Raw genomic sequence first — 56,813 nt, 5'->3', positions numbered from 1 at the left:
GTCGGCCAGCCGCAGCGGCACGCCGCCGCCGTCGAGCGCATAGTCGGCATCCGACAATCCCTGCGACTGCAACGACCAGCCGGCGCGGCGAAAGCGCGCGCCGACCTCGAGCGAACTGACGCCGAAGCGCAACACCGTGTTCTGCCGGCGGCGGATCGCGTCGCTGTCGCGGGCGCGGCTGCCGTCGAGCGCGCAATAGAACAGCGGTGCGGCTTCGCCGACGATGCCGACCGCGATCGGCAGCCCGCGGCGCGACGCGAGATTGATCGCGATGTCGCCGAGCCGGCGCGCGACGTCGGCATCGAAGTGCGCCAGCATCGGCGTTGAGGCCGTGTCGCCGAAGGGCGTGGGCGCGCAGCGCGGGAAAGGGATCGGCATGGCAGCTCCGTGTCGTCGCAAGTCCGGCTCGTGCGCGCGTCCTGCGTCGCGCGCCGGCCGTCGATCGTTCAGCGCGTCAATGCATCAGCGCCCGGGCGCCGCGTCGAGCATCCACTCGTGCGCGGGGTCGTTCTTGAACGCCCACGCGCGGCTCGGCCCGGCCATCACGTTCAGGTAGTACAGGTTGTAGCCGTGCGGCGCGACCACCGGGTGATAGCCGCGCGGCACCATCACGACGTCGTGGTTCTCGACCGCGCATGCCTCGTCGAGGCTGCGGTCGTCCGTGTACACGCGCTGGAACGCGAAACCCTGCGGCGGATCGATCCGGTGGTAATAGGTTTCCTCGAGCGACGTTTCGTCGGGCGCCGCGTCGCGATCGTGCTTGTGCGGCGGATAGCTGCTCGAGTGGCTCGCGGGCGTGATCACTTCGACGACCAGCAGCCGGTCCGCGGCCGGGTTGTCGCCCATCAGGATGTCGCATACGTAGCGCGTGTTGGTGCCTTGCCCGCGCACCGCACGCCGCATCCGTTCGCCGTCGAGGCGCTGCACGCGCTTGTCGCCGCTCGCGTAAGGCGCGGTGCACAGCGCGACTTCCGCGTCGCGCGTCGCCACCAGCGTGACGGTCTTGCCGCCCGGCACGTACAGTGCGTCCGGCGACACTTCCTCGAACACGCTGTCGCGCTTGCCGAGTGCGTCGTAGGTCTCGCCGTCGACTAGCGCGCGCAGCGTGCCCGTGAGCACGACGACGCACAGTTCGCGCGTGCCCGTGTCGAGCGTTTCGGTGTCGCCGGCCTTCAGGCGCAGCGCGCGAAAGCCGACGTGTTTCCAGCCGGCCGACTCGGGCGTCACGTTGCAGATTTCGCGGTCGGCGGATGCCTTGACCAGCAGGGGAGAAATCGTCATGGCGTGAGGTTCCTCGATGAGATGACGGGGCTTACGCGCTCAACCGGTCGACGATCGCGCGCAGCGATTCGTAGCCCTTCTTCGCATACTGATAGCTCGGCGCGACGGCCGGGTCCTGCTCGGCCTCGACCACGAGCCAGCCTTCGTAGCCGGCGTCCTTCAGCGTGCGCAGCGTCGCTTCGTAATCGAGCGCGCCGTCGCCCGGCACCGTGAAGGTGCCGTTGATCACGCCGTTCAGGAAGCTCCAGCCGCCGTTGCGCGCCTGCGTGACGACCTGCGGCCGCACGTCCTTGCAGTGCACGTGCACGACGCGCGCCACGTGCTTCCTCAGCAGCGCGACCGGATCGGCCGCGCCGCCGAAATACGCGTGGCCCGTGTCGAACAGCAGGAACACCTTCGCGGGATCGGTCAGCGCCATCAGCCGGTCGACGTCGTCCGGCGATTCGACGTACGCGCCCATGTGGTGATGGTAGGCGAGCTTGATCCCGTAGGTCTCGAGCAGGTGCGCGCCGAATGCGTCGAGGCGCGCCGCATAGCGCCGCCAGGTTTCATCGTCGACGAAACGCGGGCGCTTGGCGACCGGCGTGTCGATGCTGCCCTGGATCGTGCCCGCGCATTCGCCGTACACCACGACCTTCACGTCGTTGAACTGCAGCTTCGTCATGTGCGCGCGGCAGCGCTCGATTTCGGCCTCGACGGCATCGGCGTCGCTCATGCCCGGCGCGACTTCCGCCAGAAATCCCGAATACCAGCCCGACACGCACACGAGCCCGAACTCGGCGAGCTTCGCCTTCAGCTCGGGGCCCGTCTTCGGAAACTTGTTGCCGAGCTCGAAGCCCGCGTAGCCGATTTCGGCGCCTTCCTTCAGTGCCGTCTCGAGCGGCGTCTCGCCGCCGAGCGACGGCAGGTCGTCGTTCATCCACGACAGGGGATTGATACCGATGCGAACGTTCCAGCTCATGACGTGCTTCCTTGGTTCGAATGTTGTTTTCGCGGAGCGGCGGATTGAATGGGGAAACGGATCAGCGCCGCTGCCGGGTTTTCTCGTCGAGATACGTCCGGTGCGCGCGTTCGACACCGGCGCGCGCGGATACCTGCGGCACCGCGACTTCCCACCACGCGCCGCCGTCCGCGGTCGTGCGCTCGTGCGTCGTGTCGATCACGATGACCTGGCTCGTCTTCGCTGCGCGCGCACGCTTCATTTCGCTGCGCAGCTCGCCGACGTCGCGCACGTGCACGGCTTCGGCGCCCATCGAGCGCGCATGCATCGCGAAGTCGATCGTCGAGCGTTCGCCGCCTTCCGGCACGCAGTCGTCGAGCATGTTGTTGAAGCTCGCGCCGCCGCAATTGATCTGCAGCCGCTCGATGCAGCCGTAGCCGCGGTTGTCGAGGATCACGACGATGAGCTTGCGGCCGAGCATCACGGACGTCGCGAGTTCGGCGTTGAGCATCATGTACGAGCCGTCGCCGACGATCACGATCACTTCGCGCTCGGGCCGCGCGAGCTTCGCGCCGAGGCCGCCTGCGACCTCGTAGCCCATGCACGAGTACGCGTAGTCCATGTGGTAGTTGCCCGGCACGCCGCTGCGCCACAGCTTGTGCAGTTCGGCCGGCAGCGTGCCGGCCGCGCACACGACGAGATCGTCGCGCGCGCTGTCGCGCCCCGCGTCGGCCGCCGAGTCGCGCACCGCGCCGATCACTTCCGCGTCGTACGGCAGGGTGTCCTTCGGCACGCGCGTGGTCAGCTCGGTCACGCGCGCGTTCCACGCGGCGGCCTGATCCTGGTTCGCGGCCGTCCACGCCGCATCCGCGCGCCAGCCGGCGAGCGCGGCCGACAGCTGGCCGAGGCCCGTGCGCGCATCGGCGATCAATTGTCGGCCGCGTTTCTTGCCCGCGTCGAACGGCTGCACGTTCAGGTTCAGCAGCGTCGCATTGCCGAACAGCGCGTGCGAGCCGGTCGTGAAGTCCTGCAGGCGCGTGCCGACCGCGAACACCACGTCGGCCTGCGCGGCCGCGCGGTTCGCGGCGGGCGAGCCCGTCACGCCGATCGAGCCGAGGTTCAGCGGGTGGTCCCACGCGAGGCTGCCCTTGCCGGCCTGCGATTCGGCGACCGGCACGCCGTGCGTGTCGGCGAACGTGCGCAGCGCGTCCCACGCCTGGCTGTACAGCACGCCGCCGCCGGCGACGATCAGCGGTTTCTTCGCCGCTTTCAACACGTCGAGCGCATCCGCGAGTTCGAGCGTGTCGGCAGGCGGGCGGCGCATCCGGATCACCGGCGGCGCGAAGAAATCCTCCGGCCAGTCGTACGCGAAGGTCTGCACGTCCTGCGGCAGCGCGAGGCACACGGGGCCGCACTGCGCGGGGTCGGTCATCACCTGGATCGCGCGCGGCAGTGCGACCAGCAGCTGCTCGGGCGACGTGATCCGGTCGAAGTAGCGCGTCACCGGCCGGAAGCAGTCGTTCGCGCTGACGTCGCCCTGTTCGAAGTCCTCGACCTGCTGCAGCACCGGGTCGGGCAGCCGCGACACGAACACGTCGCCGGGCAGCAGCAACAGCGGCAGCCGGCCGACGTGCGCGAGCGCCGCGGAGGTCAGCATGTTGGTCGCGCCGGGGCCGATGCTCGACGTCGCGGCCATCATTCGCTGGCGGAAGTTCGCTTTCGCGAACGCGACGGCCGCATTCGCCATTCCTTGCTCGTTGTGCGCGCGGAACGTCGGCAGCCGTTCTTTTTCGGCATGCAGCGCTTCGCCGAGCCCGGCCACGTTGCCGTGGCCGAAGATCGCGAACACGCCGCCGCAATACGGCAGGATCTCGGTGCGGCCGTCCGGCTGGACGACTTCGGCGCGCAGGGCGGCCAGGTAGCGCACGAGCGCCTGGCTGACGGTCAGTCTCACGGTGGTGGTCATCGTCTGTCGATCAGGAGGAATCGGGTGGTCATCACGGACATCTGCATCAGGCGGCTGCGGCGGCGCGCGCGGCGGCACGGCGGCCGAGCCACGCGTCGACCAGCTGCGCGAAATTGCCGGCCACTTCGTCGATCAGCGCCTGGTCGTCGATCCGGCCGGCGAGCCAGTGCAGCGACGCGTCGGCCCAAAGCGTGCGCCCGACCATGAAGCCCTTGACGATCGGGTTGGTCGCCGAGCGGAAGCTGTCGACCAGATATTGCAACGGCTGGTTCAGCCCGAGGATCACCGCGCCGCGGCAGTGCGGGTCGCGCTCGGCCACCAGCGTCTCGAGCCGGGCCCAGCCGTCGGCGCTCATCGGCGCGAGCTTCCACCACTCCGGCATCACGCCGAGGTTGTAGAAGCGCGCGACCGTGCGCAGCACCGCGTCGTCCTCGGTGCCGGGCGGCGTGACCGCGCGCGGCGGAATGATTTCCAGCAGCAGCTCGTTGCCGCTCGCGCGCGTGGCTTCCCACAGCTCCAGCACGCGCTGCTCCTGCGCGACGCGCAGGTCGACGTCGTCGTCGGGGTGGTAGTGGACGAGGCACTTCACGACCTGTTCGGTCGGCCAGTGCGTGAGCGACGAGCCGACCGAGCGCGTGTCGTCGAAGCACAGCGGCCGCGAGCCGGGCAGCTCGACCGGGCGGCCGACCCACCAGCCGCGGCCGGTGGCCGACGCGAGCGCGTCGCGGCCATATGCGCCGCCGTCGATCAGCACGCCGACGTGGCCTTCGATCCGGCGATCGCGCTCGACCTGTTCGGCCGCGCGCACGAGCAGGCGCTTGAGCGTCTTGATCCGCGCCTCGTCCGCGCCGGCCTGCACCGCGAGCTCGTAGAACTGGCTGCGATGGTCGAACGCCATCACGCACAGGTCGTCCCATGCGCGGCGCGGCACCGTCACGCGATGGAGGTGCGCGAGCGCGCGATCGGCGTCCACCTGCGGATTGCGGCTGCCGCCGAACCAGTGCGCGAGCTCGGCCGGCGTCGGCATCGCGGCCGAGCACGCGTGGCGCGACACGACGATCGCACCGCACGCATTCGCGATGCGCGTCGCTTGCGCCCAGCCGTGCCCGCGCAGCAGCCCGGACAGCAGGCCCGACAGGAACGCGTCGCCCGCGCCCAGCACGTTCAGGACTTCGACGCGTTCGCCGTGGAAGGTCGGCGCATTGTCGATGCGCGCAGGGATGTCGCCTTCAATCACGCAGCAGCCGAGCGCGCCGCGCTTGACCACCAGCACCGCACCGCTCGCGCGGCGCACGGCCTGCAGCGACGCGATCAGGTCGTGCGGCACGCCGCCCGCGATCAGGAATTCCTCCTCGGTGCCGACCAGCAGGTCGAACTCGCCGAGCACCTGCTGCAGCTGCCGCGTGACCTGCGCGTCGGGCACGTAGCGGTTCTCGCCCGCGCCGCGCGCGGTCAGCCCCCACAGCACCGGCCGGTAGTCGATGTCGAGGATCCGCACGACGCCGTGGCGGCGCGCGTAGCCGAGCGCGGTCAGCGACGCCTCGCGGGTGCCCGGCGTCGAAAGATGGGTGCCGGTGATCGCGAGCGCGCGGCAGCCGGCGATGAAGTCCTCGCGGATCTCGTCGGCGCGCACGGCCATGTCCGCGCAGTTCTCGCGCACGAACAGCAGCGGGAACGTGTCGCGATCCTTCAGCCCGAGCAGCACGAGCGCGGTCAGGCGTTCCGGATCGGTCTGCAGCTGGCTCGTGTCGCAGCCTTCGCGCTCGAGCGTCTCGCGCACGAAGCGGCCCATCTGCTCGTCGCCGACGCGCGAGATCATCGCGGTCTTCAGCCCGAGCCGGGCGACGCCGAACGCGACGTTGCCCGACGAGCCGCCGAGATACATCTGGAAGCTGCGCGCATCCTCCAGGCGGCTGCCGTACTGTTGCGCGTAAAGGTCCACGGCGACGCGGCCGAGGCAGGCGAGATCGATGGGGCGGTCAGTCGGAAAGTTCAACGGGCTCATATCACGTATCACGCTCGCGGCCGGCGTTCGACCCTGCCGGCGGATTGAGGGACCGATCCTGCGACGGCGGTCCGTCACGTGCGCGGCACGACACGGGAACGCCTGCCGCAAGGAATCGGGCTACGGAACGGAGTCTAGACTTTTTGGAAATCCAGTTCCCTAGGTGAAATCACGTAGAAATAAATTTCCAAATTTTCGAAGAAGTGATCTACAGTTTCATCCGGATGCTTCAGTCCGAATCGGATCCGATCGGACTCGGCCCGGCGGCGCGCAACGCGCCGTTTTTCCGCCCCCGGAGATGAGGAGACAGAGTGATCATGAAGACCAAGCTGATGGCCGCCGCGGCCGCCGCAATCCTGGCCATGCCGCTCGCGCATGCCGAGAAGATCGGCGTGACGATGGCATCGTTCGACGACACGTTCCTGACGATCCTGCGCAACAGCATCGGCGATGCGGCGAAGAAGGACGGCGCGACCGTGCAGATCGAGGACGGCGGCAACGACGTCGGCAAGCAGTTGAGCCAGGTCCAGAACATGATCGCGCAGAAGGTCGACGCGATCATCGTGAATGCGGTCGACACCGACGCGACGCCGAAGATCACCAAGATGGTGACCGCCGCGAAGATCCCGCTCGTCTACGTGAACCGCAAGCCGGTCGATTTCGACAAGCTGCCGGCCGGCGTCGCGGTGGTCGCGTCCGACGAGAAACAGTCGGGCACGCTGCAGGCGCGCCAGGTGTGCAAGCTGCTCGGCGGCAAGGGCGACATCCTGGTGCTGATGGGCGAGCTGTCCAACGAGTCGGCGCGCGCGCGCACGAAGGACATCGAGGACGTGATCGCGACCAAGGACTGTGCCGGCATGAAGATCGTCGACAAGCGCGAAGGCAAGTGGAGCCGCACGCAGGGCCAGGACATCACGATGAACTGGCTGAGCTCCGGGACGAAGTTCGACGCGATCGTGTCGAACAACGACGAAATGGCGATCGGCGCGATCAACGCGCTGAAGGCCGCGCGCAAGCTGACGCCGAAGACGGTCGTCGCGGGCATCGACGCGACGCCGGACGGGCTCGCGGCGATGAAGAGCGGCGAGCTGAAGGTGTCGGTGTACCAGAACGCGGCCGGGCAGGGCGCGCAGGCCGTCGCGGCCGCGCTCAAGCTGGCGAAGAAGCAGCCCGTCGAGCGCTTCGTGAACGTCCCGTTCGAACTCGTCACGCCGGAGAACATGAACCAGTACGCGAAGCACTGACCGGTTTTTCCGCTGAACTGCGCGGGCCCGGCGTGTCCGGGTTCGCGTGTGACTTTCGAGGAACGTCCATGTTTACAGCCAGGATGGCGCGCTCGATGGCGAGCGAAAGCGCGCCGGCCGCCTCGTCCGCCGCACCGGGTTCGTCCGGTGTGCCCGCCGCCGACTGCGTGCTCGAGGTGCGCGGCGTCGGCAAGTCGTTTCCCGGCGTCGTCGCGCTCGACGGCGTGCAGTTCCGCGTGCGGCGCGGCACCGTGCATGCGCTGATGGGCGAGAACGGCGCCGGCAAGTCGACGCTGATGAAGATCATCGCCGGCGTCTACACGCCCGACCAGGGCGAGATCCTGATCAACGGCGAGCCCGTCGTGCTGAACGGCCCGCTCGACGCGCTCGATCGCGGGATCGCGATGATCCACCAGGAACTCAACCTGATGCCGTACATGACGGTCGCGGAGAACATCTGGATCCGCCGCGAACCGAAGAACCGCTTCGGCCTGATCGATCACGCCGAGCTGCGCCGCCGCACCGCCGCGCTGTTCGAGCGGCTGTCGATCGACATCGACCCGGAAGCCGACGTGCGCACGCTGACGGTCGCGAGCCGCCAGATGGTCGAGATCGCGAAGGCCGTGTCGTTCGACTCCGACGTGCTGATCATGGACGAGCCGACTTCCGCGCTGACCGACAAGGAGGTCACGCACCTGTTCCGCATCATTCGCCAGCTGCGCGAGCAGGGCAAGGGCATCGTCTACATCACGCACAAGATGAACGAGCTGTTCGAGATCGCCGACGAGTTCTCGGTGTTCCGCGACGGCAAGTACATCGGCACGCACGCGTCGAGCGACGTCACGCGCGACGACATCATCCGCATGATGGTCGGCCGCGAGATCACGCAGATGTTCCCGAAGGAAGAGGTGCCGATCGGCGACGTCGTGCTGGCCGTGAAGAACCTCGGCGTCGACGGGGTGTTCCGCGACGTCAGCTTCGAGCTGCGCGCGGGCGAGATCCTCGGCGTCGCGGGCCTCGTCGGCTCGGGGCGCTCGAACGTCGCGGAGGCGCTGTTCGGCGTCGTGCCGGCCACCTCCGGCGAGATCCTGATCGACGGCAAGCCGGTGCGCATCGCCACGCCCGCGCAGGCGATGAAGCACGGGATGGCGTTCCTCACCGAGGACCGCAAGGACACCGGCTGCTTCCTGAATCTCGACCTGCTCGCGAACATGGAAGCGGCGGTGCTCAGCAACCGCTACGTGAAGTTCAATTTCGTGCGGCAGGCGCAGTTGAAACGCGACTGCGAGGAAATGAGCCGGATGCTGCGCGTGAAGACGCCCGGGCTGCACGAGGAAATCCAGAACCTGTCGGGCGGCAACCAGCAGAAGGTGCTGATCGGCAGATGGTTGCTCACGCAACCGCGCATCCTGATCCTCGACGAGCCGACCCGCGGGATCGACGTCGGCGCGAAGGCCGAGATCCACCGGCTCGTCAGCGCGCTCGCCGGCAAGGGCGTCGCGGTGCTGATGATCTCGTCGGAGATGCCGGAGGTGCTCGGCATGAGCGATCGCGTGATGGTGATGCACGAAGGCCGGATGACCGGCATCGTCGAACGCAAGGACGCCGACCAGGTCCGCATCATGGACCTGGCCTCGCGCTGAGCCGCAACAAGCATGGAGACAACTGAAATGGGCAACCTGAATCCGGTCGCGGACGCGCAGTCCATGACGATCAAGACGCGGCACGCGAAGTGGCCGCCCGAACTGAGCATCTTCCTGGTGCTGGTGGGCATCAGCCTGTTCTTCGAGGTGATCGGCTGGCTGGTCGTCGGGCAGAGCTTCCTGTTCAACGCGGAGCGGCTCGAGATCATCGTGCTGCAGATGGCCGTGATCGGCATCATCGCGGTCGGCGTGAACCTCGTGATCATCACGAGCGGGATCGACCTGTCGTCGGGGTCCGTCGTCGCGGCGGCGGCGGTCGTGTCGGCCAGCCTCGCGCAGGTGTCCGATTTTCCGCGCGCGGTGTTCCCGCACCTGACCGACCTGCCGATCATCTGGCCGGTGCTGGCCGGCGTGTGCGTCGGGCTGCTGGTCGGCCTGCTCAACGGCTCGCTGATCGCGCTGACGGGCATCCCGCCGTTCATCGCGACGCTCGGCACGATGGTGGCCGCGCGCGGCTTCGCGAAGTGGTTCACCAACGGGATGCCGGTATCGATGCTGACCGACCAGTTCGCGGCGATCGGCGCGGGCGCGAACCCGGTGATCATCTTCGTCGTGGTGGCCGCGATCTTCCACGTCGTGCTGCGCTACACGCGCTTCGGCAAGTACACGTATGCGATCGGCGCGAACCGCCACGCGGCCGTCGTATCGGGCATCAACGTGACGCGCCATCTGGTGTTCGTCTATGCGATCGCGGGCCTCCTGAGCGGGATCGCCGGCACCGTGACGGCCGCGCGCGCGATCTCAGGCCAGTCGGGCATGGGCGTGATGTACGAGCTCGACGCGATCGCGGCCGTCGTGATCGGCGGCACGTCGCTGTCGGGCGGCCTCGGGCGCGTGACGGGCACCGTGATCGGCGTGCTGATCCTCGGCGTGATGACGTCGGGCTTCACGTTCATCCGGATCGACGCGTACTACCAGGAGATGGTCAAGGGCGCGATCATCGTCGCGGCCGTGATCGCCGACCAGTATCGCAACAAGAAATCGCGCCGCTGACCGGCCGAGATCGAACACAACCGATCGGGAAGAAAATGAAGATCGCTTTGGATCCCTACATGATTCGCCACCTGCCGCTCGACCGGCTGCCGCATGCGGTGGCCGAGCTCGGCTACGACCAGATCGAGCTGTCGCCGCGCAGCGACTTTCTCGACTGGTGGGTGATGCCGCGCGCGACGCGCGAGCGCATGGCCGCGTTCCGGCAAGCGTTGCGCGCGAGCGGCGTGGGCCTTGCGTCGCTGCAGCCGATGTACCGCTGGGCCAGCCCGTTCGATGACGAGCGGCAGTGGGCGGTGCGCTGCTGGAAGAAGGCGATCGAGGTCGCGCTCGAGATGGAATGCCCGCTGATGGTCTCCGAATTCGGGCGCGGCGCGTCGCCGGAGCGCTCGGTCGGCGAACGGCCGGGCGCGAATCCGAAGGAGCTGTGCGAAGCCGCGTGGTTCCGTTCGATGGACGAGCTGCTGCCGATCCTCGAGCGCGAACGCATCGTGCTGTCGGTCGAGCCGCATCCGGAAGACTGGATCGAGCAACTGCAGCCGGCGATCGACATCGTCACGAACATCGGTTCGCCGTCGCTGAAGCTGTCGTACATCGCGCCGCACACGTTCTATTACGGCGACGACATGGCCGCGATGATCGCGGCCGCCGCGCCGATCCTCGCGCACGTGCGCGTGGCCGACACGTTCGACCACCGCAAGAGCAGCCAGCTGCGCTACATCGTGAACCCGCCGGGCTCGAACCAGATCCGCGTGCACCAGCATCTCGACATCGGGCAGGGCGAGATCGACTGGGACGTGTTTTTCCGCGCACTCGGCAGCGCCGGCTTCGACGGCGTGATGTCGTCGTGCGTGTTCGCGTGGGAGGACCGCGCGGAAGCGTCGTCGCGCTACATGCGCGACACGATCCAGCGCTACGTCGAACGCCATTTCGAACGGGCGGCCGCGCGCTGACCCGTTTTGGAACCATTGCCGACCGGCGCGGCACGGGCCGCGCCGTCGTTGAACCAGAGACTGGAGATATCCGGATGACCTTGCAAATCGGCGTGATCGGCTGCGGCGCGATCGGCCAGGACCATATCCGCAGGCTCACGCGCACGCTGTCCGGCGCGCGCGTGGTGGCCGTCAACGACATCGATCCGCAGCAGGCGCGCGATGCGGTGACGAAGTACGGGCTCGACGCGGAAATCTACGGCGACGGCCACGAAGTGGTCGCGGCTGCCGACGTACAGGCCGTGCTCGTCACGTCGTGGGGGCCGACGCACGAGGCGTTCGTGCTCGACGCGATCGCGCACGGCAAGCCGGTGTTCTGCGAGAAGCCTTTGGCCGTCACGGCCGACGGCTGCATGCGCATCGTCGAAGCCGAGGTCGCGCACGGCCGCCGGCTCGTGCAGGTCGGCTTCATGCGTCCGTACGACGAAGGCTATCGCGCGCTCAAGCGCGTGATCGACGGCGGCGAGATCGGCGCGCCGCTGATGCTGCATTGCGCGCACCGCAACCAGTCGGTCGGCGAGCGCTATACGACCGACATGGCGATCACCGACACGCTGATCCACGAACTAGACGTGCTGCGCTGGCTGCTCGGCGAGGACTATGCGAGCGCGCAGGTCGTCTATCCGAAGAAGACGCGCCATGCGTCCGCGCATCTCGCCGATCCGCAGATCGTGCTGCTCGAAACCGCGAGCGGCGTGCGCATCGACGTCGAGATCTTCGTGAACTGCCAATACGGCTACGACATCCAGTGCGAGGTGGTCGGCGAGAACGGCATCGCGAAGCTGCCCGATCCGCCCGCGGTCGGGCTCAAGCACGCGGCGCGGCAGTCGGTCGAGATCATGACCGACTGGAAGGAGCGCTTCATCGCGTCGTACGACGTCGAGCTGCAGGCGTTCATCGACGGCGTGCGGCAGGGTGCGCTGACCGGGCCGTCCGCGTGGGACGGCTATGCGGCGGCGGTCGCGGCCGATGCGTGCGTGCGCGCGCAGCAGAGCGGGGCGGTCGAGCCGATCGCGATGGCCGAACGCCCGGCGTTCTATCGCGGCTGAACCGGCTGAACACGCCGACACCGGGCCGCGTGTCCACGCGGCCATGCTCGCGGCCGCGCGCCGCTTTCCTGCGGGACTGACCGACATGACCATGAAGATTGGCTGCGCGCCCTGCTGCTGGGGCGTCGACGACGTGAAGAACCCGCACCTGCCGCCGTGGCGGCAGGTGCTCGCCGAGGCCGCACAGGCCGGCTATTCGGGCATCGAGCTCGGCCCGTACGGCTACATCCCGCTCGAGCTCGACGTGGTGAGCGCCGAGCTCGAGCGGCAGCGTTTGAGCATCACCGCCGGCACGATCTTCGACGACCTGGTGTCGCCGGAGCACCTGCCGAACCTGCTGCGCCAGACGCGCGAGATCTGCGCGCTGATCACGCGCTTGCCGAAGCTGCCGACGCAGCCGGGCCAGCGTCATGCGGCGCCGTATCTGGTCGTGATGGACTGGGGGCACGACGAACGCGACTACGCGGCCGGCCACGCCGATCGCGCGCCGCGCCTGTCCGCCGAACGCTGGGCGCGCATGGTCGACCACATTCGCGAAATCGCGACGATCGCGCGCGACGAATTCGGCGTGCGCGCGGTGATCCATCCGCATGCGGGCGGCTACATCGAGTTCGCGGACGAGATCGACCGGATCGTCGCCGACGTCGCGGCCGATACGGCGGGCCTCTGTCTCGACACCGGCCACCTTTACTACTCGGGGATGGATCCCGAGACGTGGCTGCGCCGTCACGCGGCGCGGCTCGACTACGTGCATTTCAAGGATATCGACGCGGCCGTGTACGACGCGGTGATGGGCGAACACATCGCCTTCTTCGCGGCGTGCGCGCGTGGCGTGATGTGCCCGATCGGCACCGGCGTGCTCGACTACCGCGCGATCCGTCGCGCGCTCGACGACATCGGCTATGCGGGAACCATCACGATCGAACAGGAGCGCGATCCGCGCAATGCCGGCACGAGCCTGCGCGACGTCGCGGCGAGCCGCGAGTTTCTCGCATCGGCCGGGTTCGCGTAATCGGCCGTCGGCCCGACCCTCTGCACACACTTTGAACACCTGAACACGGACAGGAACACGACAATCATGATCGACGGACAGATTCTGCTCGGACACTCGATTCCCTGGGGCATGGTCGGCGGCGGGCTCGGCAGCCAGATCGGCTACAGCCACCGGTCGGCCGCATTGCGAGACGGCAGCTTCCAGCTCGTTGCCGGCGCATTCGACATCGATGCCGAACGCGGGCGGCAATTCGGCGTGAAGCTCGGTGTCGACGCCGGGCGCTGCTATCCCGACTACCGGACGATGTTCGACGCCGAGGCGAAGCGTGCCGACGGCATCCGCGCGGTGTCGATCGCGACGCCGAACAACACGCACTTCGAAATTTGCCGCGCGGCGCTGAACGCGGGGCTGCACGTCGTGTGCGAAAAGCCGCTGTGCTTCACGACCGAGGAGGCCGAGGCGCTGCAGCGGCTGTCGGTCGAGAAGAACCGCATCGTCGGCGTCGCGTACGGCTATTCCGGACACCAGATGATCGAGCAGGCGCGCGAAATGATCGCGCGCGGCGATCTCGGCGAGATCCGCATCGTGCAGATGCAGTTCGCGCACGGCTTTCACAGCGAGGGCGTCGAAGCCGCGAGCGCCGCCGCGCGCTGGCGCGTCGACCCGAAGTTCGCGGGGCCGAGCTACGTGCTCGGCGACATCGGCACGCATCCGCTGTACATCTCCGAAGTGATGGCGCCGGAGCTGCGGATCAAACGGCTGATGTGCTCGCGGCAGAGCTTCGTGAAGAGTCGCGCGCCGCTCGAGGACAACGCGTTCACGATCATGGAGTACGACACGGGCGCGATCGGCTACGTGTGGTCGAGTGCGGTGAACGCGGGCTCGATGCACGGGCAGAAGGTGCGCGTGATCGGCTCGAAGGCGAGCGTCGAATGGTGGGACGAACATCCGAACCAGTTGCGCTACGAGATCCAGGGGCAGCCCGCGCAGGTGCTCGATCGCGGGATGGGCTATCTGCATCCGCACGCATTGCGCGAGGACCGCATCGGCGCCGGGCATCCGGAAGGGCTGTTCGAAGCGTGGTCGAATCTGTACGCACGCTTCGCGCTCGCGATGGACGCGGCCGATCGCGGCGACGCGCAGGCGTTGAAGAACATCCGCTTTCCGGATGTCCATGCGGGCGTCGAAGGCGTGCGGTGGGTCGAGAACTGCGTGCGGTCCGCCGATGCGGGCGGCGTATGGGTCGACTATCGGTGAGCAAGCGGTGAGCAAGCGGCGGCCGATGCGCGGCGCCGGCCGGCGGCCCAGGGCGGCTGCCGGCGACCCTCGGCGGAGCCGTCCGCATCGGCGTCGGTAGACGCCCTAATCTTTACGGCTCGGCGACGGCGTTGGAAAATCGTTTCCATTCCGGCCGTGGAGCGTGTGCAGGTGATGATCGAGCGCGTGGGAGCGAGCGTGCGGCGCGGGCCGTGCCGCAAACGTGATTAAATTCGCCCTTCATGCATGTCCATAGGTGAGTCCCGGGCGCACGCGCAGGCGGCGCGCGGATCGGGGCCGTCAACTTCGCGCTATCCGATGAGTTCATCCGAGAAACCACCCGCCACCGTCGAGGCGTTCCTGCAGCATCTGACGCAGGAGTACGACGGCCTCAGCAATCGCCTGAAGGTGATTGCGCGTCACGTGGAAACGCATCGGGACCAGCTGGGCCTGGAAGGCATCCAGTCGCTCGCGGAGGCGTGCGGCGTGCAGCCGTCGGCCGTCGTCCGGTTCGCGAAGCATTTCGGCTTTTCGGGTTTCTCCGAGATGCAGCGGCTGTTCCGCGAGGGGCTGGCCCAGCAGATCGCGCCGGGCCGCGCGTACAACCTGCGGCTGCGCGACGTGATCGAATCGGGCGAGTCGAGCCTGCAGCCCGAGCAGATCGCCGACGAATTCATCAAGGGCAGCATTGCCGGCATGCAGCAGCTGCGGCAGACGCTCGACCCGCACGCGCTCGCACAGGCCGTCGACCTGCTCGCCGACACGCAGGCGATCTGGATCGCCGGCTCGCGCCGCGCGTTTCCGATCGCCGTGTATCTCGACTATGCGCTGCAGCACACCGACAAGCGCATCGGCCTGTTCAGCGCGCTCGGCAGCATGCATCTCGGCCAGATCCGCTCGGTGCGCGAGGGCGACGTGATGATCGTGATCTCGTTCATGCCGTACGCGGAAGAGACGGTGCAGGTCGCGCAGCAGGCCGTGCAGCGCGGCGCGCGCCTGATCGCGATCACCGACAGCCGGATGAGCCCGCTCGCGCGGGAGGCCGAGGTGACGCTGATGGTGCAGGACAGCGAGACGTTCGGGTTCCGTGCACTGACCGCGACGATGGGCCTCGCGCAGAGCCTGTTCGTCGCGCTCGCGTACCGGCTCGAGCTGTCGTACCTGCCTACCGCCGACGGCGCCCACGGCACGCAGGCCGGCTGAAGGCCGGCTGAAGGCCGGCTGACGCCGGCCTTCGATTCGCCGGCCGCCCGCGCATTCCATCGGCGGGCGGCGCGTCGACCGCGCTTACTTCGCGGTCGGCATCGCGAATTCGGCGCCCTTGCCGATGCTCGACGCCCAGCGCTGCATCACCGACTTCTGGCGCGTGTAGAAGCGCACGCCTTCCTCGCCGTACGCGTGCATGTCGCCGAACAGGCTCTTCTTCCAGCCGCCGAAGCCGTGCCAGGCCATCGGCACCGGGATCGGCACGTTGATGCCGACCATGCCGACCTGGATGCGCCGCGCGAATTCGCGCGCGATGCCGCCGTCGCTCGTGAAGCATGCGACGCCGTTGCCGAATTCGTGTGCGTTGATCAGGTCGACCGCTGCGCCGAAGTCCTTCACGCGCACGCAGCCAAGCACCGGCCCGAAGATCTCTTCCTTGTAGATGCGCATGTCGGGGCTCACGTGATCGAACAGCGTGCCGCCGGTGAAGAAGCCTTCCTCGCGGCCCGGCACGCGCAGCCCGCGGCCGTCGACCACCAGTTGCGCGCCTTCGCTGACGCCTTGCCCGATATAACCTTCGATGCGCTTGAGCGCGTCGCCGGTGACGATCGGTCCCATCTCGACTTCCGGCGACATCCCGTCGCCGATCACCAGCTTGCGCGCGCGCTCGGCCACCAACGGCACGATCTTGTCGGCCACGTCGCCGACCAGCACCGCGATGCTGATCGCCATGCAGCGCTCGCCGGCCGAGCCGTACGCGGCGCCGATCAGCGCGTCGACCGCCTGCTCGATGTTCGCGTCCGGCATCACGACGAGATGGTTCTTCGCGCCGCCGAGCGCCTGCACGCGCTTGCCCGACTGCACCGCGCGCTGCTGCACGTAGGCCGCGATCGGCGTCGAGCCGACGAAGCTGACGGCCTGCACGTCCGGGTGGTCGAGGAGCGCGTCGACCGCGCCCTTGTCGCCCTGCACGACGTTGAACACGCCGGCGGGCAGGCCCGCCTGCGTGAGCAGGTCGGCGATGAACAGCGCCGCCGACGGGTCGCGTTCGCTCGGCTTCAGCACGAACGTGTTGCCCGTCGCGAGCGCGACCGGGAACATCCAGCACGGCACCATGCACGGGAAGTTGAACGGCGTGATGCCGGCGACGACGCCGAGCGGCTGGCGCATCGTCCAGTTGTCGATGCCGGTGCTGACCTGGTCGGTGAAGTCGCCCTTCAGCAGTTGCGGCACGCCGCATGCGAATTCGATGATGTCGATGCCGCGCGCGACTTCGCCCTGCGCATCCGAGAACACCTTGCCGTGCTCGGCCGTGATGATGGCGGCCAGCGTGTCGCGGTGTTCGTTCATCAACTGCAGGAAGCGGTGCAGCACGCGGGCGCGGCGGATCGGCGGCGTGTCGGCCCAGGCGGGGAACGCCGCACGGGCGGACGCGACGGCGCGCTGCACTTCGTCGTCGCCGGCGAGCGCGACGCGGCGCACCGCGCGGCCGAGCGCCGGATTGAAGACGTCCTGGAAGCGGCCGCTGCGGCCGGCGACGGGTGCGCCGTCGATGTAGTGGCCGACGTCGGCGTCGGACGTATAGGCGGGAACCGTGGTCATGCGTGTCTCCTGGGCATGGGAATGGGGGTGGACGGAACCTAGTCTAGGCAAAGCGGCGGGGCGGGAGAAGGCCGCGCAGCTTGATTCACTGTTCAGAATTCTGAATAATCGGCGGATGAATCAGCAAAATGTCCAGGCGCTCTGGCCGCATATCCACTCGCTGACGGTCCTCGCCGCGGCCGGCAGTTTCACGGCCGCCGCGCAGCGGCTCGGCATCAGCAAGGCCGCGATGAGCCAGCGCATCGCCGATCTCGAGAAGGCGGCCGGCGTGCCGCTCGTGCGGCGCACGACGCGCAGCGTGCGGCTCACCGACGCCGGGCAGACGCTGGTCGACAGCACGCGCGACGCGTTCGAATCGATCGGCCAGCACTTCGCGCGCGTAAAGGAACTCGCCGGCGAGCCGCGCGGGCTGCTGCGCGTGACGGCGCCAGTCGCGCTCGGGCGCCAGCAGGTCGTGCCGCACCTGCCCGATTTCCTGCGTCAGCACCCGGGCGTGCACATCGAACTCGACCTGTCCGACCGGCTGCATTCGCTGACGCAGGAGGGCTTCGACCTCGCGATCCGCCATACGACGACCGCGCCGCAAACCCACGTCGCGTGGAAGCTGTGCGACACGCGTTCGCTGCTGGTCGCGAGCCGCGACTACCTCGACGCGCGCGGTGCGCCGCGCCACCCGAGCGAACTCGTCGACCACAGCTGCCTGTGCTACCTGCGCGACAACGAACCGGCCGCCTGGAGCTTCGAGCCGGACGGCCGGCGGCGCCAGCGCGTGAGCGTGCCGGTGCGCGGCAGCTTCGCGGCCAACAACAGCGAGGCGATGCGCGAGGCCGCGCTCGGCGGGCTCGGCATCGCGCTGCTGCCGGATTTCAGCGCGCAGCGCGATCTCGATGCGGGCCGGCTCGTCGCGCTGCTGGACGGCTGGCGGCCGTCGGGTGCGTTCGGCGACCACATCTTCGCGCTGCGGCCGTACAGCCCGGTCGTGCCGAGCGCGGTGCGTGCGCTCGTGCGGCATCTGCGCGAGCGGCTCGCGGGCGGGTTCACGGGCGCCTGACGGGCGCTCGGCGGGCGCTTGGCATGACGAGCGCGTGCCGAGCGCGGGCGCGCCGCGTCGCGCGGCCGGGCCCGGGCCGCGCGGGCAGGGGCGGCCGCGCTGCGGTAAAATCGCCGCTTCCTCCCGCGCCCGTGTGGCGCGTCATTCGAAGGTCGACAGCCGATGCAGATTCACAAGGAAGTGGACGCGCGCGGGCTCAATTGCCCGTTGCCGATCCTGCGCGCCAAGAAAGCGCTCGCCGATATGGAGAGCGGGCAGATCCTCAAGGTGCTCGCGACCGATCCGGGTTCGCAGCGCGATTTCGCCGCGTTCGCGAAGCAGACGGGCAACGAGATCGTCGAAGTGACGACGCAGGACAAGACCTTCGTGTTCCTGATGCGCCGCCGCTGACGGCCCGCATCACGCGCCCCTTGCGGCGCCCGCGCCCGCTCGCGCACCGCCCGCTGCGGTCCGGCCGCGCCAACGGCGCGACACGAGCGCCAGCACAGACCCTCGCCCAGGCGCCTGTTCCATGGGAAACGCTCGTCTGACGCCTCTGACAATTCTTAAACCTCGCCGCACGACCGGCTGCGTATACTGACCCGGCCGGTCGTCCGTCTCGGATGGATGCACCGGCCACGGTACGTCATACGAGGCGGGCACGGGGGCCATGCCTGACGCTGCCGTCGTACAAACGGGGAGAGGACATGTCCTTCAGACCAGGGACCATTCGAAGTCCGTCCGCAGCGGAATGCATCGCGCCCGCACGCGCGGCGGGGTTGAGCCGGATCGAGCTCGACCCGCAACGGGATCGCCACGCGCGTGCCGCGCTCGAGGCGTATGCCGATTCGGCGGCGGCCGAGATGCCGTGGCTGGCCGAATCGCTCGACGAACGGCTGCGCGGCGCCGCGCGGGACGACGGCGCGGGCTTCACGTATTGCGGCGCGACGATCGGGCGCGTGTTCGATCTCGCGCAGGCGTGGGCGGCGAGCCAGCCCGACTATGCGGCGCCGGCGTGGGAGCGCGTGCGCAGCCAGCTGGAGCGGATGCTGGGGCAGCCCACGCTGGGGCAGCCCATGCTGGGCCAGCCGGAAGCGCCGCCAGTTGCGCGACGGGAAGGATTATTCGAATAAAGGACCGTAGTCCGCGCAATTTCTTGGCGAATTTCATACTACTATGATGAAATCGCCGGTTCGTCCGTGCCCCGTTTTTGAGATGGGTGGCCGGGGCGCCGTGTCGCGCAGGTTGCGCGCTCGGCAAACGACGGCTCGTCGGCCGGTGTCGGGCGCCGCGCGCATGCTGCGCGGCGGGATGAGTGCGGGGAGCTGAACTGGACGAATCGATTTCGATTTGCGGGGTGCTATGAGAATTGCTGTACTGGATGATGATCCGGCCCAGACGGATTTCGTCAGTCAAACGCTGACGGCCGTCGGCCACACGTGCTATGCGTTCAAGGAAGGCAAGGCCCTGAAGAAGCGTCTGCAGCGCGAGACGTTCGATCTGCTCGTGCTCGACTGGAACGTGCCCGACATGTCCGGCGAGGAAGTGCTCAAGTGGGTGCGTGCGAACCAGACCGAGCACAGCCTGCCGATCATCTTCATGACGAGCCGCGACGACGAGGCGGGGATCACGCAGATCCTCAACGCCGGCGCGGACGATTACGTGGTCAAGCCCGTGTCGGGCCCGATCCTGCGCGCGCGCATCGGCTCGCTGCTGCGCCGCGCGTATCCGGTCAACGCGGAGGCGACCGTTCGCGAGTTCGACCAGTTCCGCTTCGACGTGAACCTGAAGCAGGCCTATGTCGGCGACAAGGCCGTGAGCCTCACGCAGAAGGAATTCGAGCTCGCGCTGCTGCTGTTCCAGCACCTCGACCGGCCGCTGTCGCGCGCGCACATTCTCGATCTCGTGTGGAAGCAGGCGACCGACATCCCGTCGCGCACGATGGACACGCACATCTCGATGCTGCGCACGAAGCTCGGCCTGCGGCCGGAAAACGGCTATCGCCTCGCGCCGATCTACGGCTACGGCTACCGGCTCGAGCGGGTCGGTCAGGGAGAGCCGGAGTGACCCGGCGCATCACCCGGCGCACGGCGAACCTGCGCACGGCGGCACTGCATGCGGCGTGCGCGGTCGCGTTTGCGTTCGCGGCGCAGCAGGCCGTCGCGCAGCCGAGCGCTGCCGCGGGCAAGATGGTCGTCTACCGCACGCATGCCGGCGACACGCTGTACGACGTCGCCGCGCGCTACCTGCAGGGCCCGGACGACTGGCAGCTGCTGCAACGGATCAACGGCGTGCCCGCGCCGAAACACCTGCAGCCCGACATCGCGCTGAAGCTGCCGGTCGCGCGGCTGCGCAAGGAAAAGCTGACCGCGCGCGTCGTCGCGGTGCAGGGCACGGCCGAGCGCGCGTCCGGCGGCGCGTACGCGCCGCTCGCGAACGAAGCGACGCTGACCGAGGGCGACCGCGTGCGCACGGGCGCGAACGGCTTCCTGACGCTCGAACTGGCCGACGGCACGCACATGAGCCTGCCGCCCGACAGCCAGCTCGACCTGAAGACCTTGCGCCGCACCGTGCTGACCGGCACGCTCGATCGCGAGTTCGAGCTCACGCGCGGCTCGGTCGACAGCGAGGTCACGCATCTGAAGAAGCGCGACGACCGCTTCCAGATCCGCTCGCCGTCGGTCGTGGCCGGCGTGCGCGGCACGCGGTTCCGCGTGAACTACGACGCCGCCGGCAACGCGGCGACGCGTGTCGAGGTGCTCGACGGCACCGTCGGCGTCGCGGGCAAGCAGCAGCCGGCCGACCCGACGCTCGTGCATGCGAACTTCGGCAGCGTCACGACGTCGTCCGGCGCGGTCGGCGCACCCGTGCAGCTGCTGCCGGCGCCCGCGCTCACGCATCCGGACAAGGTGCAGGACGAGCCCGACCTCACGTTCGACGTCGCGCCGCTCGAGCATGCGCATGCGTATCACCTGCAACTCGCGCGCGACGCGGGGATGCTCGAACTGTTCAGCGAAACGCGCACGGTCTCGTCGCGCGCGGTGTTCCGCGAGGTGCCGAACGGCACGTACTTCGTCCGGATTTCCGCGATCGACGACAACGGCCTCGAAGGCATGCCGCACATTTACGCGTTCGAGCGGCGCCTGATGGGGCTCGATGCGAGCGCGTCGCCCGGCCCGGACGGCTACGAGTTCCGCTGGGCGCCGAACGACGCGGCCAAGGACGCGCGTTATCGGTTCGTGCTGTCGCACTCGAAGGACCTGAGCGCGCCGGTCGTCGACCAGATGGGCCTGCAGGCGCGCCGGATCACGGTCTCCCACCTGCCGCCCGGCGACTACTACTGGGCGGTGACGGTCGAGGAGTTCGAGGGCGGCAAGTTCTATCAGAAGACGAGTCCGGTCAGCGCGTTCACGTTGTCGCGCTGACCCGCGGCGCATGAAAACCGACTCCGTTTCCCCGCGGCGGCGCCTCGGCCGCCGCTTCCTGATCGAGTGGATCGCGATCGGCTGCCTCGGGATCGCGGTGATACTCGCGTGCGCGCTCGGCCGGCTGTCGTCGAGCGTCGACGGGCTGATCTACGACCGGCTGCTGATGCTGCGCAGCCTGCCGCTGTCGCCCGACGTCGTCGTCGTCGACATCGACAACCAGAGCGTGTCCGCACTCGGCCGCTGGCCGTGGCCGCGCAGCGTGCACGCGCGGCTGCTCGACACGCTGGCGCGTGCGCAGCCGGCCGCGGTCGTCTACGACGTGCTGTTTACCGAGCAGTCGCCGGAGGATCGCGCGTTCGCCGACGCGATGGCCCGTGTGCCGACCTTCCTGCCCGTCTTGCTGAGCCCCGAACAGGCGGACGGCACGCGCACCGTCGATCCGCCGGTGGCGGAGCTGTCGGCACGCACGATGGGACTCGGCCACATCAATCTCGAAGTCGATCCCGACGGCATCGTGCGTAGCGTCGCGCTGTTCGAAAGCGACGGCCGCGTGCGCTGGCCGCAGCTGATGGTGCCCGTCTATCGTGCGATCCAGGCCGGCCGGCTGCATCCGGTCGGCGGCACGCCCGGCGCGCAAGCGCACGACCTGTCGCGCGACGCGACCGGCGACGGCCGCTACCTGATCCCGTTCAGCCGCAACACGCCCGCGTATCCGACGCTGTCGTTCGACGACGTGCTCGAAGGGCGCGTGAAACCCGACGCACTGCGCGGCAAGATCGTCGTCGTCGGCGTGACGGCGTCGGGCCTCTACGACCGCTTCGCGACGCCGGTGTCGGGCGACTTCGGTCCGCTCGCCGGCGTGTACATCCACGCGAACGTGCTCGACATGCTGACGACCGGCAGCGCGATCCTGCCTGCATCGCGTGCCGGACTCTTCGCCGCCTCGCTGCTGCCGCTCGCCGTGCTGCTGGGCGGCTTCCTGATGCTGTCGCCATGGCGCGCGCTGCTGCTGACGCTGAGCCTGGCCGCGCTGGCCGTCGTCGCGAGCCTGGCGCTGCTGTTCGAGGCGCGCATATGGCTATCGCCCGCGCCGGCCATCTTCGGGCTGGTCGCCGTCTACCCGATCTGGAACTGGCGGCGCCTGGAAATGACGATGTCGTACCTGCGCCGCGAGCTGCAGCGGCTCGCCGATGAGCCGCACCTGCTGCCCGAGGCGCCGCGCACGCGCAGCGTCGGCGGCGACGTGCTCGAACGGCAGATGGCGCTGATGGCGCAGGCCGCGCAGCGCGTGCAGGACATGAAGCGCTTCGTGTGGGACAGCCTCGACAGCATGCCGGAGCCGATCTTCGTCACCGACCTGGCCGGCACCGTGCTGATCGCGAACCATGCGGCGAAGCGCTACGGTTCGCGGCTCGCGCTGCCGGTGCCGGAAGGGCGGCCGCTGCGCGCCGCGCTCGGCGAGCTGACCTTCATGAAGACCGTCGACGGCAACGCCGAACACGACGTCACGATCCGCGCACACTGGCCGGACGCGCTCGACCCGACGCTCGGGGCCGAAGACGAAGCGATGGCGCGCGGCATCGAGGTGCGCGATCGCGACGGGCTCGACCATCTGTTACGCTACGCCCCGTGTACGAACGCGCAGGGCCACGTGACGGGCTGGATCGCCGGTCTGGTCGACGTGACCGAGCTGCACGCGGCCGAGCGGCAGCGCGAGGAGGCGCTGCACCTGCTGTCGCACGACATGCGCTCGCCGCAGTCGTCGATCCTCGCGCTCGTCGAGATCGAGCGCGATCGTGTCGAAACCGACGCGATGCGCGGGCTGCTCGCGCGGATCGAGCGCTATGCGCACCGTGCGCTGTCGCTCGCCGACGAGTTCGTGCAGCTGGCGCGCGCGGAGTCGCAGGCGTACCAGCTCGAACCGACGAGCCTGGTCGACGTGCTGATCGACGCGAGCGACGAAGTCTGGCCGCAGGCGCAGGCAAAGCGCATCCGCATCGAGACCGACGTCGGGGCCGACATGTGCTGGACGCGCGCCGACCGCTCGCTGATCACGCGCGCGTTCGTCAACCTGCTGAACAACGCAGTCAAATACAGTCCGTCCGACACGGTGATCGCGTGTACGCTGTCGGTCGAGCATGCATCGAAGCGGATCTTCTGTACGATTCGCGATCAGGGGTACGGCATCGCGCCGGAAGATCTGCAGCATCTGTTCGAGCGTTTCAAGCGGTTCCATGCCGGCGAGCGGCCCGAAATCTCGGGCTCCGGGCTCGGCATGGCATTCGTGAAGACGGTCGTCACGCGCCACGGCGGCAGCGTGACGGTCGACAGCGAAGTGGGTGTCGGCACCGCGGTGACGGTGTCGCTGCCCGCGATCGACGAGCCGTCCGCCTGACAGGGCCGGGCACGACGGCAGGCATTTGGGGGAAGTCATGAGAAAGGAATGGGCAGCGGCCGCGCTGGCGGCGTCGCTGTTGACCGGTTGCGCCGGCGTCACGACCGGCGTGAGCGCGCTCGGGCAGCCGAATGCGTTCGCATCCGGTGCGCACGGCTACGATTTCGTTCGCACGGCCGCTCAGGCCGACGATGCCGAATACCGGCAGATCGAGACGCTCGTGCACGACGAGCTCGCGCAGCGCGGCTTCGACGCGCAGCCTGGCCAGGCCGCGCGCTACCGGCTGTCGATCGCGTATGCGACGCAGCCGGCGTCGGTCGCGGCGACGGCCGACCAGTGCGGCGCGGCAAGCAGCGCGTGCGTGACCGTCGACGGACCGGCGCCGTTCGCGCTGCCGTTCGCGGGCAAGGTGTACCGCCACGTGCTGACGCTGCGTTTCGTCGATGCGAAGACGGGCGTCGACGTCTATCGCGTGTCGGCGTCGCTGCGCGATCGCGATGCGCTCACGCAGCAGGCCGCGCCGACGCTCGTGAAGAGCGCGCTCGCGAAGCTGCCGTTCGAGCAGGGTGACGGCTGGCTCGTGAAGACGAAAAAAGACGACGCGGGCGCAATGCCGGGCGTCGTCTCGGTGAAGCCGGCCGTCACGCGCTGACGCGCCGGCCGTGAGGCGAGGGCGGCCCGCCGGGGAGGCGAGGCCGGCCCGTGCCGCGTTCAGGCAGCCGGTTGCCCGTTGCCGCGCGCGCGCAGGTACGCGTCGAAGTCGGTGCCGACTTCCGGGTGGCGCAGCGCGAACTCGACCGTCGCCTTCAGGTAGCCGAGCTTGCTGCCGCAGTCGTAGCGCGTGCCTTGGTACTTGTAGGCCAGCACCTGTTCGTCGGCGAGCAGCGCCTGGATCGCATCGGTGAGCTGCAGCTCGCCGCCCGCGCCCGGCTTCAGTGCACGCAGGTGTTCGAAGATCCGCGGCTTCAGGATGTAGCGGCCGACCACGCCGAGGTTCGACGGCGCGACTTCCGGCTCCGGTTTCTCGACGATCGCCGACATCTTGACGATCGACTCTTCCCACTCCTTGCCGTCGACGATGCCGTACGACTTCGTCTCCGACGGCGGGATCTCTTCCACGCCGATCACCGAGCTGTGATAGTGGTCGAACACGTCGACCATCTGCTTCATCACGGGCGGGTTGCCGTCGAGCAGGTCGTCGGCGAGGATCACCGCGAACGGGTTGTCGGCGACGAGCTTCTCCGCGCACAGCACCGCATGGCCGAGGCCGAGCGCTTCCGGCTGGCGCACGTAGAAGCAGTCGACATGGCTCGGCTTGATGCTGCGCACGAGCTCGAGCAGCTTCTCCTTGCCGCGCGCCTCGAGTTCGGCCTCGACCTCGTACGACTTGTCGAAGTGATCCTCGATCGCGCGCTTGCTGCGCCCGGTCACGAAGATCATCTCGGTGATGCCCGCGGCGATCGCTTCCTCGACTGCGTACTGGATCAGCGGCTTGTCGACGACGGGCAGCATTTCCTTCGGGCTCGCCTTCGTTGCCGGGAGGAACCGCGTGCCGAGACCGGCAACGGGGAATACCGCCTTGGTGACTTTCAACATGATCGAACCTTTATTCCTGTAATCGACTTGTCAGACAGCCTATGTTCACGTTCCGATTATAGTGAACGCAAACGACCTTACCGTTTGTTACGCAGGCAACCGATCGAGCTGAGCGCGCAGTTTCTCCAGCGTGCTCTGGAATTCCGCGACGCGTTTCTGCTCCTGTTCGACCACGGCCGGCGGCGCTTTCGCGACGAACGCCTCGTTGCCGAGCTTCGCGTTGCACTTCGCGATCTCGCCGGTCAGGCGCGCGATTTCCTTCGACAGGCGCTCGCGTTCGGCCGCGACGTCGATTTCCACCTTCAGCACCAGCTTGTTCGGGCCCACGATCGCGATCGGCGCGCCGTGCGCTTCCTTGTCGAGGGTCGCTTCGTCGGCCAGGATCTGCACTTCCGACAGGCGCGCGAGCGCCTGCACGTACGGCGCGAACGAGCGCAGGCGCTCGGCATCGCCGGCCGCCAGCAGCGGCACCTTGGTCGCCGGCGACAGGTTCATCTCGCCGCGCAGGTTGCGGCACGCGTCGACGATCGCCTTCAGGTCGGCCGCCCATTGTTCGGACGCCTCGTCGATCTTCTGCAGGTTCGCGACCGGATACGCCTGCGTCATCAGCGACGCTTCGCCCTCCGCCTTGCCTTGCGGATAACGGCCGGCGAGCGGCGCGACCTTCTGCCAGAGCGCTTCGGTGATGAACGGGATGATCGGGTGCGCGAGGCGCAGCACCGTTTCCAGCACACGCAGCAGCGTGCGGCGCGTCGCGCGCTGCTGTTCCGGCGTGCCGTTCTGGATCTGTACCTTCGCGAGTTCGAGGTACCAGTCGCAGTACTCGTCCCACACGAACTTGTAGATGCTGGTCGCGATGTTGTCGAAGCGGTAATCGGCGAAGCCCTTCGCGATGTCGGCCTCGGTGCGCTGCAGGAGCGACACGATCCAGCGGTCGGCCGCCGAGAAGTCGAGGTAGCCGCCGGGGCCGCAGTCGCCCGCGCCGCACACTTCCGGCTTGTCGGCGCCGCAGTCGTGGCCTTCGCAGTTCATCAGCACGAAGCGCGTCGCGTTCCACAGCTTGTTGCAGAAGTTGCGATAGCCTTCGCAGCGCGCGAGGTCGAAGTTCACGTTGCGGCCGAGCGTCGCCATCGACGCCATCGTGAAGCGCAGCGCGTCGGTGCCGAACGCGGCGATGCCGTCCGGGAATTCCTTGCGCGTCTTCTTCTCGATGGTGGCGGCCTGTTTCGGGTTCATCAGGCCGGTCGTGCGCTTCGCGACCAGCGTCTCGAGGTCGATGCCGTCGACGATGTCGATCGGGTCGAGCGTGTTGCCCTTGCTCTTCGACATCTTCTGGCCTTCCGCGTCGCGCACGAGACCGTGCACGTAGACGGTGTGGAACGGCACCTTGCCGGTGAAGTGCGTCGTCATCATCACCATCCGGGCGACCCAGAAGAAGATGATGTCGAAGCCGGTGACGAGCACCGACGACGGCAGGAAGTGCTGCAGTTCAGGCGTTTCGTTCGGCCAGCCGAGCGACGAGAACGGCACGAGCGCCGACGAGAACCACGTGTCGAGCACGTCCTCGTCGCGCTTCAGCGCGCCGGTGTAGCCCTTCGCGGCGGCCTGCGCGCGCGCCTCTTCCTCGTCGCGCGCGACGAACACCTCGCCGTTCTCGCCGTACCACGCGGGAATCTGGTGGCCCCACCAGAGCTGGCGCGAGATGCACCAGTCCTGGATGTTCTCGAGCCACTGGTAGTAGGTGGTCGTCCAGTTTTCCGGCACGAACTTGATCTGGCCGCTGCGCACGACGTCGAGCGACGTTTCGGTGATCGACTTGCCCGGGTTGAACGTGCCTTCCGGCGCCGCCTTCGTCATCGCGACGAACCACTGGTCGGTCAGCATCGGCTCGATCACGACGCCCGTGCGGTCGCCGCGCGGCACCATCAGCTTGTGCGGCTTCACGGAGTCGAGGAAGCCCTCCGCATCGAGGTCGGCGACGATCGCCTTGCGCGCGTCGAAGCGGTCGAGGCCGCGATACTGCTCGGGGCCGTTGTCGTTGATCTTCGCGTCGAGCGTCAGGATCTCGATCGGCGCGAGGTTGTGGCGCAGGCCGACCTGGTAGTCGTTGAAGTCGTGCGCGGGCGTGACCTTCACGACGCCCGTGCCGAACTCGCGGTCGACGTAGTCGTCGGCGATCACCGGGATCTCGCGGCCCGTCAGCGGCAGCGTGACGAGCTTGCCGATCAGGTGCGCGTAGCGCTCGTCTTCCGGGTGGACCATCAGCGCGACGTCGCCGAGCATCGTTTCCGGACGCGTGGTCGCGACGGTCAGCGAGCCCGAACCGTCGACGAGCGGGTAGCGGATGTGCCACAGGTGGCCGTTTTCCTCCTCGCTCGCGACTTCGAGGTCCGACACCGCGGTGAGCAGCACCGGATCCCAGTTCACGAGGCGCTTGCCGCGGTAGATCAGGCCCTGTTCGTACAGCGTGACGAACACGTCGCGCACGGCGGCCGACATCTTGTCGTCCATCGTGAAATATTCGCGCGACCAGTCGGTCGACGCGCCGAGGCGGCGCACCTGGCCCGTGATCGTCGAGCCGGACTGCTGCTTCCACTCCCACACGCGCTCGACGAATTTCTCGCGGCCGAGGTCATGGCGCGACACGCCCTGCGCATCGAGCTGGCGCTCGACGACGATCTGGGTCGCGATCCCCGCGTGGTCGGTGCCGGGCACCCACAGCGTGTTCTCGCCGAGCATCCGGTGGTAGCGGGCGAGGCCGTCCATGATCGTCTGGTTGAACGCATGGCCCATGTGCAGCGTACCGGTGACGTTCGGCGGCGGCAGCTGGATCGCGAAATCGGGACGCGCCGGGTCGAATGCCGGGGCGGCATAGCCGCGTTTTTCCCACTCCGGCCCCCATTGGGACTCGATGGTGTGGGGTTCGAAACTCTTCGCAAGCGTGCTGTCGCTCATGGTTGGAAATCTGCCGAAAAATGCGTGAATTGGATGCCGAATCTGACAATTATAAATGGATGCACATCGGCCAGCCATCGCCTTGCCGGCACGGGCCCGTCGCGACGCGGTCGCCATGCCGTTGAAGCATGCCGCCGAATGGACCGGAAACGGCATCGCGCGGTCGACTTATAATGGCGGGTCCGCATTTTTTCGCACGTCCGCTGCCGCTCCATGCCCGATCTGCTCGCCAATCTGAACCCTGAACAATACGCCGCCGTCACGTTGCCGAACGAACCGGCGCTGATCCTCGCGGGGGCGGGCAGCGGCAAGACCCGCGTGCTGATCACGCGCATCGCGTGGCTGATCCAGCAGGGCTACGCATCACCGGCCACCGTGCTCGCCGTCACCTTCACGAACAAGGCCGCGCGCGAGATGATGGCGCGCCTGTCGGCGATGATGCCGATCGATACGCGCGGGATGTGGATCGGCACGTTCCACGGGCTGTGCAACCGGATGCTGCGCACGCACTGGCGCGACGCCGGCCTGCCGCAGACCTTCCAGATCCTCGACACGGCCGACCAGCTGTCGGCGATCAAGCGGCTGATGAAGGCGGCGAACGTCGACGACGAGAAATACCCGCCGAAGAACGTCCAGTACTTCATCAACAACGCGAAGGAGCAGGGGCTGCGGCCCGACAAGGTCGACGCGACCGACAATTTCAACCGCAAGTTCGTCGAGCTGTACCAGGCGTACGACCAGCAGTGCCAGCGCGAGGGCGTCGTCGATTTCCCCGAGCTGCTGCTGCGCTGCTACGAGCTGCTCGCGTACAACGCGCCGCTGCGCGCGCACTACCAGGCGCGTTTCAGGCACATCCTCGTCGACGAGTTCCAGGACACCAACAAGCTGCAGTACGCGTGGCTCAAGATGCTCGCGGGCGGCGAGAACGCGATCTTCGCGGTCGGCGACGACGACCAGTCGATCTACGCGTTCCGCGGCGCGAACGTCGGCAACATGCGCGACTTCGAAGACGAATTCCGCGTGCGCAACCTGATCAAGCTCGAGCAGAACTACCGGTCGCACGGCAACATCCTCGATGCGGCGAACCAGCTGATCTCGAACAACGCGCATCGCCTCGGCAAGAACCTGCGCACCGACGCCGGCCACGGCGAGCCCGTGCGCGTGTACGAGGCGAGCACCGATTCGCGGGAAGCCGGCTGGATCGTCGAGGAGATCCGTTCGCTGATCAACACCGGCATGGCGCGCAGCGAAGTGGCCGTCCTGTACCGCAGCAACGCGCAGTCGCGCTCGATCGAGCACACGCTGATGTCGTCGGGCATCCCGTACCGCGTGTACGGCGGCCTGCGCTTCTTCGAACGGCAGGAAGTGAAGCACGCGCTCGCGTACCTGCGCCTGATCGACAACCCGAACGACGACACGGCGTTCGTGCGCGTCGTGAACTTCCCGACCCGCGGGATCGGCGCGCGCTCGATCGAGCAGCTCGCCGATGCCGCGCGCCTGTACGGCTGCTCGATGGCCGCCGCGATTCCGTACGTGACGGGCAAGGCCGGCACGAGCCTCGGCGGGTTCGCGAACCTGGTCGCGAAGATGCGCGCCGATACGCAGCACATGAACCTGCCCGACACCGTCGAGCACATCGTGCGCGCCAGTGGCCTCGCAGATTTCTACCAGGGCGAGCGCGAAGGCCAGGACCGCCTCGAGAACTTGCAGGAACTCGTGAACGCGGCCACCGCGTTCATCGCCGAGGAAGGCTACGGGCTCGACACGCCGGCCCGCTCGATTCCGTTGCGCGCGGGCGCGATCGCGGCGCCCGAGCTCGGTACCGCGACCGACGATCCGGCGGTCGACGTGCTCGATCCGGCGTCACCGGCCGACCCGGCACAAAATCCCGACACGATGACGCCGCTCGCCGGCTTCCTGTCGCATGCATCGCTGGAGGCCGGCGACAACCAGGCGCAGGCCGGCCAGGACGCGGTGCAGCTGATGACGGTGCACGCGGCGAAGGGCCTCGAATTCTCGGCCGTGTTCATCACCGGCCTCGAGGAAGGGCTGTTCCCGCACGAGAACAGCGTGCTCGAATCGGACGGCCTCGAGGAAGAGCGCCGGCTGATGTACGTCGCGATCACGCGCGCGAAGGAGCGGCTCTACCTGTCGTTCGCGCAGAGCCGGATGCTGCACGGCCAGACGCGCTACAACGTGCGCTCGCGCTTCTTCGACGAACTGCCGGAGCACGTGCTGAAGTGGCTCACGCCGAAGGTCGAGGCCGGCTCGCGCTGGGGCGGCCGCTCGGACAACGCCGGCTGGGGGCGCGACTGGTTCGCGCGGCCGGGCGGCGGCAGCCGCGAGCAGGTGGTCGACGCGGCGGTCACCGCGCCGCTGCCGGCCTTCGCGAACAAGCAGCGCGCGGCCGACACCGGGTTCCGCGTCGGCCAGCAGGTCTTCCATACCAAGTTCGGCGAGGGCACGGTCACCGCGCTCGAAGGCAACGGCGCCGATGCGAAGGCGCAGGTGAAGTTCAAGCGGCACGGCGAAAAATGGCTCGCGCTGGCGGTCGCGAAACTGCAGGCGGTGGAATGATGAGCATCGACATGGTTGAAACGGTATCGACGCGTCCGCTCGGCATTCTGGCCGCGCTGCCCGAGGAACTCGGCGACCTGATCGCCGCGATGCGCGCCGACGGCGTGATGAAGACGATCACGCTCGGCCGCCGCGATTACCACGTCGGCACCGTGCACGGCGCGGCCTGCGTCGTCACGCTCGCGCGGGTCGGCAAGGTCGCGGCCTCCGCCACCGTCAGTGCGCTGATCCACGTGTTCGGCGTGTCCGGCGTCGTGTTCACCGGTGTCGCCGGCGGCGTGTCGCGCACGGTGCGTATCGGCGACGTCGTCGTCGCCGATACGCTGCTGCAGCACGATCTCGATGCGTCGCCGCTGTTTCCGCGCTACGAGGTGCCGCTGCTCGGCATCACGCGGTTCGCGACCGATGCGGCGCTGACCGCCCGCCTGAAGGCCGCGTGCACGCTGTTCGTCGCCGAGGAGGGCGCGCAGTTCGCCGCGCGCTTCGGGCTGGCGGGCGCGACGTTGCATGGCGGGCTGATCATCAGCGGCGACCGCTTCGTGTCGAGCGAGCGGGAAGTCGTCGCGCTGCGCGACGCGCTGCCGGACGCGCTCGCGGTCGAGATGGAAGGCGCGGCGATCGCGCAGGTGTGCGCCGAACACGACGTGCCGTTCGCCATCGTGCGCACGATCTCCGATACGGCCGACGATCACGCGACGCAGTCGTTCTCGCACTTCCTGTCGGCGATCGCGAGCAGCTATTCGTCCGGCATCCTCAAGCGGTTCCTGACGTTGCATGCGACGGAGAATGGTGCAGCCATCGTGTAGGCAAGTACGTCGGGCACGGGCACTGCGATGACGACGAGGCCGTGTTGGCTTAAGCTTTCACGGCTGCCGGGGTGTCGTAGCAGCGGGGACGACAGCGTGCTGCACGCAGTCGTATCAAAAAATAACGAAAATGAGAGGGCCCGAATGCCTGTCGAATGTACTTTCTTGCTGAACCGTCAACGTACGTCCATCCTGCATTGCGCGGGTTTTGGGGCAGTCGCCGCATTCAGCGGCAACGGGCGATACGTCAATGATCCGAACTCGACGGCCGTTCCCGACGACGGACCGTTACCGGCAGGGACCTATTACATCGTGGATCGCCAGAGCGGCGGCCGCATGGGGTGGTTGAACGACGTTCGCTCCGATCTGTTTGCCGGTACTCATCGCGCGGATTGGTTTGCGTTGTATCGCAATGATGGTGTGATCGACGACTTGACGTCGATCAACGGCATTCGGCGTGGCCACTTCCGGTTACATCCCGTCGGATACTGGGGCATCAGCGAAGGCTGTATCACGCTGCCGAACAAAGCCCAATTCAATGCGCTTCGCACGTTCCTGAAGTCGCAGGCCGGTGCCACGATTCCGGGCACCGGGATGAAGTACTACGGTCGAGTGATCGTCCAATGAAAGTGCTTGTCCGCCTGCTTGCAGCGATCGTCTTGACGATCCCGGTCTATCTCGGCCTGGCGAATTCCCCGCTGGATGAATGGTTTCAAAGCGGGGCGGGGTGGCGAGCGTTCGAGCCGCTGTTCCGCGTGTTCGAAACGCTCGGTGTTCACGGCCAGGGCGACATCCTGATCAGCACCATGCTCGGCGTCAGCTTCGTGATCGCGATCGCGCTGGTCTGGCTGGGTGCGCGAATGTTCGGTCGCGGCACACGAGAACCCCGGCACTGATAACCGCTCAACGAAACGTTTCGCAAGGTTGTTGAGCCAACGGCCGCGGCACCCAAGCCGCGGCCGTTTCGTCACGCCTTCTTGCGCCGGCTGCTTTCGAGGTTCGGCAAGAACACCGTCAGCACGCCGATCAGCGGCAGGAACGAGCACACCTTGTAGACGAACGTGATGCTCGTCGCGTCGGCGAGCTGGCCGAGCACGGCGGCGCCCACGCCGCCTAGGCCGAACGCGAAGCCGAAGAACAGGCCGGCGACCATCCCGACCTTGCCGGGCATCAGCTCCGTCGCATAGACCAGGATCGCGGCGAACGCCGACGCCAGCACGACGCCGATGATCACGCTCAGCACGCTCGTCCAGAACAGGTTCGCGTACGGCAGCAGCAGCGTGAACGGCGCGACCCCGAGGATCGACACCCAGATCACGTACTTGCGGCCGATCCGGTCGCCGACCGGCCCGCCGATCAGCGTGCCGGCCGCGACCGCCGCGAGGAACACGAACAGGTGGATCTGCGCGGCCTGCACCGACAGGTGGAACTTGTCGATCAGGTAGAACGTGAAATAGCTGTTGATGCTCGCGAGATAGAAGTACTTCGAGAACACCAGCAGCACCAGCACGCCGATCGCGGCGAGCACGCGGCCCGGCGACAGCGTCGGATGGCCGGCCGGCGCCGCCTTCTTCTTCATCGACGGATGCTTCTTGTACCAGTGGCCGATCTGCGTGAGCACGATCATCGCGACGAGCGCGGCCGCCGAGAACCACGCGATGCTGTGCTGGCCGTGCGGGATGATCACGAGCGCGGCGAGCAGCGGCCCGAGTGCCGAACCGGCGTTGCCGCCGACCTGGAACAGCGACTGCGCGAGCCCGTGCTGGCCGCCCGACGCCATCCGCGCGACGCGCGACGATTCCGGATGGAACACCGACGAGCCGCAGCCGACCAGCGCCGCCGCCGCCAGCAGCGTCGCGAAGTTCGGCGCGACGGACATCAGCAGCAGCCCCGCGAGCGTGAAGCCCATCCCGACCGGCAGCGAATACGGCTTCGGCCGCTTGTCCGTGTACAGGCCGACGAGCGGCTGCAGCAGCGACGCGGTGATCTGGTAGGTCAGCGTGATCAGGCCGATCTGCGCGAACGACAGCGCGAACTGGCTCTTGAGCATCGGATAGATCGCGAGGATCAACGACTGGATCATGTCGTTGAGCATGTGCGAGAAGCTGATCGCGCCGAGCACCGGATAGACGGTACGCGGGGCGCGTGGAGCAGACGGCTGGGCTGCGGCGGCGCTGCCGGCGCCCGTATCGAGGCTGGTTTCCATGTGAGCTGAGCGAGTTGAGGTGACGGGACGCGCTCTGATGGGGATCGGCGCGTTCGAATCGTTGTTGCGTCAAAGAAGTCTAATGTGGCGTATCGAGAATGTCCGGCCAAGTTTTGTCGCGATTCGGACATTGCTGCGACGATTCGGCCCATTGCGCCCTTTTTTGGCCGGGTATAACGCTGCGGCGCGTTTGCCTTTCGTCGCGCCGCGCGGGACCGGATCGGTGTTTGTCCGGACTCAAGGCGCGCCGATCGCGGCCGTAGAAGACGCAACGACAACACAGGTGCGCCGCGCCCGGCACCGGCCACGAACCGGACGGGTGCAGGACGCGCGGCATGACGGGCCATTGCATGAATGCCGGCCGCCGGAACCGACCTTTCCGGCGGCACGATCAATACGGGGAAATATCGATGAAAGCAGCTTCATTGCATCCGCGGCCGGCTGCGGCCACAGCCGCGGCCGACGCAGCCGCCAGGCCCGCCTCGCGGCACGCGCGTGCAGCCCGGCGCGAACGCCGGACGTGGACCGTCAAGGCGACGTTGCGCGCCGCGTTCGCGATCCTGCTGGCCGGCACGCTCGCGATCGGCGTGTTCTCGCTGTGGCAGATCAGCCGGCTGAACGCGTCGATTGCGTCGGTCTACGAGCAGGGGCACGTCGCGAGCCGGGCGGCGGAGGAAGTGCGCGCCGAGGTGCTGCGCGCGAGCCGCGCGCAGAAGATGCTGCTGACCGCCACCACCGCGAAGGAACGCGACGACCTGGGCGCCGAAGTCGGCGCGGGACTCGCGTCGATCGGCCAGGCGCTCGCGACGCTGCAGCATTACGCGGATCCGGCCGATGCGGACGATTCCGCACGACTGCGCGCGTTCTCGCTGGCGGTCGGCACGTGGAGCGGCCATCTGCGCGATTTCGTCGCGCTCGTGCAGGCGCAGCCGCTCGACCTGTCGCAGATGAACTGGCAGGTCGGCACGCAGGACGTGTCGCTGCTGGTCGAGACCGGCAAGCTCGAGAAGCTCGTCGCGATGCTCGTGAAGACGCGCGGCGCGAAGTCGAAGGCGACGCTCGATGCATCCGCAACGATCTTCTCGTCGTCGTTCGCGATGATCGCGGCGATGACGGCCGCGCTGATCGTGCTGGCGATCGCGATCGCCGAACGGGTCGTGCGCCGCCTCGCGTCGCAGCTCGGCGGCGAGCCCGCGGAGGCGAAGGCGATCGCCGCCGACATCGCGCGCGGTGACCTCACGCGGCCGATTCCGCTCGGCCGGCACGACCGCGACAGCATGGTGCGCGCGCTGTCCGACATGCAGTCCGGGCTTGCGGCGACCGTCGGCGAGATCGCCGTCAGCGCCGAGGCGATCGCGGCCGCGTCCGGCGAGATCTCGACCGGCAACCTCGACCTGTCGCGGCGCACCGAGCAGCAGGCCGTCGCGCTCGAGCGCACCGCGGCCAGCATGGAGGAGCTCACGTCGACCGTGCGGCAGAACGCCGAGAACGCGCGTCAGGCGAGCGCGCTCGCGGCCAATGCGTCGGCCGTCGCGGAGGCGGGCGGCGAAGTCGTCGGTCGCGTGGTCGCGACGATGAGCGAGATCGACGACAGCGCGAAGAACATTCGCGACATCATCGGCACGATCGAGGGGATCGCGTTCCAGACCAACATTCTCGCGTTGAACGCGGCGGTCGAGGCGGCGCGCGCGGGTGAGCAGGGGCGCGGTTTTTCGGTGGTCGCGGGCGAGGTGCGGCTGCTCGCGCAGCGCGCGGCGACCGCGGCGAAGGAGATCCGTACGCTGATCGGCGCGTCGGTCGAGCGCGTCGCGAACGGCGCGGCGCTCGCGCACGATGCGGGCCGCACGATGGACGACGTGGTGCGGGCGGTCAAGCGCGTGACCGACATCATCGGCGAGATCTCGGCGGCGTCGGACGAGCAGAGCGCCGGGATCGACGAGATCGGCCGCGCGGTCACGCAGATGGATGCCGGCACGCAGCAGAACGCCGCGCTCGTCGAGCAGGCCGCCGCCGCGGCGAATGCGCTCGACGAACAGGCGCAGGCGCTCAAGTCGCTGGTCGGACGCTTTCGCATCGCGGCGTAGGCGTCCGGCCGTCGACGCTTACGACTTCTTCCGCTGGTCCGGATCGATGATGACCGTGCAGGTCGTGCCCGCCGACAGCACCACGTCGGCCGGCACCTCGTCGATGCGGATGCGCACCGGCACGCGCTGCGCGAGGCGCACCCAGTTGAAGGTCGGGTTCACGTCCGCGACGAGGTCGCGGCTTTGCGGGTTGTCGCGATCGTAGATGCCGCGCGAAATGCTCTCGACGTGGCCCTTCATCACGCCGCCGCTCATCAGCCGCATCTCGGCCGGCGCGCCGACCTTCACGCGCGGCAGCTTGGTTTCCTCGAAGTAGCCGTAGACCCAGAACGAATGGCTGTCGACGATCGCGAGCTTCGCCTGGCCGGCCACCGCGTAGTTGCCCTTGAACGTCTGCAGGTTCGTGATGTAGCCGTCGACCGGTGCGACCACGCGCGTGCGTTCGAGGTTGAGCTTCGCGGCGTCGAGCGCGGCGATCGCCTGCTGGTACTGCGCATCGGCGCTCGACGCGCTGTGCGCCGCGTTCTCGCGGTTTTCCTTCGACACGACGAGCGCGTCGAGGTCGGCACGACGGGCCGCGTCGTCGCGGCGCATCTGCAGTTCCGCGCGGCGGGCGGCGACGGCCGCCTGCGCCTGCTCGACCGCGATCTGGTAGTGCGACGGGTCGATCTGCATGATCAGGTCGCCCTTTTTCACGAGCTGGTTGTCATGCACGGGCAGCTCGACGATCGCGCCCGACACGTCCGGCGCGACGTTGACGATCTCGGCACGAACGCGCCCGTCGCGCGTCCAGGGATCGTCCATGTAGTGCACCCAGAGCGAGCGCCCGATCAGGATCGCGACGAGAAGGATGATGGCGGTCGCGACGAAGCCGAAGAGTTTTCTGAGAATCATGATGGTTCGGAATCAACGGTAAACGGCAAGACTCAGTCCGCCGCAAATGCAGACGAGAAGGCACGCGCGAAACAGCGACGGGTGCCAGACGAGACGGTAGAGGCCCGTGTAGGCGAGCAGGCGGTCGACGGCCCAGGTCGCGAGCGCGCCCAGGACGAACATCAGGACCACCGTGGGCATGTAGGCATCGAGAATGGCGATTTCACGCGGCATCATGACGAGGCTCCTTGTTGGGGACGCACGGGGCGGTTGCGGTTGAGCGGCTCGAGCGGCGATTCCGGATCGAGCAGCGCCGTGCGTACGAAATGCAGATGGCTCAGGATGCGCTGCAGCCGGTGGCGCTCCTCGCGCGACGGCGTGAACGCATCGAGCGTTTGCCGGGTCGCGTCGATCGCGGCGTTGACCGCGGCGAGCGCCGCGTCGAAGCGCGCCGCGTCCGGCTTGCGGAACAGCGCGGACAGCGCGGCGCGCAGCGTCTCGATCGCGCGGCGCCACGGTGTCGTCGGCGCATAGCGCGGGTCGGACGGCAGCGTCGCGAGCTCCGCGCGCAGGTCGAGCGCGGCATTGCCCGTTTCCAGCACCGCGAACATCCAGCGCAGCGCGTCGCGCTGCACGTCGGGCTGGTCGGCCGACAGCGTGTGCGCCTGGTACATCAGGTCGCGCGCGCCGCTCTCGAAGCGCGTGCGCAAGCCGGCGAGCCGTGCGTGGCACGCCGCGACCACCTGGTGGCGCAGGTCGGCGAACAGCCGCTTCTTGTGCCACGGCGCGGTCGGCGGGAACAGCACCGCGAACGCGATCGCCGAGACCAGCATCGACAGCACCAGCGCGAGCGCGTCGTTCATGAAGCTCGTCGGGTCGTAGTGCGTGATGTTGTCGGGGCCGGCGAGGAAGCTGAAGAAGATCAGGTAGCCCATCCCGTAGCCGGCGAGCTTCGGCTTCAGCGTCATGAAGATGCCGATCGCGAGCAGCGGCGCGAGGGCCACGCACAGCAGCGGGAAGCCGTCGATGTGCGGGTAGATGCCGAACGTCAGCAGGAAGCCCGTGCAGACGGCCAGTGCGGTACCCATGCCCATCTGTGCGGACATCGCGGTCGGGCGCGGCGTCGACGACGCGAGCGCGCAGGTGGCCGCCGCCGTCAGCGTCAGCGTCACGCCGCTCGGCCACGCGGTCGCGATCCAGAACGCGCCGAGCACGAGGATCACGGTCGCGGTGCGAATCGCGGCGATCACCATCGCCGTCAGGTTGGTGCGCGGCTCGTAGCGTTCGATCCAGCGCTCGCGCTCGTGCGTCGCGGTCGACAGCGACGCGTAGGTCGCCGCGTATTCGTGCAGGTCCGTGATGAAGCGGTACAGCAGCTCGGTGGCCGTGTCGAAGTCGAGCAGCGGGAAATCCGGCTGCGTCTCGAGCGCGGCGCGCGTCGCGCGGATGCGGCGCGGCAGCGCGTCGCGCCACGCGAGCAACTGTTCGGCGGCGAGCGCGGCGTCGGCCGACGAGCGCACCGGCTCGCCGTTGCGCGTCAGAAGCGGCGCGATTTCGCGGAAGTACGGCTCGATCGCATCGATCGCGGCCTGCGCGCCGGCCGCGCGCAGTCGGTTCATCAGCTGGTGCAGCGCGTGGAAGCGGCTCGATACGCTCATGAACTCGCTGTTCAGGCGCGCGAGACGGCCGCTGCGCATCCGCGTGTCCGGATCCTCGAACACGGCCATGCTGCGCGCCGCTTCGAAGCCGACCACGTCCGCGACGAAGCGCGTATGGATGGTTTCGATGTGCGCGCGGTCGAGCTGGCCCGACAGTGCCGCCGCGACGTAGTCGACGAAGCTGCTGAAGCGCTTGCGCACCGTCGTGCGCATCTGCTCGCCGGTGTACTGCGGAAACACCAGCGCGCTGACGACGCCTGCCGACACGATCCCGACCATGATCTCGGCGACCCGCGTCATCGCGCTCATGAACGCGCCGTCGGGGTGTTGCGACGCCGGCAGCCCGATCAGCGCGGTCGTGTAACCGGCGAGCAGGAAGCCGTAGCTGCGGAAATTGCGGTTGCGCGCGGCGCCGGCCGTGCACAGCGCGACCCACAGCGCGACGGCCAAGAGGAACAGCTGCGGCTGCTGCGGGAACAGCCCGACGAACGTGAGCGTCGCGATCAGCCCGAAGATCGTGCCGGCGACCCGGTAGAAGCTCTTCGCGAGCACCGCGCCGCTTTGCGGCTGCATCACGATGAACACCGTGGTCATCGCCGTCTTCGGCGCGGGCAGGTCGAGCCGCATCGACACGCCGGTCGCGATGAACGCGGCGAGCAGCGCCTTGAACAGGTAGAGCCACGCGGCGCCGTCGCTGCGGGCCCAGTCGCCGAAGGCGGCGTACCAGGCCGCGAGCGGGCCGCCGGCGTGCGTGGAAGCGGGGGAGGAGGCTGACATGACGGTCGCTCCGCGTTACCGTGCGGCCGGCGTGGCGGCTGCACCCGCCGAACCGGCCGTCGCGACCTGCGCGGGGCGGGCGACGGCCGCGGCGGGCTTCGCACCCGATGCGGCGGCCGGCGCGGCGGCCCCCGCGGCGGACGCGTCGCGGGCCGGATGACCGCCCCGAACGTCCGCATCTGTCTGCGTCTGCGCCTCCGTCTCGACGCCGCCGCCGAGCGCGGCCATCAACTGCGCGTGCGCGGCGAGGCGTTCCGCGTCGATGCGGGCCGCCGTTTCCTGTGCGCGCAGCAGCTGCTGTTGCGCGACCAGCACGTTCACGTAATCGGTCAGCCCGCGGCGGAAGCCTTCGCGCGACAGCTGGTAACTGCGGTCGTTGGCGGCCACCGAGCGCGCGGCGTCCTTCTTCTGCGTGTCGAGCGAGCGGATCCGCACGACCTGGTCGGCGATGTCCTTGAGCGCGCCGACGACCGTCTGGTTGTAGCGTTCGACCGCCTGGTCGTAGCCGGCATCGGCCGCGCCGAGTTGCGCGCGCAGCCGGCCGCCTTCGAAGATCGGCAGCGACAGCGCTGGGCCGGCCGTCCAGCCGCCGTTCATCGCGCGCAGGAAGTCGGTGAACGGCGCGGTCACGCCGAAGCCGCCGACCGTCGCGAGCAGGTCGATATTCGGGTAGAACGCGGCTTTCGCGACATCGATGCCGCGAGCCTGCGCGTCGACCGTCCAGCGGGCCGCGACGACGTCCGGGCGGCGCCCGAGCAGGTCGGCCGGCAGCGCGGACGGCAGGCCGGCCGGCGCATCGAGCGACAGGCTCGGCCGCTTGATCGCGTCGCCGGCGCCAGGACCCTTGCCCGCGAGCGCGGCGAGCTGGTGGCGCGCGAGCTGGATCGCTTCTTCGTAGCTGTCGATCTGGCGCTCGTAGTCGGGCAGCGTCGATTCGGCCTGGCTGACTTCGAGCTGCGTGCCGAGGCCGGCCTGCAGGCGCTTGCGCGCGAGATCGGCCAGCGAACGCTGGCGTTCGAACGTTTCGTGCGCAAGGTCGAGCAGCGCGTAGTTCATCGACATGCCGACATACGCGCGCACGACGTTGACCTCGAGCTCGAGCTTCGCCGCCCGTGCGTCGGCCGCGGTCGCATGCGCGGTGTCGAGCGCGCGCTCGGTCGCGTTCTTGTCCTTGCCCCACAGGTCGAGGTGGTACGACAGGCCGAGCGTGCCGGTGTTGTTCCAGGTGTCGGTGTCGGCGAGCGGCCCCGGGCCGTAGTAGACGTTGTCGGGCCAGTGCTGGCGCATCAGCGACAGATTGCCGTTGATCTGCGGCAGTTCCGCCGAGCGCGCCACGCGCGCCATCGCCTGCGCTTCGCGCACGCGCGCCTCGGCGGCCGCAAGGGTCGGGTTGCCGGCCTGCGCGGCGGCAATCCACGCATCGAGCTGCGGATCGCGGTACGCGCGCCACCAGTCGGACGCGGGCCAGCCCGCATCGTGGTCCGCCGCGCGGATCGCGGCGCCGGCGTCGAGCGTGTTCGCTTCGATGCGGGCGGACTGCGGCTTGTTGTCGCCCATGCTCGCGCATCCGGCCATTATTAATGAGACTGCAAGAACCGCCAGTGCCAGCGTCCCTTTTGTTGCCGGAGACCGCACGATTTTCTCCCTTTCGGATATAGATGAGTCGGATGCGATTATATTTTTCAGTGATTCCTGAATAAATGGACAACGGTGCAAGTCATTTTTACGAATCCTGAGATAATATTTGTTGGCCCCTGTGCAACAATCCCTCCGGATTCATACGGGTAATGGGATGGATACGTTACAAAACATGCGGGTCTTCGTCCGCGTGGTCGACGCGGGCAGCTTTACCGCGGCCGCCCAGCAGATGAATTCGACCACCGCCTATGCGTCGCGCGCCGTGTCGGATCTCGAGGCGCACCTGCGCACGCGCCTCCTGAACCGGACGACACGCCGGATCGCGCTGACCGAAGCGGGCGAGCGCTACCTGCAGCGCTGCGAGCAGATCCTCGCGTACGTCGACCAGGCCGAAGCCGAAGCGGGCGACGCGCACGCGCGGCCGTCGGGCAAGCTGAAGGTGCATTGCTTCACGAGCCTCGGGCAGCACTATCTGGTGCCGGCCATCGCGCGCTATCGGCAGCGCTATCCGGACGTGCACGTCGAGCTGACGCTCGCGCAGCGCATGCCCGACCTGCTCGACGAGGGGTACGACGTCGCGATCGTGGTCGGCCGCGACCTGCCGGATTCGGGGCTCGTGTCGCAGCGGCTCGGCGAGAGCTACAGCGTCGTGTGCGCGTCGCCGGGCTATATCGACGCGCACGGCGTGCCGCAGACCCCGGCCGATCTCGAGCAGCACGTCTGTCTCGGGATGGTCGCGCCCGGTTTTCATTTCGACGAGTGGTCGCTGTCGGGGCCGCGCGGCGACGAAGTGGTTCCGGTCACGGCGCCGCCGTTCCGCGTGAACGTCGCCGAGGCGCTCGCGGTGGCCGTGCGGGAAGGGATGGGAATCGGCGGGTTGCCGCTCTATTCGGCGATCGGCGGGCTGCGCAGCGGACACATCGTGCGCGTGATGCCCGAATACCGGTCGCACGTGATGAACATCTACGCGCTGTATCCGTCGCGCCAGTACCTCGACGCGAAAATCCGCACCTGGGTCGATTTCCTGCGCGACGAGCTGCCGGCCACGCTGGAAGCCGACGAAGCCGCGCTCGCGCAGTTCACGGCTGCGACATGAGCGCGCGGTCGAGTGCAATCTGACGAGATTTGTCCTTCACGCAACATTTTTTTACCAACGGACCGCGGACAGTTTGATACTGTTTCAATCATCGAGATTTGGAACTGCCCACACCCGGAGTCGTAATGGATACGCAACTGATGATCGGCCTTGGAGTTTTGCTTGGTGCGGCTGCTGCCGCCGCGGCGACGCGCGATCTGCTGCGCGCGATGAAGGCACGGATGAAGCCCGTGCCGGTGCGGGTGCGCCCGTCGTCGAACGGTTCGCGCCGCGCCGATCGCTGATCGGGCGGCCTTTCAGCTCGGGGAGGGCCGCATCGCGCGGCCCGATGGCTTGGCGCTCAGCCGAGCTCGACTACCTTGTCCCACGCAAACGCGGGATTCTCCAGTTCGCCGGTGCGCCGGCGGATATAGCCGCGCGGGTTGCACACCACGCGCGTGCCGCTGTCGGTCACGTAATCGAATGAAGTATGCGTGTGGCCGTGGATCCACAGGTCCACGGGCGGCCGCACGAGTTCCGCCATGTCCGTGACGAATCCCGCCGACGCCAGGTCTTCCGCATAACGCTCCGCCAGCGAGCGCAGGTGCGGCGCATGATGCGTGACGACGATCGTGCGGCCCGCGAACGGTGTCGCGAGCCGTGCTTCCAGCCACGCGCGGCCTTGCCGGTGCAGCGCGATCGCGTCGGCCGGCGTGAAATCCCGCTCGGGGGCTGCCGCCGCATGCAAGGACGCATCGTGCGGCCACGTCACCTGGATCAATCCCTTGAAATCGAGCATCACGCGCATGGCCGCGTCGATCGCGCGCGCGACGCTCGCCTGGTCGGCGCCGAACAGCGAGAAATCGGCCCACAGCGTCGTGCCGAGCACGCGAAAGCGCTGCGCCGGATCGACGTACACGCCGTTGTTCAGGTAATGCACGTGGTCGATCGTGTGCGCGGCGTCGCGCATCGCGGTTTCGAGCGCGCCGAATTCCCCGTCGTAGTACTCGTGATTACCCGGCACGTAGATCACCGGCACGTCGGGATCGAACGTCTCCGCGGCCCAGCGCAGGCCTTCCGCGTGATTGTGGATATCACCGGCCAGCAGGACGAGATCCGCGTCGGCATGCGCGATCGTGTCGGGCTGGTTGCATTCGAGATGCAGGTCGGACAGGACGCGGACTCTCATGGGCATCGCTCCGGGACGGGGGCTTCAGTGCAGGACCTTGCCGGGATTCATCAGCCCGCGCGGGTCGAGGGCGGTCTTCAGCGTGCGCATGAGCGCCGTTTCGACCGGCGACTTGTAGCGCTGTGCGTCGTCGATCTTCAGCTGGCCGATCCCGTGCTCCGCGCTGATCGTGCCGTGGTGACGGTGCACGTTGTCGTAGACGATGCGGTTGATCGGCTTCTGGAATGCCGCGAGGAATGCCTTCGGGTCGCCGCCTTCGGGCGTCTGCACGTTGTAGTGCAGGTTGCCGTCGCCGAGGTGGCCGAACGTGACCATCCGCGCGCCCGGCGCGGCCTGCTGGATCGCCGCGTCGGTTTCGTCGATGAAGCGCGCGATCGACGAGATCGGCACCGCGATGTCGTGCTTGATGTTGAGACCTTCGTCGGCCTGCGCGAGCGGGATGTGTTCGCGCAGGTCCCAGAACGCGCGCGATTGCGCGAGATTTTCCGCGACGACGGCGTCGACCACGAGCCCGGCCTCGAACGCCTCTTCCATCAGTTTTTCGAACAGCGCGCGCGCATGCGTTTCGCTTTCGTTGTCCGACAGTTCGAGCAGCACCGTCTGCGCATGCGTGCGGTCGAATGGATAGCGCAGTTGCGGATAGTGCTTGCCGACCAGCTGCATGCAGAAGTCGGACATCAGCTCGAAGCCGGTCAGCAGCGGGCCGGCCGCGCGTTGCGCGAGCGCGAGGAAGTCGAGCGCCGCGTGCGGCGACTCGAGCGCGGCCAGCGCCGTGACCTGCGCGGCCGGCAGCGGATGCAGCTTCAGCACGGCGGCCGTGATGATCCCGAGCGTGCCTTCGGCGCCGATGAACAGGTCGCGCAAGTCGTAGCCGGTGTTGTCCTTGCGCAGCCCGCGCAGGCCGTCCCAGATCTCGCCCTGCGGCGTCACGACCTCGAGCCCGAGGCACAGCTCGCGTGCGTTGCCGTAGCGCAGCACCGCGGTGCCGCCCGCGTTGGTCGACAGGTTGCCGCCGATCGTGCAGCTGCCTTCGGCGGCGAGGCTCAGCGCGAACAGCCGGCCGCCTTCGCGGGCGCGCGCCTGCACGTCGGCGAGGATCACGCCGGCGTCGACCGTGATCGTGTTGTTGTGCGGATCGAGGGCCCGCACGCGGTTCAGGCGCGCGAGGCTCAGCACGGCCTGGCTGCCGCTCGCGTCGGGCGTCGCGCCGCCGGCGAGCCCCGTGTTGCCGCCCTGCGGCACGAGCGCGACGCCGTGCGCGTTGGCGAGCCGGACGAGCGCGGCGACTTCCGCCGTATCGGCCGGTTTCAGCACCGCGCACGCGCTGCCCTTGTAGCGGCGGCGCCAGTCGGTCAGGAACGGTTCGGTGTCGTGCGGCTCGGTCAGCACGTAGGTGGCGCCGATCGCGTCTCGGCAGGCGGATACGAAGGCTTCGGAAGAATTCATACGTTCGGTCGCGTAAGGGTCAGGACGCGGCGCGCTGCTGCTTCGCCGCGCGCTTGAACGGCGCGACGTAGGCCAGCGCGGCCACGAAGAAGCCGACGGCGAGCGCGGTCTCGCACCAGCCGAGCGTCGCGGACAATCCGCGGTCGGACATGCCGCGCACGATGCCTTCGGCGAAATAGACGAGGATCAGCATGCTCGCCCACTGCATCGTATAGATGTTACGCCGCCAGACGCCGGGCAGCGCGAGCGCGAGCGGCACGGCCTTGAGCATCAGCGCCGAGCCGCCCGGGCGCAGCGGCGCGAGCCACAGTTCCCACGCGAGCGACAGCGCGATCAGCGCGACGAGGCACGCGGCCGCGGCCAGCGCGTAGCGCGGCCGGGCGGTGACGGGGGGACGGGCGGGGCGGGCAGGCGCGTTCATGCGGCCTCGGCGGCCCGGGCGTCGGCGAGGGCCGCTGCCGCACGCGCGAGCCGCACGCCAAGCGCGGCCGCGAGCGCCTTTTCGTCCGCCGACAGCCCCGCGGGCCCGCTGCGATCGTGCTGCGACACGTGCGACGCGCCGTACGGCGTGCCGCCGGTGCGCGTCGTGCTGAGCGCGGATTCCGTGTACGGGATGCCGACGATCATCATCCCGTGATGCAGCAGCGGCAGCATCATCGACAGCAGCGTCGACTCCTGGCCGCCGTGCAGGCTGCCGGTGGACGTGAACACGCAGGCCGGCTTGCCGGTCAGCGCGCCCGACAGCCATTGCGGCGTCGTGCCGTCGAGGAAATACTTGAGCGAGGCGGCCATGTTGCCGAAGCGGGTCGGCGAGCCGAGCGCGAGGCCCGCGCACTCCTCGAGATCGCGCAGCTCCGCATACGGCGGGCCGTCGTCGGGGATGTCGGAGGCGGTGGCTTCGCAGACCGTCGAGACGGGCGGCACGGTACGGATGCGGGCCTGCATGCCGGGCACGCTGTCGATGCCGTTCGCGATTGCGAGCGCGAGATCACGCGTGGCGCCGTGGCGGCTGTAATAGAGGACGAGGATGTCTTTCATGGGCGACGGGGCCGCATGCGGCCGCGCGGATGCCCGGTGCAGTCGGCCCCTGCTGGATCGAGCGGCTATTATAGGGGCTGAAGTCGTCGCGCAGCGCGGCGGCGGCGCGCCGTCGGGCGCGCGGCGTCAGCAGAGAAGGAGAAGCCGTTTGCCGAAGTTGAGCGTCGATCTCGACACCCTCAAGCGCCTCGCGCAGTTCGCGGCCCGGCGCAGCGCCGAGGATCGCATCCCGCAAGTGGCGGGCAGCCTCACGTTCACGACGATGCTGGCACTCGTGCCGCTCGTGACGGTCGCGTTTGCGCTGTTTACCGCGTTCCCGATGTTCGCGTCGTTCCAGATCTCGCTGCAGGGGTTCCTCGCGGATCACCTGATGCCCGCGCAGTTCAACGTCCAGATCTTCAAGTACCTGAACCAGTTCGCGTCGAAGGCCAAGGGGCTGACGACGGCCGGCCTGATCGTGCTCGTCGTCACGTCCGTGATGACGATGATGACGATCGAGTCCGCGTTCAACCTGATCTGGCGGGTGCGCAAGCCGCGGCCGTTCGCGCAGCGCGTGCTCGCGTACTGGGCGCTGATCACGCTCGGGCCCTTGCTGTTCGGCGTGAGCCTGTCGATCTCGTCGTACCTGTTTACGCAGTCGCTGGCGTTCACCGGCGCCGCGCCATCGACGTCGATCGTCGAATGGCTGCTCGCGTTCGTGTCGCTGCCGCTGACCGTGCTCGCGTTCACGCTGCTGTACGTGTATCTGCCGAACTGCACGGTCGCATGGCGCGACGCGGTGATCGGCGGGCTGTTCGCGGCCATCGCGTTCGAGCTCGCGAAGCGCGGCTTCGGCTATTACGTGCGGCGCATTCCGACCTATACGGCCGTCTACGGCGCGTTCGCGGCGCTGCCGGTGTTCCTGTTGTGGGTGTATCTGAGCTGGTTCATCGCGCTGCTCGGTGCGATGGTGGCGTCCGCGCTGCCGGCGATCCGCGTCGGCCAGTTCCATCGCATCCACTATGCGGGCAGCGACCTGCTCGACGCGCTCGAATTGCTCGCGCGGCTGGCCGAGGCGCGCGCGGTCGGCAAGGCGGGCTATACGGCGATGCGGCTTGCGGCCATGTTGCGCTGCGACATGGAAACCGCGCAGCGGCTGCTGTCGACGATGGAGGAGCGGGAATGGATCGCGCGGCTGGACAGCGGCGAACGCGCGCCGTGCTACATCCTGCTGGCGAATCCGGAGCAGCTGACGCTGGCGCAGCTGTTCGACGTGCTGGTGATCGACCGCACCGAACTGACCTACCAGCTGCAGCGACGCAGCAGCCACGTCGAAGGCGCGGCATTGCTCGAGGTGCTGTCGAACGACCGGTTCGACGTATCGCTTGCGTCGCTGATCGCCGCGCACCGGCTTGCGGGTGCGCCGGCCGCGACCGTGCCCGGGCCGGTGCCCGGCGGGGCGCCCGACCCGCACGCGCGGCCGCCGAAAACGGCGTGACGCGGTACCGGGCGGGCGTTATAGCGGAATCTTGCCGGTGCAGATGTCCTTGAACATCACCCAGTCGCCCATCAGGCTGTAGATCGGGTGCCGGAACGTGGCGGGGCGGTTCTTCTCGAAGAAGAAGTGTCCGACCCACGCGAATCCGTAGCCGCACACGACCGCCGCCGGCAGCCACGGCCAGTGGCCCGTCGCGATCGCCATCGCGACGCAGCCGATCACGCCGAGCGAGCCGATGAAGTGCAGCCGGCGCGACGTCAGGTTCTGGTGTTCGTTCAGGTAGTACGGGTAGAAATCGGCGAAGCTGGCGAATTGCTCCGTATGCGTATGTGCCATGGCCGTCTCCTCGGGCCGCCGTCCATGGAGTCATTGTGCGGCGGCCGGCCGGTGTCCGCAAGCGGCGACGGCCGCGCCGCGTGGGGCTGAGCTTTCCTTTTGACAGGCTTTCCGATAGGATCGAAAGCGGTTTTGCATTCAAGCATGAGGGGACTACGATGCGCGTCAGCGATATTCTGAAAGTGAAGGGCAACACGCTGTTTACGGTGACGCCCGATAAGCCGCTGCGCGAAGCGGTCGATACGATGGCCGAACACGATATCGGTTCGCTCGTCGTGATGGAGTACGGCGATCTCGTCGGGATGCTGACGTTCCGCGAGATCATCCTGCGCCTGCACGTGAACGGCGGCGCGATCGGCGACGTGCAGGTGCGCAAGGTGATGGACGAGCCGCTCACGTGCACGCCGGAAACCGACGTCAACGAAGTGCGCCGGATGATGCTCGAGCGCCACGCGCGCTACATGCCGGTGCTCGACAAGAAGGTGCTGATGGGCGTCATTTCGTTCTACGACGTCGCGAAGACGGTCGTCGAGGCGCAGAGCTTCGAGAACCGGATGCTGAAGGCGTACATCCGCGACTGGCCGGAATCGGAAGCCGAAGCGCAGAAGCCGTGAATCGCGTCGCGCCCGGTGCCATGACGCGCGGGCGCTGCCATTCGGCGTACGGCGGCGCAGGTTCAGCCTGCGCCGCCGTTTTTTCGACAACAACCCAAGGCCCGCGCAGCTTCGCCCAGACGATGCGCGCGTATTCCGCATGAGCGATCACACGCAAGTCTCTTCCGCATCGCGCGGCGAACGGCGCGCCCACGCGTCGCAGTTCGACCTGTTGCGCCAGCGCCGTTTCGCGCCGTTCTTCACGACCCAGTTCCTGGGCGCGCTGAACGACAACGTGTTCAAGATCGGCTTCACGTCGCTCGTCACCTATCACACCGCGCGCTTCTCCGGCGTCGACGCGAAGACGGCCGCGTTCCTGATCTCCGCGATCTTCATCCTGCCGTTCGTGCTGTTCTCGGCCACCTCCGGCCAGATCGCCGACAAATACGACAAGGCGACGCTCACGCGCTTCGTGAAGTCCTTCGAGATCGTGCTGATGCTGGTCGGCGCGGCCGGTTTCGTCACGCACAGCGCGACGCTGCTGTATCTGTGCACGTTCATGATGGGGATGCACTCGACGCTGTTCGGCCCCGTCAAGTATTCATACCTGCCGCAGCATCTCGGCGACCACGAACTGGTCGGCGGCAACGGCCTCGTCGAGATGGGCACGTTCATCGCGATCCTGATCGGCACGATCATCGGCGGCGCGGCCGCGGGCATCGAAGGCAGCGGCGAGCGCGTGCTCGCGGTGAGCGTCGTCGTCATCGCGCTCGCGGGGCGGCTCGTCGCGCAGCGCGTGCCGCCGACGCCCGCGCCGCAGCCCGATCTCGTGATCAACTTGAATCCGTTCAGCGAAACGTGGCGCAACCTCGGGCTCGCGCGGCAGAACCGCACCGTGTTCCTGAGCCTGCTCGGCATCTCGTGGCTGTGGTTCGTCGGCGCGACGTTCCTCACGTCGTTCTTCAATTTCGCGAAGGACGTGCTGTCCGCGAGCCCCGACGTCGTCACGGTCCTGCTCGCGACGTTCTCGGTCGGGATCGGCCTCGGCTCGCTGCTCTGCGAGCGGCTGTCGCAGCGCCGCGTCGAGATCGGCCTCGTGCCGCTCGGCTCGATCGGCATCAGCGTGTTCGCGATCGAGCTGTATTTCGCGAGCCGCTCGCTGCCATCGCCCGGGCATCTGCTGTCGGTCGGGGAATTCCTCGCCGGCGCGCGTCACTGGCGCATCCTGGCCGACCTGTTCCTGCTCGCGATGTTCGGCGGCTTCTACAGCGTGCCGCTGTATGCGCTGATCCAGAGCCGCAGCGCGCCGACCCACCGTGCGCGGATCATCGCCGCGAACAACATCCTGAACGCGCTGTTCATGATCCTGTCGGCCCTGATGGCGATGGGGCTGACCAAGGCCGGGGTCGACATCCCCGGCCTGTTCCTCGTCACCGCGCTGCTGAACGTCGTGGTCGCGACGTATATCTACCTGCTCGTCCCCGAGTTCCTGCTGCGTTTCGTCGCATGGGTGCTGGTGCACACGTTCTACCGGATTCGTCTCGTCCATGCAGAGCGGATCCCGGAAGAGGGCGCGGCCGTGCTCGTATGCAACCACGTGAGCTACGTCGACGCGCTCGTGCTGGCGGCTGCGAGCCCGCGGCCGATCCGGTTCGTGATGGATCACCGGATCTTCAAGGCGCGCTTCGCGAGCTGGGTGTTCCGGCATGCGAAGGCGATTCCGATCGCGCCGCGCCACGAGGATCCCGACATGCTCGCGCGCGCGTACGACGCATGCGAGGCCGCGCTGAAGGACGGCGAACTCGTGTGCATCTTCCCCGAGGGCAAGCTGACCAAGACGGGCGACATCAACACCTTCCACCACGGCATCACCGAGATCCTGGGCCGCACGCCGGCGCCCGTGATCCCGATGGCGCTGCGCGGGCTGTGGGGCAGCTATTTCTCCCGTCATGCCGATGCGCGCATGCCGCGGCCCATCAAGCGCGGCGTGATGAGCCGGCTGACGCTCGCGGTCGGCGAGCCGATCGCGGCCTCGGTCGCGACGCCCGAGGCGCTGCAGGCGGCGGTGACCGAGCTGCGCGGCGCGCGGAAGTAGGCAGGGCGGGCCCCGGCGGCTTGGTATCGGGCAGCAGACGGCTGCAAACCGGCCGGTTCGACCGGAACGGCGCAGGTCGACGATTCTCGCGCCGGGCCGTCTGCGTGGCCGGCCAGTATGGTTTGAACGGTTCACGCGGCCCGCGGGTCCGGGACGGCTGGCATAATAGCGGTTTACCTCTTTTCTCGACCGGCAAACGATCGGCCTGCCAGCGGCCCCGGCAGCGCATCGGTTTGTCCATTTCTCTTTGGGCGGTTCCATCATGTCCGGCAATACCCTCGGCACGCTTTTCACTGTCACGACCTTCGGCGAATCGCACGGTCCCGCGATCGGCTGCGTGATCGACGGCTGCCCGCCGGGAATGGGGCTGACCGAAGCCGACATCCAGGTCGAGCTCGATCGCCGCAAGCCCGGCACGTCGCGGCACGTGACGCAGCGCCAGGAAGCCGACGAGGTCGAGATCCTGTCCGGCGTGTTCGAAGGCGTGACGACCGGCACGCCGATCGCGCTGCTGATCCGCAACACCGACCAGCGCAGCAAGGATTACGGCAACATCGTCGAGACGTTCCGCCCCGGCCACGCCGACTACACCTACTGGCAGAAATACGGCATCCGCGACTACCGTGGCGGTGGCCGCTCGTCCGCGCGCCTGACCGCGCCGCTCGTCGGCGCGGGCGCGGTCGCGAAGAAGTGGCTGCGCGAGCGCTTCGGCGTCGAAGTGCGCGGCTACATGAGCGGTCTCGGCGAGGTCGACGTGCCGTTCGTCGACTGGTCGCATGTCCGCGAGAACCCGTTCTTCTCGCCGAACGCGGCGATCGTTCCGGAGCTGGAAGCCTACATGGACGCGCTGCGCAAGGACGGCGATTCGATCGGTGCGCGCATCGACGTCGTCGCGTCGGGCGTGCCGGTCGGCTGGGGTGAACCGGTATTCGACCGGCTCGACGCGGACATCGCGAAGGCGATGATGAGCATCAACGCGGTGAAGGGCGTCGAGATCGGCGCGGGCTTCGACAGCGTCGCGCAGCGCGGCTCGGTGCACGGCGACGAACTGACGCCGGCCGGCTTCGTCGGCAACCATGCAGGCGGCGTGCTCGGCGGGATTTCGACGGGGCAGGACATCACCGTGTCGATCGCGATCAAGCCGACCTCGAGCATCCGCACGCCGCGCCGTTCGATCACGAAGTCCGGTGAAGAAGCGACCGTCGAAACCTTCGGCCGCCACGACCCGTGCGTCGGCATTCGCGCGACGCCGATCGCCGAGTCGATGCTCGCGCTGGTGCTGATCGACCATGCGCTGCGCCATCGCGCGCAGTGCGGCGACGTCGAGACGCCGACGCCGAAGATCGCGGGCAGCGCGACCTGATGCAACGGAGCCGGCACTCGCCGGTTCGACCGATTTAGCCGATTCGATGCGAAACGGGGCGCCTGCGGCGCCCCGTTTTCATTGGGCCGGCGCGTCCGGCGGCGCGGCCGATTCGCGCACCCGCAGCTCCGGCAGTACCGCGCAACCGGGCCCGGCTGCGCCGTTTTCGAGTGCGTCGAGCAACGCGCGGGCGGCCTTGCGGCCGATCGCATCGGTGTCGACCCACATCGTCGTCAGCGCCGGCCGGATTTCGCGAGCCAGCGCGACATCGTCGAACCCGGTGATCGACAGCTGCGAAGGCACGTCGATGCCCCGTGCCTGCGCCTCGAGCAGGGCGCCGAGCGCGAGTGCGTCGTTGCCGCAGATCACGGCCGTCGGGCGCGTCGCGCCGCTGTCGGCAATTGCGCGCAGGCTCGCCCGCCCGAACGCGATCGTGGCCGCGCCCTCGTGCTGGTGGATCGGCCTGACCGCGAGCCCGCGCGCGGCGAGCGTCTCGTGAATGCCGCGCAGGCGGGCCTGCACGCGGTCGTTGTCGGCCGAAGGCTGCACGATGATCGCGAAATCGCGATGCCCGAGCTCGAGCAGGTGCGTGGTCAGTCGCGCGAATGCCGCGCGGTTGTCGAAGCCGATGCAGCAGTGCGGGCTGTCGTCGCGGTAAGCATAGGTGACGACATACGGCACCCGATGCAGGTCGAGCAGTTCGAATACTTCCGGCGGATAGGCTTCGCCGACCAGCGACACCGCTTCGACGCCGCGCGACAGCATCGCGCGCACCTGCGCGAGCGCTTGCGCCGGATCGTAATTCGAGCAGCCCAGGAACAGGGTGATGCCATGCTCGGCCATGACCGCCTGCATGCCCGCTACCTGCGATGCGAACACCTGGTCGTCGAGCGTCGGAATGATCGCCCCGGTGATGTGGGTGCGCGTGGAGGCGAGTGCGCGGCCGGCTGCATTGGGAATCCAGTTCAGCGCACGTGCCGCGTCGCGCACGCGCTGCTGCACGTCGGCCGAGACCTTGCCGGGATCGTTGTAGACGCGCGAAACGGTCGCGGTCGACACGCCGGCGAGTTTCGCGACGTCGCCGAGCACCGACCGGCCGCTGCCGCGGCGCGCGCGAGCCGCGCCGCCGCCGGATGAAGGCGTACTCATCGGTCATCCCCGGGCGCGGCTGCCCTGCAGGCTCCGCGTGTGGTCAAAAACGCCATCGTTTACCCTCGATTCATCGTGGTCCCGCTTGCAATCCCGGTCTCGCCTGTGAGAATGTAAGCGCTATCTTGATGCTACTCCGTATTATGTCAGACACAGATTTCAACCGCATCGTGAAGTTTTCGTCGACGAAGGCCACCCCGGCCATTTTGTCCGTCGAAAATGTAAGCGGTTACATTCGATGATGACCCACACCAGACCACCCCGAATCGCTGTCGTCGGCAGCGTCAACGTCGACCTCGTCACGCATGCGCCGCGGCTGCCCGTGCCGGGCGAAACGCTGCTCGGCACCACGTTCCAGACCGTTCACGGCGGCAAGGGGGCGAACCAGGCGGTGGCCGCCGCGCGCCTCGGTGCGTCGGTCGCGATGATCGGCTGCCTCGGCAACGACGCGTTCGGCGCACGTCTGCACGACGCGCTGGCCGCGGAGCGCATCGACGTGACGCATCTGCACCGGATCGACGGCGAGGCAACCGGGGTCGCGACGATCACGGTCGATGCGCACGGCGCGAACAGCATCGTCGTCGTGCCCGGTGCAAACGCGCGCCTCGATGCCGAATTGATCGATCGGGCGCGCGACGCGATCGCCGGCGCGGCGCTGATGGTGTGCCAGCTCGAGGTGCCGATCGAGACCGTCGCGCGCGCCATCGGCAGTGCAATCGCGCATCGCACGCCGGTGCTGCTCAATCCGGCGCCGGCCCGGCCGCTGTTCGACGCATTGCTGGCCCGCATCGACTATCTCGTCGTCAACGAAACGGAAGCGGAGTCGCTGACCGGCATTGCCGTCGGCGACGACGCCTCCGCGGTGCGGGCCGCCGAAGCGCTGCGCGCGAAGGGCGTCGGCAACGTGCTGGTCACGCTGGGCGCGCGCGGCGTCTGCTGGCGCGGAAGTGCAGGGAGCGGCCGCCATCGGGCGATGGCGGTGGTCGCCGTCGATACGACGGCGGCCGGCGATACCTTCGTCGGCGGCTTCGCGGCCGCCCGGGCGAGCGGCGCGTCGATGGACGACGCGATCGCGTTCGGACAGCGTGCGGCCGCGATCAGCGTCACGCGCCACGGCGCGCAGACGTCGATTCCGACACGCGAAGAAGTGGAGCGTGGGGCCGCATAGATTCCGCGAAGACGGAACAGACCGAGGCCCGGAAACCATTCAGGACATGGAGACAAACGCAATGAACGAGAATCATGCTGTTCCGACGGCGCCGCCACGTATCCGGCGCGGACAACGTATTGCGCTCGCGCTGCTGATGGCGAGCGGGATCGTCAACTATCTCGACCGCGGCACGCTGGCCGTCGCGAGTTCGGCAATCCGGGGCGATCTCGGGCTGTCGCTCTCGCAGATGGGCTTGCTGCTGTCGGCGTTCTCGTGGAGCTACGCGCTGTGCCAGTTCCCGGTCGGCGGACTCGTCGATCGCATAGGGCCGCGCCGGCTGCTCGGCATCGGGCTGATCGTCTGGTCGCTCGCGCAGGCATCGGGCGGCATCGTATCCACCTTCGGCTGGTTCATCGTCGCGCGCATCGTGCTGGGCATCGGCGAGGCGCCGCAGTTCCCGTCGGCGGCGCGGGTGGTGAGCAACTGGTTTCCGTTGCGTGCGCGCGGTACGCCGACCGGCATCTTCAACGCGGCGTCGCCGCTCGGCACCGCACTCGCGCCATTGCTGCTCGCGGTGCTCGTCGCATCGTTCAACTGGCGCTGGGCATTCGTCGTGACGGGCGCGCTCGGCCTCGTCGTCGCCGTCGTCTGGTTTGCGTTGTACCGCGATCCGGCGCGCGCGCAATTGACCGCGGCGGAACGCGCGTATCTCGATACCGATGCGCAGACGGCCGTCGCGATGCCGAAACTGACCTTCGCCGACTGGCGCAGCCTGTTTTCGCACGGCACGACCTGGGGCATGCTGCTCGGATTCTTCGGTTCCGTGTATCTGAACTGGGTCTACCTGACCTGGCTGCCGGGGTACCTGACGATGGAGCGTCACATGAGCCTCGTGCGCACCGGGTTTGCGGCATCCGTGCCGTTCCTGTGCGGGTTCGTCGGTTCGCTCGTTGCCGGCTGGCTCTCGGATCTGGTGACGCGCCGCAGCCGCTCGCCTGTCGTGAGCCGGCGCAACGCGGTGGTCGTCGCGATGCTCGGGATGGTCGCGTTCACGATTCCGGCCGCGCTCGTGCAGAGCAACACGGTCGCGCTCGCATGCATTTCGGTCGTGATCTTTCTCGCCAATGCGGCGTCGGCATGCTCGTGGGCGCTCGCGACGGCGGCCGCCCCGCCGAGCCGTGTCGCATCGCTCGGTGCGATCCAGAATTTCGGCGGTTTCATCGGCGGTGCGCTCGCGCCGATCCTGACGGGGGTCATCGCGCAGAGGTGGTCGTTCGTGCCCGCGCTGCTGACGGCGGCGGCAATCGCATTCGCCGGCGCGATGGCTTACCTGCTGCTGGTGCGCAAACCGATTCCCGAGCAGTTCGCGAGCGCCGCGCCCGGACCGCTGCCGGCCTGAGTCCGGCGGCTACACCCCCGTATTCACTGAAGGAAGGAGAAACAGATGCAACCACATCGGCAATCGAGCGCAACCATCGAGGGGATCGTACCGGTGATGCTGACGCCGTTCGACGACGCCGGCGCGATCGACTACGCGGGCCTTGAGCGACTCGTCGAATGGTATCTGGCGCATGGCGCGGATGCGCTGTTCGCGGTCGCGCAATCGAGCGAGATGCAATTCCTGAGTCTTGCCGAGCGTGCGGAACTCGCGCGTTTCGTGGTCGAGCGGGTGGCCGGGCGCGTGCCCGTCGTCGCGTCCGGGCACATCAGCGACGATCTGGATGCGCAGGTCGCCGAGCTGCGTGCCGCGGCAGAATCGGGTGCGCAGGGCGTCGTGCTCGTGACCAACCGCCTCGATCCGCAGCGCAAGGGCAGCGCCGCGCTTCTCGACCATCTTCACAAGCTGCTCGCCCGGTTGCCGTCGGATCTGCCGCTCGGTTTGTACGAATGTCCGGCGCCTTATCGGCGACTGCTGTCCGATGACGAACTGCGTGCGTGCATCGACACCGGCCGCTTCGTGATGTTGAAGGACGTGAGCTGCGATCTGGAGACGGTGAAGCGACGCGTCGCACTCGCCGCGGGGTCGCCGCTGAAGATCCTCAATGCGAACGCCGCGATCGCATGGGATGCGATGAAGGCGGGGTCGGCCGGTTTCAACGGCGTGTTCACCAACTTCCATCCCGACCTGTACCGATGGTTGCGCACGCAGGGCGGCTCGGATCCGGCGCTGGCCGACGAGTTGTCGACGTTCCTGGTGCTCTCGGCGGTGTCGGAAGCGCTGGGTTACCCGGCGCTTGCGAAGATCTATCATCAACGGATCGGCACGTTCGGATCGATTCGTTGCCGCGCGATCGACTACGACGTGCGCGAGCGCTTCTGGGCCCTCGACGCGGTGCTCGACAAGATCGTGTCCGGTACCGAGCATTTCCGTCGGCGGATCGCGGCGCGTTAGCGCAGCCGATGCGGGCGCGGTGCATGAGTCGCGCGCCCGATGGAGAGCCGGGCGGCATCGAATGTCGAACGTCGAACCGACGAAAAAAAACGCCGCGCGAGGCGGCGTTCTTCGGCAGTTACATGTTCGGATAATTCGGCCCGCCGCCGCCTTCCGGCGTGACCCACACGATGTTCTGCGTCGGGTCCTTGATGTCGCAGGTCTTGCAGTGCACGCAGTTCTGCGCGTTGATCACGAGGCGGTCGCTGCCGTCGTCGT

General features: G+C 68.2%; 49 protein-coding genes (1 of these 49 running past the window's edge). 29 read left to right on the top strand and 20 right to left on the bottom strand.

What is annotated here, in order from left to right:
- The 5 genes from U5A56_RS33770 to U5A56_RS33750 all read right to left on the bottom strand — a co-directional run.
- Window positions 1–378 carry the 5' portion of a heme-degrading domain-containing protein gene (locus U5A56_RS33770; RefSeq protein ID WP_321926862.1) on the bottom strand. It extends 117 nt beyond the left edge of the window, so the window shows 378 of its 495 coding nt (coding positions 1–378); the start codon lies at window positions 376–378; its stop codon lies beyond the left edge, outside the window.
- An 84-nt stretch (window positions 379–462) separates the two neighbouring features.
- Window positions 463–1,281 carry a 5-deoxy-glucuronate isomerase gene (gene iolB, locus U5A56_RS33765; protein ID WP_321926860.1) on the bottom strand — a complete coding sequence of 273 codons (819 nt, stop codon included), beginning with the start codon at window positions 1,279–1,281 and terminating at the stop codon, window positions 463–465.
- A 31-nt stretch (window positions 1,282–1,312) separates the two neighbouring features.
- Window positions 1,313–2,242 (bottom strand): myo-inosose-2 dehydratase, encoded by a 930-nt coding sequence (gene iolE / locus U5A56_RS33760; RefSeq protein WP_124523020.1) that lies wholly within the window; start codon window positions 2,240–2,242, stop codon window positions 1,313–1,315.
- Between the two features lie 61 nt (window positions 2,243–2,303).
- Window positions 2,304–4,187, bottom strand: coding sequence for a 3D-(3,5/4)-trihydroxycyclohexane-1,2-dione acylhydrolase (decyclizing) (gene iolD / locus U5A56_RS33755; RefSeq protein ID WP_321926857.1), 1,884 nt, complete (start codon window positions 4,185–4,187; stop codon window positions 2,304–2,306).
- A 46-nt stretch (window positions 4,188–4,233) separates the two neighbouring features.
- On the bottom strand, window positions 4,234–6,192 hold the full coding sequence (locus U5A56_RS33750; RefSeq protein ID WP_321926855.1) for a bifunctional 5-dehydro-2-deoxygluconokinase/5-dehydro-2-deoxyphosphogluconate aldolase: 1,959 nt from the start codon (window positions 6,190–6,192) through the stop codon (window positions 4,234–4,236).
- Window positions 6,193–6,509: 317 nt separating this feature from the next.
- Here U5A56_RS33750 and U5A56_RS33745 point away from each other — a divergent pair, with 317 nt between their 5' ends.
- The 8 genes from U5A56_RS33745 to U5A56_RS33710 all read left to right on the top strand — a co-directional run bounded on the left by U5A56_RS33745 (window position 6,510) and on the right by U5A56_RS33710 (window position 15,624).
- On the top strand, window positions 6,510–7,436 hold the full coding sequence (locus U5A56_RS33745; protein ID WP_044846095.1) for a sugar ABC transporter substrate-binding protein: 927 nt from the start codon (window positions 6,510–6,512) through the stop codon (window positions 7,434–7,436).
- 68 nt (window positions 7,437–7,504) lie between these two features.
- Window positions 7,505–9,079: a sugar ABC transporter ATP-binding protein gene (locus tag U5A56_RS33740; RefSeq protein ID WP_044846094.1), complete on the top strand. Its 1,575-nt coding sequence runs from the start codon at window positions 7,505–7,507 to the stop codon at window positions 9,077–9,079.
- Window positions 9,080–9,106: 27 nt separating this feature from the next.
- Entirely contained in the window at window positions 9,107–10,132 is a 1,026-nt protein-coding gene (locus U5A56_RS33735; protein ID WP_014722872.1) for an ABC transporter permease, read from the top strand.
- Between the two features lie 35 nt (window positions 10,133–10,167).
- Window positions 10,168–11,082, top strand: coding sequence for a sugar phosphate isomerase/epimerase (locus U5A56_RS33730; protein ID WP_321810376.1), 915 nt, complete (start codon window positions 10,168–10,170; stop codon window positions 11,080–11,082).
- Between the two features lie 74 nt (window positions 11,083–11,156).
- On the top strand, window positions 11,157–12,170 hold the full coding sequence (locus U5A56_RS33725) for a Gfo/Idh/MocA family protein (protein ID WP_044846092.1): 1,014 nt from the start codon (window positions 11,157–11,159) through the stop codon (window positions 12,168–12,170).
- A gap of 85 nt (window positions 12,171–12,255) precedes the next feature.
- Window positions 12,256–13,182, top strand: coding sequence for a TIM barrel protein (locus U5A56_RS33720; protein WP_321926852.1), 927 nt, complete (start codon window positions 12,256–12,258; stop codon window positions 13,180–13,182).
- Window positions 13,183–13,248: 66 nt separating this feature from the next.
- The gene (locus U5A56_RS33715) at window positions 13,249–14,421 is read left to right on the top strand and encodes a Gfo/Idh/MocA family protein (RefSeq protein WP_044846091.1); all 1,173 of its coding nucleotides are present in this window, start codon (window positions 13,249–13,251) and stop codon (window positions 14,419–14,421) included.
- 318 nt (window positions 14,422–14,739) lie between these two features.
- Entirely contained in the window at window positions 14,740–15,624 is an 885-nt protein-coding gene (locus U5A56_RS33710) for a MurR/RpiR family transcriptional regulator (protein ID WP_321802155.1), read from the top strand.
- 84 nt (window positions 15,625–15,708) lie between these two features.
- Here U5A56_RS33710 and U5A56_RS33705 read toward each other — a convergent pair whose 3' ends face one another.
- Window positions 15,709–17,229 carry a CoA-acylating methylmalonate-semialdehyde dehydrogenase gene (locus U5A56_RS33705; RefSeq protein ID WP_321802156.1) on the bottom strand — a complete coding sequence of 507 codons (1,521 nt, stop codon included), beginning with the start codon at window positions 17,227–17,229 and terminating at the stop codon, window positions 15,709–15,711.
- Window positions 17,230–17,344: 115 nt separating this feature from the next.
- Between U5A56_RS33705 and U5A56_RS33700 the strand changes: the two genes are divergently transcribed.
- The 7 genes from U5A56_RS33700 (at window position 17,345) to U5A56_RS33670 (ending at window position 24,734) form a co-directional block, all read left to right on the top strand.
- A complete protein-coding gene (locus U5A56_RS33700; protein ID WP_321810378.1) occupies window positions 17,345–18,280 on the top strand; it encodes a LysR family transcriptional regulator in 936 nt (311 codons plus the stop codon).
- A gap of 162 nt (window positions 18,281–18,442) precedes the next feature.
- On the top strand, window positions 18,443–18,670 hold the full coding sequence (locus tag U5A56_RS33695; RefSeq protein WP_006753156.1) for a sulfurtransferase TusA family protein: 228 nt from the start codon (window positions 18,443–18,445) through the stop codon (window positions 18,668–18,670).
- 296 nt (window positions 18,671–18,966) lie between these two features.
- The gene (locus U5A56_RS33690) at window positions 18,967–19,392 is read left to right on the top strand and encodes a hypothetical protein (protein WP_044846087.1); all 426 of its coding nucleotides are present in this window, start codon (window positions 18,967–18,969) and stop codon (window positions 19,390–19,392) included.
- Window positions 19,393–19,621: 229 nt separating this feature from the next.
- Window positions 19,622–20,326: a response regulator transcription factor gene (locus U5A56_RS33685; RefSeq protein ID WP_006490421.1), complete on the top strand. Its 705-nt coding sequence runs from the start codon at window positions 19,622–19,624 to the stop codon at window positions 20,324–20,326.
- A complete protein-coding gene (locus U5A56_RS33680) occupies window positions 20,323–21,684 on the top strand; it encodes a FecR domain-containing protein (RefSeq protein ID WP_321926849.1) in 1,362 nt (453 codons plus the stop codon). Before U5A56_RS33685 ends, U5A56_RS33680 begins: the two co-directional genes overlap by 4 nt.
- A gap of 10 nt (window positions 21,685–21,694) precedes the next feature.
- Window positions 21,695–24,082, top strand: a complete 2,388-nt coding sequence (locus tag U5A56_RS33675) for a CHASE2 domain-containing protein (protein WP_321926847.1) — start codon at window positions 21,695–21,697, stop codon at window positions 24,080–24,082.
- Between the two features lie 37 nt (window positions 24,083–24,119).
- The gene (locus tag U5A56_RS33670; protein WP_044846084.1) at window positions 24,120–24,734 is read left to right on the top strand and encodes a DUF4136 domain-containing protein; all 615 of its coding nucleotides are present in this window, start codon (window positions 24,120–24,122) and stop codon (window positions 24,732–24,734) included.
- A gap of 59 nt (window positions 24,735–24,793) precedes the next feature.
- On the opposite strand, the gene galU is transcribed toward U5A56_RS33670, so the two are convergent.
- Window positions 24,794–25,678 carry a UTP--glucose-1-phosphate uridylyltransferase GalU gene (galU, locus tag U5A56_RS33665; RefSeq protein WP_044846083.1) on the bottom strand — a complete coding sequence of 295 codons (885 nt, stop codon included), beginning with the start codon at window positions 25,676–25,678 and terminating at the stop codon, window positions 24,794–24,796.
- 87 nt (window positions 25,679–25,765) lie between these two features.
- Window positions 25,766–28,633, bottom strand: a complete 2,868-nt coding sequence (locus tag U5A56_RS33660) for a valine--tRNA ligase (protein ID WP_321926844.1) — start codon at window positions 28,631–28,633, stop codon at window positions 25,766–25,768.
- 213 nt (window positions 28,634–28,846) lie between these two features.
- Between U5A56_RS33660 and U5A56_RS33655 the strand changes: the two genes are divergently transcribed.
- The 4 genes from U5A56_RS33655 to U5A56_RS33640 all read left to right on the top strand — a co-directional run bounded on the left by U5A56_RS33655 (window position 28,847) and on the right by U5A56_RS33640 (window position 32,912).
- Entirely contained in the window at window positions 28,847–31,210 is a 2,364-nt protein-coding gene (locus tag U5A56_RS33655; RefSeq protein ID WP_321926843.1) for a UvrD-helicase domain-containing protein, read from the top strand.
- Complete coding sequence (locus U5A56_RS33650; RefSeq protein WP_321926841.1) at window positions 31,207–32,016, top strand: 5'-methylthioadenosine/adenosylhomocysteine nucleosidase; 810 nt, start codon at window positions 31,207–31,209, stop codon at window positions 32,014–32,016. Before U5A56_RS33655 ends, U5A56_RS33650 begins: the two co-directional genes overlap by 4 nt.
- Window positions 32,017–32,160: 144 nt before the next feature.
- Window positions 32,161–32,643, top strand: coding sequence for a DUF2778 domain-containing protein (locus U5A56_RS33645; protein WP_321804999.1), 483 nt, complete (start codon window positions 32,161–32,163; stop codon window positions 32,641–32,643).
- Window positions 32,640–32,912, top strand: a complete 273-nt coding sequence (locus U5A56_RS33640) for a hypothetical protein (protein ID WP_124523050.1) — start codon at window positions 32,640–32,642, stop codon at window positions 32,910–32,912. Before U5A56_RS33645 ends, U5A56_RS33640 begins: the two co-directional genes overlap by 4 nt.
- Before the next feature lie 71 nt (window positions 32,913–32,983).
- On the opposite strand, the gene U5A56_RS33635 is transcribed toward U5A56_RS33640, so the two are convergent.
- Window positions 32,984–34,222, bottom strand: a complete 1,239-nt coding sequence (locus tag U5A56_RS33635) for an MFS transporter (RefSeq protein ID WP_321926839.1) — start codon at window positions 34,220–34,222, stop codon at window positions 32,984–32,986.
- A 410-nt stretch (window positions 34,223–34,632) separates the two neighbouring features.
- Here U5A56_RS33635 and U5A56_RS33630 point away from each other — a divergent pair, with 410 nt between their 5' ends.
- Window positions 34,633–36,306, top strand: coding sequence for a methyl-accepting chemotaxis protein (locus U5A56_RS33630; protein WP_321926837.1), 1,674 nt, complete (start codon window positions 34,633–34,635; stop codon window positions 36,304–36,306).
- 18 nt (window positions 36,307–36,324) lie between these two features.
- Here the strand turns inward: U5A56_RS33630 and U5A56_RS33625 are convergent, their stop codons facing one another.
- The 4 genes from U5A56_RS33625 to U5A56_RS33610 are packed head-to-tail and all read right to left on the bottom strand — an operon-like array spanning window position 36,325 to window position 41,249.
- On the bottom strand, window positions 36,325–37,200 hold the full coding sequence (locus U5A56_RS33625) for an HlyD family secretion protein (protein ID WP_044846076.1): 876 nt from the start codon (window positions 37,198–37,200) through the stop codon (window positions 36,325–36,327).
- 12 nt (window positions 37,201–37,212) lie between these two features.
- Complete coding sequence (locus U5A56_RS33620) at window positions 37,213–37,416, bottom strand: DUF1656 domain-containing protein (protein WP_011351756.1); 204 nt, start codon at window positions 37,414–37,416, stop codon at window positions 37,213–37,215.
- Entirely contained in the window at window positions 37,413–39,614 is a 2,202-nt protein-coding gene (locus U5A56_RS33615) for an FUSC family protein (protein ID WP_044846075.1), read from the bottom strand. The genes U5A56_RS33620 and U5A56_RS33615 overlap by 4 nt, the downstream gene beginning before the upstream one ends.
- A gap of 15 nt (window positions 39,615–39,629) precedes the next feature.
- A complete protein-coding gene (locus U5A56_RS33610; protein ID WP_321926834.1) occupies window positions 39,630–41,249 on the bottom strand; it encodes an efflux transporter outer membrane subunit in 1,620 nt (539 codons plus the stop codon).
- Window positions 41,250–41,406: 157 nt separating this feature from the next.
- Between U5A56_RS33610 and U5A56_RS33605 the strand changes: the two genes are divergently transcribed.
- The gene (locus tag U5A56_RS33605; protein ID WP_044846073.1) at window positions 41,407–42,348 is read left to right on the top strand and encodes a LysR family transcriptional regulator; all 942 of its coding nucleotides are present in this window, start codon (window positions 41,407–41,409) and stop codon (window positions 42,346–42,348) included.
- A gap of 125 nt (window positions 42,349–42,473) precedes the next feature.
- A complete protein-coding gene (locus tag U5A56_RS33600; protein WP_170296438.1) occupies window positions 42,474–42,632 on the top strand; it encodes a hypothetical protein in 159 nt (52 codons plus the stop codon).
- A gap of 56 nt (window positions 42,633–42,688) precedes the next feature.
- On the opposite strand, the gene U5A56_RS33595 is transcribed toward U5A56_RS33600, so the two are convergent.
- From U5A56_RS33595 to wrbA, 4 genes are read right to left on the bottom strand one after another with little or no spacing between them, the layout of a single operon-like run.
- Window positions 42,689–43,516: a metallophosphoesterase gene (locus tag U5A56_RS33595; RefSeq protein WP_321926832.1), complete on the bottom strand. Its 828-nt coding sequence runs from the start codon at window positions 43,514–43,516 to the stop codon at window positions 42,689–42,691.
- A gap of 24 nt (window positions 43,517–43,540) precedes the next feature.
- Window positions 43,541–44,962, bottom strand: a complete 1,422-nt coding sequence (locus tag U5A56_RS33590; RefSeq protein WP_044846071.1) for an FAD-binding oxidoreductase — start codon at window positions 44,960–44,962, stop codon at window positions 43,541–43,543.
- A gap of 19 nt (window positions 44,963–44,981) precedes the next feature.
- Entirely contained in the window at window positions 44,982–45,383 is a 402-nt protein-coding gene (locus U5A56_RS33585) for a DUF2069 domain-containing protein (protein ID WP_321805009.1), read from the bottom strand.
- Window positions 45,380–46,000, bottom strand: a complete 621-nt coding sequence (wrbA, locus tag U5A56_RS33580; protein WP_044846069.1) for an NAD(P)H:quinone oxidoreductase — start codon at window positions 45,998–46,000, stop codon at window positions 45,380–45,382. Before wrbA ends, U5A56_RS33585 begins: the two co-directional genes overlap by 4 nt.
- 148 nt (window positions 46,001–46,148) lie before the next feature.
- Here wrbA and U5A56_RS33575 point away from each other — a divergent pair, with 148 nt between their 5' ends.
- Complete coding sequence (locus U5A56_RS33575) at window positions 46,149–47,477, top strand: YihY family inner membrane protein (RefSeq protein ID WP_321810387.1); 1,329 nt, start codon at window positions 46,149–46,151, stop codon at window positions 47,475–47,477.
- 18 nt (window positions 47,478–47,495) lie between these two features.
- Here U5A56_RS33575 and U5A56_RS33570 read toward each other — a convergent pair whose 3' ends face one another.
- Window positions 47,496–47,813 (bottom strand): Mpo1-like protein, encoded by a 318-nt coding sequence (locus tag U5A56_RS33570; RefSeq protein WP_044846067.1) that lies wholly within the window; start codon window positions 47,811–47,813, stop codon window positions 47,496–47,498.
- 158 nt (window positions 47,814–47,971) lie between these two features.
- Here U5A56_RS33570 and U5A56_RS33565 point away from each other — a divergent pair, with 158 nt between their 5' ends.
- The 3 genes from U5A56_RS33565 to aroC all read left to right on the top strand — a co-directional run bounded on the left by U5A56_RS33565 (window position 47,972) and on the right by aroC (window position 51,864).
- A complete protein-coding gene (locus U5A56_RS33565) occupies window positions 47,972–48,427 on the top strand; it encodes a CBS domain-containing protein (RefSeq protein WP_044846066.1) in 456 nt (151 codons plus the stop codon).
- Between the two features lie 139 nt (window positions 48,428–48,566).
- The gene (locus U5A56_RS33560) at window positions 48,567–50,501 is read left to right on the top strand and encodes an MFS transporter (protein WP_321926828.1); all 1,935 of its coding nucleotides are present in this window, start codon (window positions 48,567–48,569) and stop codon (window positions 50,499–50,501) included.
- A 262-nt stretch (window positions 50,502–50,763) separates the two neighbouring features.
- A complete protein-coding gene (gene aroC / locus U5A56_RS33555) occupies window positions 50,764–51,864 on the top strand; it encodes a chorismate synthase (RefSeq protein WP_321926826.1) in 1,101 nt (366 codons plus the stop codon).
- Between the two features lie 78 nt (window positions 51,865–51,942).
- On the opposite strand, the gene U5A56_RS33550 is transcribed toward aroC, so the two are convergent.
- Complete coding sequence (locus U5A56_RS33550) at window positions 51,943–53,013, bottom strand: LacI family DNA-binding transcriptional regulator (RefSeq protein ID WP_321926824.1); 1,071 nt, start codon at window positions 53,011–53,013, stop codon at window positions 51,943–51,945.
- Between the two features lie 238 nt (window positions 53,014–53,251).
- On the opposite strand from U5A56_RS33550, the gene rbsK reads away from it, so the two are divergent.
- From rbsK to U5A56_RS33535, 3 genes are all read left to right on the top strand, one after another.
- Entirely contained in the window at window positions 53,252–54,181 is a 930-nt protein-coding gene (gene rbsK / locus U5A56_RS33545; protein WP_321926822.1) for a ribokinase, read from the top strand.
- 61 nt (window positions 54,182–54,242) lie between these two features.
- On the top strand, window positions 54,243–55,562 hold the full coding sequence (locus U5A56_RS33540) for an MFS transporter (protein WP_321926821.1): 1,320 nt from the start codon (window positions 54,243–54,245) through the stop codon (window positions 55,560–55,562).
- A gap of 45 nt (window positions 55,563–55,607) precedes the next feature.
- Window positions 55,608–56,555, top strand: a complete 948-nt coding sequence (locus tag U5A56_RS33535) for a dihydrodipicolinate synthase family protein (RefSeq protein WP_321810391.1) — start codon at window positions 55,608–55,610, stop codon at window positions 56,553–56,555.
- A 118-nt stretch (window positions 56,556–56,673) separates the two neighbouring features.
- Here the strand turns inward: U5A56_RS33535 and U5A56_RS33530 are convergent.
- The coding region (locus U5A56_RS33530; protein WP_287780816.1) for a 4Fe-4S dicluster domain-containing protein at window positions 56,674–56,813 on the bottom strand (140 nt) is incomplete at its 5' end.

It is taken from the genome of Burkholderia sp. BCC1998, assembly GCF_905339875.1.
GTDB lineage: Bacteria > Pseudomonadota > Gammaproteobacteria > Burkholderiales > Burkholderiaceae > Burkholderia.
The sequence above is the reverse complement of the archived record's forward strand: the minus strand, read 5'-3'. Positions and strand labels throughout refer to the sequence as shown.

Excerpts from the sequence above, each read along its gene's own strand:
- wrbA (WP_044846069.1), bottom strand. The coding sequence starts at position 46,000 with ATGAAAGACATCCTCGTCCTCTATTACAGCCGCCACGGCGCCACGCGT.
- U5A56_RS33685 (WP_006490421.1), top strand. The coding sequence starts at position 19,622 with ATGAGAATTGCTGTACTGGATGATGATCCGGCCCAGACGGATTTCGTC.
- U5A56_RS33745 (WP_044846095.1), top strand. The coding sequence starts at position 6,510 with ATGAAGACCAAGCTGATGGCCGCCGCGGCCGCCGCAATCCTGGCCATG.
- U5A56_RS33625 (WP_044846076.1), bottom strand. The coding sequence starts at position 37,200 with ATGATTCTCAGAAAACTCTTCGGCTTCGTCGCGACCGCCATCATCCTT.
- U5A56_RS33700 (WP_321810378.1), top strand. The coding sequence starts at position 17,345 with ATGAATCAGCAAAATGTCCAGGCGCTCTGGCCGCATATCCACTCGCTG.
- U5A56_RS33620 (WP_011351756.1), bottom strand. The coding sequence starts at position 37,416 with ATGATGCCGCGTGAAATCGCCATTCTCGATGCCTACATGCCCACGGTG.
- U5A56_RS33725 (WP_044846092.1), top strand. The coding sequence starts at position 11,157 with ATGACCTTGCAAATCGGCGTGATCGGCTGCGGCGCGATCGGCCAGGAC.
- rbsK (WP_321926822.1), top strand. The coding sequence starts at position 53,252 with ATGATGACCCACACCAGACCACCCCGAATCGCTGTCGTCGGCAGCGTC.
- U5A56_RS33595 (WP_321926832.1), bottom strand. The coding sequence starts at position 43,516 with ATGAGAGTCCGCGTCCTGTCCGACCTGCATCTCGAATGCAACCAGCCC.
- U5A56_RS33660 (WP_321926844.1), bottom strand. The coding sequence starts at position 28,633 with ATGAGCGACAGCACGCTTGCGAAGAGTTTCGAACCCCACACCATCGAG.
- U5A56_RS33655 (WP_321926843.1), top strand. The coding sequence starts at position 28,847 with ATGCCCGATCTGCTCGCCAATCTGAACCCTGAACAATACGCCGCCGTC.
- U5A56_RS33715 (WP_044846091.1), top strand. The coding sequence starts at position 13,249 with ATGATCGACGGACAGATTCTGCTCGGACACTCGATTCCCTGGGGCATG.
- U5A56_RS33565 (WP_044846066.1), top strand. The coding sequence starts at position 47,972 with ATGCGCGTCAGCGATATTCTGAAAGTGAAGGGCAACACGCTGTTTACG.
- U5A56_RS33570 (WP_044846067.1), bottom strand. The coding sequence starts at position 47,813 with ATGGCACATACGCATACGGAGCAATTCGCCAGCTTCGCCGATTTCTAC.
- U5A56_RS33535 (WP_321810391.1), top strand. The coding sequence starts at position 55,608 with ATGCAACCACATCGGCAATCGAGCGCAACCATCGAGGGGATCGTACCG.
- U5A56_RS33615 (WP_044846075.1), bottom strand. The coding sequence starts at position 39,614 with ATGTCAGCCTCCTCCCCCGCTTCCACGCACGCCGGCGGCCCGCTCGCG.
- aroC (WP_321926826.1), top strand. The coding sequence starts at position 50,764 with ATGTCCGGCAATACCCTCGGCACGCTTTTCACTGTCACGACCTTCGGC.
- U5A56_RS33730 (WP_321810376.1), top strand. The coding sequence starts at position 10,168 with ATGAAGATCGCTTTGGATCCCTACATGATTCGCCACCTGCCGCTCGAC.
- U5A56_RS33600 (WP_170296438.1), top strand. The coding sequence starts at position 42,474 with ATGGATACGCAACTGATGATCGGCCTTGGAGTTTTGCTTGGTGCGGCT.
- U5A56_RS33670 (WP_044846084.1), top strand. The coding sequence starts at position 24,120 with ATGAGAAAGGAATGGGCAGCGGCCGCGCTGGCGGCGTCGCTGTTGACC.
- iolB (WP_321926860.1), bottom strand. The coding sequence starts at position 1,281 with ATGACGATTTCTCCCCTGCTGGTCAAGGCATCCGCCGACCGCGAAATC.
- galU (WP_044846083.1), bottom strand. The coding sequence starts at position 25,678 with ATGTTGAAAGTCACCAAGGCGGTATTCCCCGTTGCCGGTCTCGGCACG.
- U5A56_RS33690 (WP_044846087.1), top strand. The coding sequence starts at position 18,967 with ATGTCCTTCAGACCAGGGACCATTCGAAGTCCGTCCGCAGCGGAATGC.
- U5A56_RS33695 (WP_006753156.1), top strand. The coding sequence starts at position 18,443 with ATGCAGATTCACAAGGAAGTGGACGCGCGCGGGCTCAATTGCCCGTTG.
- U5A56_RS33585 (WP_321805009.1), bottom strand. The coding sequence starts at position 45,383 with ATGAACGCGCCTGCCCGCCCCGCCCGTCCCCCCGTCACCGCCCGGCCG.
- U5A56_RS33645 (WP_321804999.1), top strand. The coding sequence starts at position 32,161 with ATGCCTGTCGAATGTACTTTCTTGCTGAACCGTCAACGTACGTCCATC.
- U5A56_RS33735 (WP_014722872.1), top strand. The coding sequence starts at position 9,107 with ATGGGCAACCTGAATCCGGTCGCGGACGCGCAGTCCATGACGATCAAG.
- U5A56_RS33640 (WP_124523050.1), top strand. The coding sequence starts at position 32,640 with ATGAAAGTGCTTGTCCGCCTGCTTGCAGCGATCGTCTTGACGATCCCG.
- U5A56_RS33675 (WP_321926847.1), top strand. The coding sequence starts at position 21,695 with ATGAAAACCGACTCCGTTTCCCCGCGGCGGCGCCTCGGCCGCCGCTTC.
- iolD (WP_321926857.1), bottom strand. The coding sequence starts at position 4,187 with ATGACCACCACCGTGAGACTGACCGTCAGCCAGGCGCTCGTGCGCTAC.
- U5A56_RS33590 (WP_044846071.1), bottom strand. The coding sequence starts at position 44,962 with ATGAATTCTTCCGAAGCCTTCGTATCCGCCTGCCGAGACGCGATCGGC.
- U5A56_RS33650 (WP_321926841.1), top strand. The coding sequence starts at position 31,207 with ATGATGAGCATCGACATGGTTGAAACGGTATCGACGCGTCCGCTCGGC.
- U5A56_RS33540 (WP_321926821.1), top strand. The coding sequence starts at position 54,243 with ATGAACGAGAATCATGCTGTTCCGACGGCGCCGCCACGTATCCGGCGC.
- U5A56_RS33630 (WP_321926837.1), top strand. The coding sequence starts at position 34,633 with ATGAAAGCAGCTTCATTGCATCCGCGGCCGGCTGCGGCCACAGCCGCG.
- U5A56_RS33635 (WP_321926839.1), bottom strand. The coding sequence starts at position 34,222 with ATGGAAACCAGCCTCGATACGGGCGCCGGCAGCGCCGCCGCAGCCCAG.
- U5A56_RS33740 (WP_044846094.1), top strand. The coding sequence starts at position 7,505 with ATGTTTACAGCCAGGATGGCGCGCTCGATGGCGAGCGAAAGCGCGCCG.
- U5A56_RS33560 (WP_321926828.1), top strand. The coding sequence starts at position 48,567 with ATGAGCGATCACACGCAAGTCTCTTCCGCATCGCGCGGCGAACGGCGC.
- U5A56_RS33550 (WP_321926824.1), bottom strand. The coding sequence starts at position 53,013 with ATGAGTACGCCTTCATCCGGCGGCGGCGCGGCTCGCGCGCGCCGCGGC.
- U5A56_RS33605 (WP_044846073.1), top strand. The coding sequence starts at position 41,407 with ATGGATACGTTACAAAACATGCGGGTCTTCGTCCGCGTGGTCGACGCG.
- U5A56_RS33710 (WP_321802155.1), top strand. The coding sequence starts at position 14,740 with ATGAGTTCATCCGAGAAACCACCCGCCACCGTCGAGGCGTTCCTGCAG.
- U5A56_RS33750 (WP_321926855.1), bottom strand. The coding sequence starts at position 6,192 with ATGAGCCCGTTGAACTTTCCGACTGACCGCCCCATCGATCTCGCCTGC.
- U5A56_RS33720 (WP_321926852.1), top strand. The coding sequence starts at position 12,256 with ATGACCATGAAGATTGGCTGCGCGCCCTGCTGCTGGGGCGTCGACGAC.
- U5A56_RS33705 (WP_321802156.1), bottom strand. The coding sequence starts at position 17,229 with ATGACCACGGTTCCCGCCTATACGTCCGACGCCGACGTCGGCCACTAC.
- iolE (WP_124523020.1), bottom strand. The coding sequence starts at position 2,242 with ATGAGCTGGAACGTTCGCATCGGTATCAATCCCCTGTCGTGGATGAAC.